The organism is Bradyrhizobium sp. 137, assembly GCF_023074095.1.
Taxonomy (GTDB): domain Bacteria; phylum Pseudomonadota; class Alphaproteobacteria; order Rhizobiales; family Xanthobacteraceae; genus Bradyrhizobium.
On the sequence record NZ_JADPKU010000021.1, the window covers coordinates 56,461 to 106,990 of the forward strand.

Consider the following 50,530-nt stretch of genomic DNA (forward strand, 5'->3'; position numbering starts at 1 on the left):
TTTGCCGCCATCCTTCGAGGCGCCCGCCTTTGGCGGCCCTCAGGATGAGGAGCAACTGTGCGGCAGCAGTTTCAACGCGTACCGACGCTGCTTAGCCGCATCCTGAGGAGACCGCGCGGCGGTCGTCTCGAAGGACGAGGCGTGCGCTCAGCCGCCTCCAAAGTGATATGCGATCGCTCTGCCGCCAACAGGGAGAGGTTGGGAAGAGCTCAATGCGCCTCGTCCCAGTTCGTCGCTGCCCGCGCATCGACATGCAGCGGCACTGATAGCAGCACCGCCGGGAAGGGCGCATCCTGCATCACGTGCTGCACCACCGGCAGCGTCGCCTCGACCTCGTCGTCCGGCACCTCGAAGATCAGTTCGTCGTGCACCTGGAGCAGCATCTGCGCCGAGAGCTTCTTCTCGGCCAACGCGTCCTCCACCCGCGTCATGGCGCGGCGAATGATGTCAGCAGCGGTGCCCTGGAGCCGCGCGTTGATCGCGGCGCGCTCGTTGAAGGCGCGCACCGAGGCATTGGAGGCCTTGATATCCGGATAGTGGCATTTGCGGCCGAACAGCGTGGTGACGTAGCCGTGGCTGCGGCAGAAGTCGCGCGTCTCGTCCATATAGGCGCGGATGCCGGGGAAGCGCTCGAAGTATTTCTTAATGTAGGCGGCCGCTTCCTCGCGCGCGATGCCGAGCTGGTTGGCGAGGCCGAACGCGGAGATGCCGTAGATGATGCCGAAATTGATCGCTTTGGCTCGGCGGCGGATTTCGCTTGGCATGCCCTTGATCGGCACGCCGAACATTTCCGACGCCGTCATGGCGTGAATGTCGAGCTCGTCGCGGAACGCCTGCTTCAGCACGGGAATGTCGGCGATCTCGGCCAGCAGCCGCAGCTCGATCTGCGAATAGTCGGCGGAGACCAGCTTGTGTCCGGGCGTCGCGACGAAGGCCCGGCGGATCTTGCGGCCGTCCTCGGTGCGCACCGGGATGTTCTGCAAGTTCGGCTCGTTCGAAGACAACCGGCCGGTCGTAGTCGCGGCCAGCGCGTAGGTGGTGTGGACGCGGTGGGTCTGCGGATTGACGTAGGTCGGCAGCGCATCGGTGTAGGTCGATTTCAGTTTCGAGACCTGGCGCCACTCCAGGATCTTCTTCGGGAAGTCGTGGCCCTGCTCGGCGAGCTCGTCGAGCACCTGGGCGGTTGTCGACCACGCGCCGGTCTTTGTCTTGGAGCCCCCGGGCAGTCCCATCTTGCCGAACAGGATGTCCCCGATCTGCTTGGGGCTGCCGACATTGACCGGCTCGCCCGCAATCTCCTGGATCTCGGCCTCGACCCGCGCTGCGGTCTGGGCGAATTCGCCCGACAACCGCGACAGCACCTGGCGGTCGATCGAGATGCCGCGCCGCTCCATGCGCGCGAGCACGGACACCAGCGGCCGTTCCAGCGTCTCATAGACAGTGCTCATGTGCTCGGCGACGAGACGCGGCTTCAGCACGCGCCAGACTCGCAGGGCGATATCGGCGGCTTCCGCCGAGAGCGGCGCGGCTTTGTCGATCGTCACCTGGTCGAAAGTGATCTTGCACTTGCCGCTGCCGAGCAGCTCGCTCTCCTTCAGCATGGCATGGCCGAACCAGCGCTCGGCGAGCTGCTCGATCGCATGCGAGCCACGGCCGGCGTCGAGCACGTAGGAGATGAGCTGCGCATCGTCGATGTTGCGCAGCGTGATTCCGTGCTGCGCCAGCATCACGGCGGTGAATTTGACGTCGAAGCCGACCTTGAGGATGCCTGATGATTCCAGCACTGGCCGCAGCGCTTCGATGGCATCAGTGTGCTTGATCTGGTCGGGTGCCAGACCCGCGTCGAACAGGCCGGCACCACCGCCGGATTGCTTGTGCGCCAGCGGCACATAACAGGCTTCGTTCGGCGCCACCGCCAGCGCGATGCCGCAGAGATCGGCCTGCATCGGATCGATGGAGTTGGCTCTCGTCTCGATCGCGACGTGGCCGGCGTCATGGATGCGGGCGATAAAGGCGTTGAGCTCCTGGAGCGTCTTGATCGCCTGATACTTGCTGCGGTCGACCGGAAGCTTGCGCAGCGCCTCTTCGCGCGCGGCGGCCAGCGAGATCGGCGCACCCTTCCGGCTTGCGGCCTTGTCCTCCTTGCTCGCCGATTTATTGCGTGGACCAGGGGCTGCTTGTGCCGGCGTGCCGGTGCCCGGCGCGGGCACGACGTCCGAGGGCGGCAACGGCGAGAACACGCTGGCGCCGCTCGTATAGCCGGGATCGGCATCGACATTGGCGGGATCGATCTGGGAATATTCGGCGACGCGCCGCGTCAGCGTCGTGAATTCCATTGCCTTCAGGAAGGCGATCAGCTTGCGTGCATCCGGCTCGTGGACGGCGAGGTCGTCGAGTGGCACCTCGAGGTCCACCTTGTCGTCGAGCAGCACGAGCTGCCGCGAGATGCGCGCCTTCTCCGCATTCTCGAGCAGCGCCTCGCGCCGTTTGGGCTGCTTGATCTCGCCGGCGCGGAACAACAATTGGTCGAGGTCGCCATATTCGGTGATCAGTTGCGCCGCGGTCTTGATGCCGATGCCGGGCACGCCGGGCACGTTGTCGGTCGAATCGCCCGCGAGCGCCTGCACCTCGACCACCTTGTTCGGCGGCACACCAAACTTCTCGATCACCTCTGGTATGCCGATGCGGCGATCCTTCATGGTGTCGTACATCGTGACGCAATCGGTGACGAGCTGCATCAGGTCCTTGTCGGAGGACACGATGGTCGCGCTCGCGCCGCGCTCGCAGGCCTGCCGCACATAGGTCGCGATCAGATCGTCGGCTTCGAACCCCACCTGTTCCAGGCAGGGCAGGTCGAAGGCGCGCACGGCCTCGCGGATCAGTGAGAATTGCGGGATCAGATCATCAGGTGCCGGCGGCCGGTGCGCCTTGTAGTCGGGATAGATCTTGTTGCGGAAAGTGATTTCAGACTTGTCGAAGATGATCGCCAGATGCGTCGGCCGGTTGTCCTCGGGCATCTCGCGCAACAGCTTCCACAGCATGTTGCAGAAGCCGAGCACGGCATTGACCTGGAGGCCGTCGGACTTGCGGTTCAGCGGCGGCAGCGCGTGATAGGCGCGGAAGATGTAGGAGGAACCATCGACCAGGAAGACATGGTCGCCCTTGCCGGCCGCCTTCGCCGCGACCGGCTTGGCAGCAGCTTTGGCAGCAGCGGATTTGCTCTCGGCGGCCGCCTTTGGCGCGGCCTTGGTGTCAGCTATGGCGGTGGTCTTCGGGGATGTCTTGGGCATGGCCGCAATGTATGAGCTTTTGCGGGCTTTGACAGCCTTGGGAGGCGGATTTTTGGCTCGCTATCCCCACGGTCTCACAGGACCCATCCAGTAATCGGGAGGCCGCCGGCGCCCCATCCTTGAGGAGGATGGCGACACAATCATGCAATCCAGTGCGCCGCGGCTTTTCCGTATCCGACTGATGCCTGTGGAATACTGGATGCCCGCCCCCGCGTGGCATGACCGCTATTCCGCCGCCTGCAACACCGCCCCGGCTTTTTTCTTCGGCGCGATCCAGAACGCATCGGGCCGCTCGAACAGGAAGTGCGCATGAAGCCGCAGCGCAAACTGCCAGATCGCGAGTGCCCCGAGCACGCCGAGAACCGTGACGATCAGCGACACCGTGCCGATGTCGCCAATGACGCCCGTGCGCAGCAGCAGCGTCCGCGTCGCCGCCATCGGCAGGAAGAAGGCGAGATAGATCACGATCGAATGCTCGCCGCAGAAGCGGAGAAAGTTCAGCCACTGCGCGCGCGCGAGCAGCGTGCCGATCGTGATGATGGCGCAAGCGCCGGCGAAGCCGAGCACGAGCGAGACGACCTTCCATTCGCTGGCCCCATGCGCGACGAGGCCGGCATTGACCAAGGCCCAGCCCGCGAGCGCCGCAAGCGCAAGGGCAGGACGGCTGCGTGCGCGATCAGACAGCGCGAACACGTAAGGCGCGAACAGATAGCCCGAATAGAAATAGACAAAGCGCGCGCAGAACTCGTCGATGACCGTCCAGCCGGTCGTGATGCGTGCCGTCTCCAGCGCCGCGGCGGCGAGCCAGATCGCGAGCGGCGGGATCTTGCGTGTCAGTTTCGTGACGACGAAGAAGATCGGCAGCAGATAGATGAACCAGAGCGTGCCGAACGGCTCGATGAAGGATTCGAGGTACAAGAGGCCAGCCTCGCGCCAGCTCGTTTCCGCCGCGAAGACCGGCGCCTTGAAGCCGAACTGGATTGTCACCCAGACGACATAAAAATAGGCGAAATGCACCACCTTGCGGTCGAGATAGGTTCGCCAGTCCCGATCGATCACCAGGGCCAGGAACAGGCCCGAAATCAGGAAGAAATCCGGCATCCGAAACGGCTTTGCGAAGGCGACGGCGACATGCATGAAGCCTGTCTGGCCAGCGGCGAGCTCAACCCCGAGCACCGAATGCATCATCACCACCATGACGATGCAGATGCCCTTGGCGTAGTCGACCCAGTCGACACGCGCGGCAGAAGGGGGCTTGGAACGGCCGCCTGCAGCGATTGTGCCTGATCGTGCCATGGTGTCCCTTTTTGAGGCGTGTTCCGCCGCTCTCCGTCTGTCGGCGGGGCAGTGTGGCGCCTTGCGGTTTCAGACTTCTTTACCGGTTCAATTCCCGTGCCGCTTTTTTGCATGCGGACTCTTCCCTCCCCTCGGGAAAATGCTAAACCGCCCCGCGTCGGGGTTTCATTAACCAATCTAAGACAGGGATTTTCATGCGCATCGCGATGATCGGCACGGGCTATGTGGGATTGGTGTCCGGGGCCTGCTTTGCGGATTTCGGGCACGACGTCACCTGCGTCGACAAGGACGAGAAGAAGATCGCGGCGCTTCATCGCGGCGAAATCCCGATTTACGAGCCCGGGCTGGACGAGCTGGTGGCGAACAATGTGAAAGCCAAGCGGCTGGATTTCACCACCGATCTGTCCAAACCGGTCGCGGAGGCCGATGCCGTGTTCATCGCGGTCGGCACGCCCTCGCGTCGTGGTGATGGGCACGCTGACCTCTCCTACGTCTACGCCGCCGCTCGTGAGATCGCACAGTCGCTCACGGGCTTCACCGTCGTAGTGACGAAGTCGACCGTTCCGGTCGGCACCGGCGATGAGGTCGAGCGCATCATCCGCGAGGCCAATCCGTCAGCCGACGTCGTGGTCGCCTCCAACCCCGAATTCCTGCGCGAAGGCGCGGCGATCCGCGACTTCAAATTCCCCGACCGCGTCGTGGTCGGTACCTCCGACGAGCGTGGCCGCAAGCTGATGGGCGACATCTACCGCCCGCTGTCGCTGAACCAGGCGCCGCTGATGTTCACGGCGCGCCGCACCGCCGAGATGATCAAATACGCCGCCAACGCGTTCCTGGCGACTAAGATCACGTTCATCAACGAGATCGCCGATCTCTCGGAAAGGGCCGGCGCCAACGTCCAGGAGGTCGCGCGCGGCATTGGCCTGGACAACCGCATCGGCACCAAATTCCTGCATGCCGGCCCCGGCTTCGGCGGCTCGTGCTTTCCGAAGGACACCAAGGCGCTGATCAAGATCGCGCAGGACTATGACGTGTCCCTGCGCATCGTCGAATCCGTGCTCGCGGTCAACGAGAACCGCAAGCGCGCGATGGCGCGCAAAGTGAGCCAGGCGCTCGGCGGCTCGCTGCGCGGCAAGACCATCGCGGTGCTCGGCCTCACCTTCAAGCCTGATACCGACGACATGCGCGATGCGCCCTCGATCCCGCTGGTCACCGGCCTGATCGACATGGGCGCGAGCGTCAAGGCGTTCGATCCCGTCGGCATGGAGCAGGCCAAGAGTGAGCTGCCCAACATCACCTATTGCGAGGATGCCTATTCCTGCGCGCAAGGCGCCGATGCGCTCGTCATCGTCACCGAATGGGTGCAGTTCCGCGCGCTCGATCTCGACCGGCTGAAGGCGACCATGGCAAAGCCCGTGGTCGTCGATCTCCGCAACATCTACCGCCCCGAGGACATGGAAGCCGCCGGCTTCGTCTACGAGAGCATCGGCCGCCCGTCGGTTCAAGGCTGACGATCTGCCGCCAAATAATTCCGTCATGGCTGGGCTTGCCGTCTTCGCCTAGGCTTCGCCGGCCCGATTCTGTAAGCCCGGCGAAGCATTCGCGGAGCCGGGTCCCGGCCATCCACGTCTGTTTTCTAGTCCAAGGATGTGGATGCACCGGACCAACCCCCGGGCACGACGAACGGATAGATACTTGCCCCGCAGCTTCGACACGCCCCTCCCGATCGATGCCGTGCTCGATGACCTCTCGCGCACGCTGGAGGCGCATAACGCGGCCGTGCTGGTGGCGCCGCCGGGTGCGGGCAAGACCACGCGGGTGCCGCTGGCGCTGCTGGATGCGCCCTGGGCCAAGGATAAGAAGATCATCGTGCTGGAGCCGCGCCGCATCGCCGCTCGCGCTAGTGCCGACCGCATGGCCAAATCGCTTGGCGAGCGCACGGGCGAGACCGTCGGCTATCGCGTCCGCTTTGGCTCCAAGATCTCGCGCGCCACGCGCATCGAAGTCGTGACCGAAGGCATCTTCACCCGTCAGATCCTAGATGACCCCGAGCTTTCGGGCGTTGCCGCGATCCTGTTCGACGAATTCCACGAACGCTCGCTCGATGCCGACATGGGCCTGGCGCTGGCGCGCGATGCGCAAACCGGCCTGCGCGAGGATCTCCGTATCCTCGTGATGTCGGCCACGCTCGATGGCGCGCGCGTGGCAAGATTGCTCGGCGAGGCGCCCGTCGTCGAGAGCGAGGGCCGCGCCTTTCCGGTCGAGACCCGCTATCTCGGCCGCAAAGCGGACGCGCCGCTAGAGCGGCAGATGGCCGACGCGATCGCATCGGCACTGCGCGCCGATAGCGGTTCGGTGCTGGCGTTCCTCCCCGGCGCCGCCGAAATCCGCCGCACTCAGAGCTTTCTCGCCGAACGCGTGCAGGACGCTTCGATCGAGATCGTGCCGCTGTTCGGTGCGCTCGATGCCGCCGTGCAGGACCGCGCCATCGCGCCGGCGCCCAAGGGCATACGCAAGGTGGTGCTGGCGACATCGATCGCCGAGACCTCGCTCACCATCGAGGGCGTGCGTATCGTCGTCGATTCCGGTCTCGCCCGCGTGCCGCGCTACGAGCCCGACATCGGGCTGACCCGGCTCGAGACCGTGCGCGCCTCGCGCGCGGCGGTGGACCAGCGCCGCGGCCGCGCCGGCCGCACCGAGCCCGGCGTTTGCTACCGCCTCTGGGACGAGCCGCAGACGGCTTCGCTCGCGCCTTATACCCAGCCGGAGATCCTCAGCGCCGATCTGTCGTCGCTGGTGCTCGATCTCGCGCAATGGGGCGTTGCCGATCCTGCAGCGCTGTCGTTCCTCGATCCGCCGCCGCAGCCGGCCTTGAAGGAAGCCAAGAGCCTGCTCTTGGAGCTCAACGCGCTCGATGGCGACGGCCGCATCACCGCGGAGGGCAGGAGCCTGCGCGCGCTGGCGCTGCCGCCGCGGCTGGCGCGCATGATCGTGGATTCGCATCGCGCCGGCAGCGGCGAGGCGGCTGCCGAGACCGCGGCCATCATCACCGAGCGTGGGCTCGGCGGCGACAGCGTCGATCTCGAGCACCGGCGCGACCAGTTCCGCCGCGACCGCTCGCCGCGTGCCGCGAGCGCGCGCGACCTGGCGCGGCGCTGGGCCTCGCAGGTGGCGGCATCGGAGACAGCGGGGCAGCAGGAGGAACTTTCGACCGGCCTGATGCTCGCCTATGCCTTTCCGGATCGTGTCGCGCGCAACCGCGGCAATGGCAGTTTCGTGCTGGCCAACGGCCGCGGCGCTTCCGTCGAGCAGACCTCTTCGCTGGCCCGCGCGCCTTACATCGCAATCGGCGAAATGACGGGAACGGCGGCGAGCGGACGCATTCTGCTCGCCGCGCAGATCACGCAGGACGAGATCGAGCGGCATTTCGCTTCGCATATCGAGAGCACCGACGAGATATTCTTCGATCGCGGCGCGATGGCGTTGCGGGCGCGGCGCAAGCGCGCGCTGCACGCGATCACGCTCTCCGAGGCGACGCTTGCTGTGTCGCCCTCGGAGGAAACGGCGCGCATCTTCGCGGATGGCCTGATCGCCGCCGGCCTCGACCGGCTGCCCTGGTCAAAAGCCGCCAAGCAGTGGCGCGATCGGGTGATGTTCCTGCGCAAGGCCGAGGGCGAGAGCTGGCCTGACCTGTCGGACGATGGATTGGTCGCGCGGCGCGACGAATGGCTGGTGCCGGCGCTCTATGACAAGACCGCGCTCAAGGATGTTTCCGCCGGCGATCTCTCCGATGCGCTGATGGCGCTGCTGCCGTGGGACATGCGCACGCGGCTCGACCGCGAGGCGCCGACGCATTTCGAGGCGCCGACCGGGAGCATGCTGGCGATCGACTACGAGGCCGAGCAGGGGCCGACCATCGCGGTGCGGCTGCAGGAGTTGTTCGGCCTCAAAACCCATCCCTCGATCGCCGCCGGCAAGGTGCCGTTGGTGCTGGAATTGCTGTCACCGGCGCAGCGCCCGGTGCAGGTGACGCGCGATCTTCCCGGCTTCTGGCGCGGCAGCTACAATGCAGTCCGCTCCGACCTGCGCGGCCGCTACCCGCGCCATCCCTGGCCGGATGATCCGGCCAGCGCGCTGCCGACAAGGCGGGCGAAGCCGCGGGGGACGTGAGATGTCTTCTCCCTCTTCCCGCAGGCGGCAGGGCTATCGCAGTTGAAGGCTGTTTGCCTTCGGCCATCCTTCGAGACGCTCGCCTGTGGCGGGCCCTCAGGATCACGACAGAGTGTACGGCAGCAGTTTCAACGAGCACCGATGCCGCTTAGCCTCATCCTGAGGAGACCGCGGAGCGGTCGTCTCGAAGGACAAGGCGCGCGCTCACTCGTCGCCAAAAGCCATATGCGATTGCCCTGCCGCAGGCGGGGAGAAGTCAGGCGGCCGCATTAACCGTCCGCTCATCCTTTTCGTCAAAATGGCATCGGTCCAGCCGTGGCTTCGCTCGCGGACGGGCGTGCCGCGTGGTGAAATCGAGCTTTCCGGCTCGGAAGTGATGTGATGCGTAACATAGTGATCTTCGCGGCCGTCATGATCGGCCTCGGCACCTTCATGGCGCAGATGGCGGACAAGATGAGCTCCGCCTCCGCCACCTCGGTGCCGCGCACGACGGTGGCAGTCGCTTCCTCCGCGCCGGCCGGCGGCCACAGCCTCGCCATCTCTCGCGACGGCCGCGGTCATTTCCAGGCAGAGGGCCGGATCGAAGGCCAGCGTATCGGCTTCATGGTCGACACCGGCGCGTCCGTCGTTGCGCTGAACGAGACCTCGGCCGCCCGCTTCGGTCTGCGTCCCTCGCGCAGCGAATACAACGCGACCGTCTCCACTGCCAACGGCACCATCAAGGCCGCGCGCACCCGCATCGCCATGCTGGAGGTCGGCGGCCTCGTCGTGCGTGACGTCGATGCCATGGTGCTGCCGGACGCAGCGCTGTCGGAGAACCTGCTCGGCCTTTCCTTCTTGTCCCGCCTCAAGCGCTTCGAATACGCCAACGGCCAGATGGTGCTCGAGCAGTAAGTTCGCTTTAGCGGCCCGAAGAGGCTCTCCCACCGGAGCAGGCGGGGTGCTATATTCCATCCATGAACGGCCCCGATGCGATAGCGATTCTGCGACAGTTCGAGCCTGCCCTGCGCGAGCGGGGCGTTTTGCATGTCGCGTTGTTCGGCTCGGTGGCGAGGGGTGAAAATCATCCCGGCAGCGATGTCGATATCATGGTCGAGATCGATCCGAATAAGCGGATCACGGTCTTCGATTACGTCGAGCTCAAGGAATATATTGCCAAGCTCTTTGATGAACCCGTTGACGTCGTCAACCGTGACGGCCTGAAATCATACGTCGCTCCCGCCGCAACGGCCGACGCTATCTATGCCTTCTGATCGCATCCCCGGGGCACTGCGAGACATCTTGCATCACATCGATTTGGCGGCTGAATTCGCCGGACGTCTTGATCGCGAGGAATTCGCGGCGGATATGCGGACCGTCTACGCAGTTACGCGGTGTCTGGAGATTATTTCAGAAGCATCCCGCCGTCTGCCCGAGGAGTTGAAGGCGAGGCACCCGGCGATCGCGTGGAAACAGATGGCAGCCGCAGGCAATGTCTATCGCCACAACTATGAGGACGTTGCCGCCCATTTCGTGTGGGAGACTGTTCAACGGGCTCTGCCGCCTCTCAGGGAGGTCCTTGAAGAGGAGGTTGCACGGCTACAGCGTTAGCCCATTCTTGTCAGACATCTATATCGCGCGCGCTTCGTTACCAAACTGCCGCAATTATCGGCCATAAGCCTTTATTCCCGCCTTCCGCTGCGGTCCGGCATTCGCTAAGGCTGCAGCAAATCCTGCCCCCCTTTTCACGAGACCGTCTCAATGTTCCCGAAGCCGAAATCCGTATTGTTGCCCAACACCTATGCCTTCGAATCCGAGCCGATGGTGAAGCCGACGGGCTTTCGCGAGTACGACGCGCGCTGGTTGTTCCAGAAGGAAATCAACCTGATGGGTGTGCAGGCGCTCGGCATGGGCCTGGGCGCGTTGTTCGCCGAGCTCGGCGTCAGGCAGGAGATCGTCACCGGCCATGATTTCCGCGGCTATTCGGCCTCGATCAAATACGCGCTGATCTCCGGCCTGATGGCGGCGGGCTGCAAGGTGCACGACATCGGTCTTGCGGTGACGCCGATGGCCTATTTCGCGCAATTCGATCTCGACGTGCCCTGCGTCGCCATGGTGACGGCCTCGCACAACGACAATGGCTGGACCGGCGTGAAGATGGGCGCCAACCGCCCGCTGACCTTCGGTCCCGACGAGATGACGCGGCTGAAGGAGATCGTGCTGGGCGCCGAGTTCAAGAACAAGGCCGGCGGCTCCTATCAGTTCCACGAGAACTATCCGGCGCGCTACATCGCCGATCTCACCTCTCGTCCGAAGCTGTCGCGCAAGCTCAAGGTCGTCGCGGCCTGCGGCAACGGCACCGCCGGCGCGTTCGCGCCGCAGGTGCTGGAGGCGATCGGCTGCGAGGTGATCCCGCTCGATACCGAGCTCGACCACACCTTCCCGAAATACAACCCGAATCCTGAGGACATGGAGATGCTGCACGCGATCCGCGACGCGGTGCTGCATCACAAAGCCGATGTCGGCCTCGGCTTCGACGGTGACGGCGACCGTTGCGGTGTCGTCGACAACACCGGCGGGGAGATCTTTGCCGACAAGGTCGGCGTGATGCTGGCGCGCGACATGTCGGCGATCCACAAGGACGCGCAGTTCGTCGTCGATGTGAAGTCGACCGGCCTGTTCGTCACTGATCCCGTGCTCCAGAAACAGGGCGCGAAGGTCGCCTATTGGAAGACCGGTCATTCCTACATGAAGCGCCGCACCAACGAGATGGGCGCGCTGGCGGGCTTCGAGAAGTCGGGACACTTCTTCTTCAACAAGCCGTTCGGCCGCGGTTATGACGACGGCCTGGTCTCGGCGATCGCGATCTGCGACATGCTCGACCGCGCGCCGGGCAAGTCGATGGCCGACCTGAAGAACGCGCTGCCAAAGACCTGGTCGTCGCCGACCATGTCGCCGCACTGCGCCGACGAGGTCAAATACGGCGTCATCGACGCCGTTGTGAAGCATTTCGAGGGGTTGCAGGCGAAGGGCGCCAAGATCGGCGGCCAGGCGATCCGTGATCTCGTCACCGTCAATGGCGTGCGCATCACGGTCGAAGACGGCAGCTGGGGCCTGGTGCGCGCTTCCTCCAACAAGCCCGAACTCGTCGTCGTGGTCGAGAGCCCGGTCTCGGAGCAGCGCATGCACGACATGTTCGAGATGGTGAACAGCGTGCTGCGCACGCATCCCGAGGTCGGCGAGTACAACCAGAAGATCTGAAGCGCGCCGTGCCGCGGCGGCCTGACTCGAGGCGAGTGCAGCCGACTATGCCATGCGCGGGCGGCTCACGCCGCCTGCAGCGCACCGAGAAAGCCGTTCACCTCGGATTTCAACTGATCGGATTGCGACGACAAGCCGTTGGCTGCCTCTAGCAGCCGGTCAGTTGCCTTGCTCGCGTCTTCCGATGCACGGCTGACACTGAGGATGTTCTTGTTGACGTCTCTGGTCCGGTCGGCAGCCTGTTGCAAATTGTTGGCAATCTCACGCGTCGCTCCGCCTTGCTGCTCGACCGCAGCGGCAATCTCACCGGAGATCCGGTCGATTTCGGCGATAGTGCCGCCGATCGCCTCGATCGCGCCGACCGCCTCACCGGTCGCCGCCTGGATGTCCTGGATCTGGGCGGAGATCTCTTCAGTTGCCTTGGCGGTCTGATTGGCCAGTGCCTTGACCTCGCTCGCGACGACCGCAAAGCCCCGGCCATGCTCACCGGCTCGCGCCGCTTCGATGGTCGCGTTCAGGGCCAGCAGGTTGGTTTGGCTGGCAATACTCTGGATCAGCGTCACCACCTCCCCGATCTTTTGCGTGCCGGTTGCGAGCATTTCGACAACTGTATTGGTCCGACGCGCTTCCTCAGCGGCTTTCGCGGCGATTTGGGCCGATCGCGTCACCTGCTCGGAGATGCTGTTGATCGAAGCCGTGAACTCTTCGGTTGCCGCCGCAACGGTCTCTACATTGGCCGTCGCGCAGGTCGAAGCCGTGGCAGCAGCCGTGCTCTGCCGCATCGCTTCGACGTTACTGCCCCGCATCGATGCGGATAGGTCCTGCATCTCGCCCGCAGCGCGCGCCACTGCTTCGACGACACCGCTGATCCTGTGCTCGAAACCGGCTGCAAGGTTGCGACGGGCGTCGTCCCGCTTTTGCTTGGCGCGTGCGGCCTCCTGTCGGTCTGCGTTGGCGCGGGCTTCAGCGGCGCTCGCAGCCTGCGCCTCGGCGGTTTTCTGAGCCGCCATTGCGAAGATCCCGGTGACCGTATGCGCGAGCCAGATCAGGACGCCGGCCTCGATCAGAACGATGACGGCGTGGAGCACCACGCGGCCGAGATCCGCGCCGCCGGGGTAGATGGCCGCCGGCAGAACGAAATTCAGCGTCAGGTGATGCAAAGCGACTGCAACCGTGCCGGCGACGATCGGACGATAGTCGCAATATGCGACGAGACAGGCTAGCGCCGCGAAGAAGTACATGTGCATGTCGACCTGCCACGGGTGACCGGCGAACTGGAACACCAGCATCGAAACGCCGCCCATCAGCGCAACGGCAACGATCATTTGGGTCGAAGGTCCGTTTCCTCCAGCCGACCACGCGATGCTTGCGGCCGAGGCCATCGCGGCCATGAAAATGGCCGGTAGCAACCACCCGGTGCCCAAGATCACCCCGACCACGACCGCGAGCGGGACATGCAGCCAGAGCGCCACGAGCAGGATCTTGCTCGTGCTCGCGCGCAGGACCGCCAGTTCATCACCTTCGAAGGTCATTCCCCAGTCCCCAATGGCTTGTTCGTGAAACAGGCATCGATCGCTTGCGGGTCGAGGGTCAGCCAGGCCCCCGCCTCGTGCAGCTTCTTCAATCCATCGTGGCTGTCGGGACGCAGCACCAGAACGGCCGGCGCAGCCGTCATCCGCACAAATGCGGCGTTCGCCGATGCGGCGGCCATCAACGCCTGCTGGGCGTTCCACCAGGGCGGGAATGCCACTGCCACCACCTCAGCGTCCGGTCGTGCCTGCAGCGAAAGTGCTGCAACCGCGACCCAGCTCACTAGCAGCAACGCTGCTGCGGGCAGCCAGCTTGTTCTGAGGACGTTCCCCGACTCCATCTCCGAGGATCATAGCTTCACGAAGCTAACCGAGGGTAAATCTCTGGTAGAAGAAAGCCGAGCCTTCGCGAGCCTGCCGCGCTATGCCGCGACCACCGCCGGGATCGGCAGCGCAGTGACCGACTTGATCTTCTCCATCGCGAAGCGCGAGGTGACGTTCTTCAGCGGCACGGCGCTGATCAGCTTCTTGTAGAACACGTCATAGGCCTGCATGTCTGCCACCACTACGCGCAGCATGTAGTCGACGTCGCCGGCCATGCGATAGAACTCCATCACCTCGGGCATGGCGCTGACGGCTTCGGCGAACCGCTTCAGCCAGGCGTCCGAGTGATCGGCGCTCTCCACCGAAACGAACACGGAGATGCCGAGCCCGATCTTGTTCTGGTCGACGAGGGCCACGCGCTTGATGATCACGCCGTCGGCCTCAAGCCGCTGGATGCGCTTCCAGCAGGGGGTCGAGGACAGGCCGACGCGGTCGCCGATCTCGGCGACGGAGAGGGAGGCATCTTCCTGGAGCACCATCAGGATCTTGCGGTCGATGGCATCGAGGCGGCGGCTGGTCTCGGGGATCTGGACGGCAAGGTCGGTCATTTGAAGAACTTTGTTCCATTTCAGGGGCGAATTCCCCTGATACATAGAAAATCATTCTATCGCAAGCCTATAATGCTGGCGCCTGACCGGGCATCGCCGCCTGCTGCCCTCTCAAAAACTCTTCAACTTCAACGCGTTGTGGGGCGGCTAGGCCACCGCCATGGCGGGTGCATTTCAGCGCCGCGGCGGCCGCGGCGAATCGCAGCGCCTCCCGCGTCCCCTCACCCTCGGCGAGGCGCAGCGTGAATGCGCCATGGAAGACGTCGCCGGCGCCGAGCGTATCCACCGCATGAACAGGGAAGGCTGGCGTCTCCTTCAGCTCGCCTGTCTCGTTCAGCCAGATCGTGCCGAGGGGACCGCGTGTGGCGGCGAGGAAGGCCGGCGTCAGCTTGGCGAGGCGCTTCAATGCCTCGCCGTCGTCGGCGATGCCGGCGGTCTCCTGCACCTGTTCGCTGGCGAACAGCAGATGCGAGGCGGCCGTGAGCAGGCCGTCCTGCAACGACATCGCGCGGTCCACGCCGACGATGAGGGGAATGCCGCGCTGCCGTATCTCGGTGCAGAGGGAAGTCGCGAACGAGGCGCAGCGGCTTTCGACGAGGACCGCGCGGCAATCGGCCAGCAATTCGTCCACGTCCGGCAGTTCTACGCTCCACAAAGCCGGATCACGATAGATGGTGATGGTCCGCTCGCCGGAGGGCTCGATCATGATCGCCGAGACCGGCGTGGCCAGGCCCGACATGCGAACGATATGGCTGGCGTCGATGCCCTCCAGCGCCATCCGTTCGAGGATGAAGCTGCTCGACGTCTCCCGCGCATCGCCCATCGGCCCAGCGAACGTGACGCGGCCGCCGAGGCGCGCAATGGCGATCGCGGCATTGAGCGCGTTGCCGCCGCAGATCTCCGCAAGCTGGCTCGCGTTGGCCTTGCTGCCGCGCGCTGGCACGTGTTCGACGCGGAAGGTGAGGTCGCGCACGGGAATGCCGATGCAGAGGATGCCCGGCGCAAGTCCCGTTGCGGTCATGGACGCTCTCAGTTCAGGTGCGGCTCTTGTCGTGCACCCAGCGGCCGAGCAGGTGATGGGCGATCGCGAAGGGATGTGGTCCGGCGAGCCCGTCGGGGTGCGTCCGCGTCAGCATCAGCGCAGCCTCCTCGCGCGTGAACCAGCGCGCGTCTTCCAGCTCCATGCGATCGACGACGATGTCCTCGTTCAGCGCCCGCGCGCTGCAGCCGATCATCAGCGACGACGGATAGGGCCAGGGCTGCGTCATGTAATAGTGCACGTCGGTGCAGCGGATCCCGGACTCTTCCAGGATCTCGCGGCGCACCGCGTCCTCAATGGTCTCGGCCGCCTCGACGAAGCCGGCAAGGCAGGAATACATGCCGGGTGGAAACTGCTTCTGGCGGCCGAGCAGGCATTTGTCGCCGGAGGCGACCAGCATGATCACGACGGGATCGGTGCGCGGAAAGTGCTCCGCCTTGCAGGCAGGACAGTCGCGCTTCCAGCCGCCTTCCTTCATGCTGGTGCGCGCGCCGCAATTGGCGCAATAGCCGTGACGCTGGTGCCAGCTCACCATCGACTTCGCCATCGCGATCGCCGACAGCTCCTGTGGCGGAAGCGCGCCCTGCATTGCCATGCCGCGCAGCTCAGTCACAGTGTAGTCGTCGCGGCCGACCAGCTTCTCGGCCGCCGCCTGCGACATCCCCATGCCGAACATTGCTACCCCGTCACGCAGCCCCAGGAAGACCGTGCCGGGATTGGCGCCGCATTTCACTGCCTCGTCAATTCCCAGCAGCGCCCGCACCTTCTCGCCCTCGCGCGTCACCAGGAGCGAGTCGCGATAGACCACATAGGCGCGCGATGACGGCTTCTGCTCCAGCGCGAACAGCTTTTCGTCGTCGCGGCGCAGATGCGCAGCACGGTCGAGGACGTTGGTGACGAAGGCCGGCTGTCCCAGCGGGAACGCGTCGAATGCTGACATTATTTTTCTTTCAACCCAACCAAATCTTGCGGCGGAGCGCGCTGATGAAATTCTGCACTTCAGTGGCGTCGTGCGCCAGCGGCGGCATCACGCCCCACACCGGCCGTGGCCAGGCCGCATCACTGGTGCGGCGCGCGATGATATGAACATGAAGCTGCGGCACGAGGTTGCCGAGCGCGGCGACATTGAGCTTGTCGCATTTGGTGATCTCCTTCAGCGCGCGCGAGACGCGGGAGATCTCCGTCATCAGCTGCGCCTGCTGCACCTCGTCGAGATCGATGATCTCGACCGCGTCGGGCCGCCGCGGCACCAGCAGCAGCCAGGGATAATGCGCGTCCTTGATGACCAGCACCTTCGACAGCGGCAGATCGCCGATGTCGATGGTGTCCTCATTCAGGCGGGAATGCAGCGACCAAGCGGGTTCGGGCATGGAGGTTCCGGATGGGCCCGATGGGTTCGGGCTTGTTGGAGCCGACCATACGATACGGAGTCAGCGAGGGGAAGGTTGAGGCTCCGCCGCCACTGCATACGCGATCGTCGTCCTGGACAAGCGCGCGCCGATCCAGGACCCAGTACCGAGGGACTGGTTTGACGAAGACTCGTAGTGACCAGCCTTGTGCCTCTCTGGTATCGCCGAATTCCATCCGGATCGCCTTGCGATAGGCGCGCAAACGCCTAACCCATTCGCGGTTTGTCAGTCATCTAACGGTTTCCTTATCGATGATGTGTGAGCGCAAGGCGGTGCGCGCGACAGGATGTCGGTCCCGAGGGCTCAGCCGTGCCAATGGGAGTTGCGGATGACGCTGCAGAAATTGCCGCGATGGAAATGCGGCTCCTTGTCGGCGATGACGTCGGCCTTGACGTTGCCGAACGTCGTTTGGGGCCTATGCTTGATGCCGTCATAGAACGCCTGGATGATATCTTCCTTGAAGTGCGCCGTTCGCGGAAATGCCTTCACCACGGCTTGGCGTTCCTCGTCCGGATATTCGTCGTAGGTGAGCCCGAGAACGTCCATTTCGACGCCAGCGGTTACCAGCGCGACGACGGGATGCATGTGCTGGGGAATGCCCGGCGTGGTGTGCAGCGCGATCGCGGTCCAGACCGTATAGGCATCCGCTTCCCGGATGCCGTGGCTGCGCAGGAAATCGCGCGCCGCATGGGCGCCATCGACTTCGAACCGCTCGTGCTTGCTGCCATGTCCGGGCATCAGGCCGATATCGTGAAACATGGCGCCGGCGTAAAGCAGCTCGCGGTCGAACTTCAGCCCGCGGCGGATGCCTGCCAGCGCCCCGAAATGGTAGACGCGGCTGGAATGATTGAAGAGCAGGTCCGTCTCGGTGTCGCGGATATATTCGGTAATGGCACGCGCCAGCGTGCTGTCGGGAATCTGGGCGGCTTCGTTGATTTTCGACATGGCGTTCTCCTGGAAATCTCTGGTGGCTGGCAGGCTAAGTCTGGGCTATTCTGTCTGCAATTGACGCAATACGTCTAAAACGGACAAATCTGCACCGAGGCGGACATGAATGGGAAGCCAACAGCGAGGACTGTTGTGATCGTTGCGCTGCCATGGGTGCAGCTTCTCGATGTCGCCGGGCCGCTCGACGTGTTCGCCGAGGCCAACGTGCAGGCCGGCCGTGCGGCCTATGCGCTTTTCGTGGCTGCGACCGAGCCGGGCCCGATCTTCAGCTCCTCCGGCGTCCGCTTAATGCCGGACCGAATCATCGACCGCGACTTGCAGGAGCCCATCGACACCCTGCTGGTCGCCGGATGCCCGAACGCTACCGAGATCCCTGCGAATGCCAATGTGGTCGGCTGGCTTCGCCGGCGAGCGTCCAGGACGCGGCGGTTCGGGTCGGTGTGCAGCGGCGCATTCTTCCTTGCGGCGGCCGGCCTTCTCGACGGCCGGCGGGTTACGACGCACTGGGCAGTCGCCGATACCCTCGCGAGTAAATTTCCGTCGGTCACGGTCGACAAGGATGCGATCTACGTCATCGACGGAAAACTTCGCACCGCGGCCGGCGTGACCGCCGGGCTCGATCTCGCGCTTGCACTGGTGGAGGAAGACCTTGGACGCGAGACCGCGATGAAAGTCGCTAGCCAACTCGTGATGTTCTTCAAACGGCCGGGTGGGCAGATGCAATTCACCCGCAAGGGCGCGGCCGTTCCTGCTGGGCGTGCGGCATTGCAGGAGCTCCAACGCTGGGTCGCCGCCAATCCCGGTCTGGACCATCGGGTTGCGAACCTGGCCAAACGCATGGAACTCAGCCCGCGGCATTTCGCGCGGCTGTTCCGTGCCGAGGTAGGCATCACGCCTGCGACTTGGGTCGAAGAAGCCCGCGTCAACGCCGCGAGGCGGCTGCTGGAGTTCGGTAACGAAGCGCCAAAGCAAGTGGCGATTCGTTGTGGATTTGCGGATGCCGATACGTTGCGGCGCGCTTTCGCTCGCCACGTCGGCGTGACGCCGGCCGAATATCGCAAGCAGTTTGCGCACATGGCCGAGGTTCCGGGGCAGGTGCCCTGACCACGCTCGGCATCCCGTCTGGCGGTACCCGGCAGGTATGCTGGATTGGGGATGGCCCCGATAGGAAGACTATGTCCGTGGACAGCCGACTTGCTTTCCGCTTCCTTTGGCCCCAAATAGGGACCGGGAGATTGGCGGTGGACGAGCCACTCGCCAACCGGGTCAGGTCCGGAAGGAAGCAGCCCTAACGAGGTCCGGATCGGGTCGCTCGTCAGTCTCCTACCTGTTTTTCGAGCGAATTGCGCCGGCGGCCCCCCGCTGGCGTGCTCCTTTCCGCAAAAGCCGGCCAACAGACATTTCATTGCGGATCGACCGATGACCGACGCTGGCGCCCCTCCCGATCCCGACAGCGCGAGCCAGGCCCCCACACCCTACCGCGTGCTGGCGCGCAAATACCGCCCTTCCTCTTTCGATGATCTGATCGGCCAGGAGGCTGTGGTCCGCACCGTCTCCAACGCGTTCGAGACCGGGCGCATTCCGCAGGCGTGGATCCTCACCGGGGTCCGCGGCGTCGGCAAGACGACCACCGCGCGTATTCTCGCCCGTGCGCTCAACTACGAGATGCCGGATGCTTCGGTGAAGGGCCCGACCATCCACATGCCGACACTCGGCGTGCACTGCCAGGCGATCATGGAAAGCCGGCACATGGACGTGCTGGAGATGGACGCCGCTTCGCACACCGGCGTCGACGACGTCCGCCAGATCAATGACAGCGTGCGCTATGCCCCCGCCAGCGCCCGCTACAAAGTCTACATCATCGACGAAGTCCACATGCTGTCGACGGCGGCGTTCAACGCCTTCCTGAAGACGCTGGAGGAGCCGCCGGAGCACGCCAAGTTCGTGTTCGCCACGACCGAGATTCGTAAGGTTCCGGTGACGGTGCTGTCGCGCTGCCAGCGTTTCGACCTGCGCCGCGTCGAGGCCGACGTGCTGATGAAGCACCTCGCCAACATCGCGGCCAAGGAAAGCGTCGAGATCGAGCCGGAGGCGCTCGGCATCATTGCCCGCGCCGCCGAAGGCTCGGTGCGCGATTCGCTGTCGCTGCTCGACCAGGCGATCGCGCATGCGGCTGGCACCGTGAAGGCCGATGCCGTCAGGCAGATGTTGGGCCTCGCCGATCGCACCCGCGTCATCGATCTCTTCGATTCACTGGCGCGCGGCGACATCGCGGCCGCTTTCAAGGAGTTCCGCGATCAGTACGATGTCGGTGCCGATCCCATCGTCGTGCTCTCGGACCTCGCCGAGTTCGTCAATTTCGTCACCCGTGTGAAGATCGTGCCGGCGACCGCCGACAACGTCGCCTATGGCGAGACCGAGCGGGTCCGCGCACGGGACTTCGCGTCCAAGATTTCCATGCGCGTGCTGTCGCGGATGTGGCAGATGCTGCTCAAGGGCATCACCGAGGTGCAGGCCGCGACGCGTCCCGCCGCGGCGGCGGAAATGGTGCTGGTGCGCATTGCCTATGTCGCCGACCTGCCGACGCCGGACGAGGCGATCCGGATGCTGGAGCAGAACGGTGGCGGTTCGCCCGTCGTGAGCAGCGGCAGTGCCACGCGCAGCGCGCCTTTCGCGCCGGTCGCTTCTGCTGCGCCGGTTCGCATGCCGACATCCTCGCCGTCCCCGTTCGGCGCCCGCGCCCGGCCGCAGATGGCGGCCCCCGCGCCGGATCCGCAAGCTGCAGCGCCGGTGCTGCGCGTCACCAGCTTCACCCAGCTCGTCGCGCTGGCCGGGCAGAAGCGCGACATCATGACCAAGAGCGCGCTCGAAGGCGACATGCGCCTCGTCCGCTTCGAGGAGGGCCGGCTGGAAGTCGCGCTCGAGCCCAACGCCTCCAAGACCATGATCTCCGAGCTCGCGAAAAAGTTCGAGCTGTGGACCGGGCGCCGCTGGACCGTGATCGTCTCCAACGAGCAGGGCCAGCCGACGCTGCGCTCGGTGAACCAGGCCGCGAAGCAGGAGCATGCGCGCACCGCCGAGGCCGATCCGCGCGTGCAGGAGGTGCTGTCGCGTTTCCCCGGTGCGAAGGTCGTCGAGGTCCGCAGGCTTGCCCCCGAGGTGCCGGAAACCAATATTAACGCCGACTATGGCAGTGACGATCCGCCCGACGGTTCCGACGGCGACGATGATCTCTGAGCCATTCTTTCCAAGGACGAGCACCGATGGCTGATTTTCTCGGCATGATGAAGCAGGCGGCGCAGCTGCAATCCAAGATGCAGGAGATGCAGGACCAACTCGCCAACGTGGAAGTCGAAGGCATCTCCGGTGGCGGCCTCGTCGCGGTGCGCATGACTGCGAAGATGGACGTCAAGGCCGTCAAGATCGACCCTGCGCTGATGAAGACGGACGAGCGCGAGGTGCTGGAAGACCTGCTCGTCACCGCCTTCGGCGATGCTCGCCGCAAGGCGGAGACTGCGATGCAGGAGAAGATGCAGGCCCTCACCGGCGGGCTCGGCCTGCCGCCGGGGTTGTTCGGCCAGTAATATGGGCGCCGTTGCAGGTCCCGAAATCGAGCGGCTGGTCCAGCTCCTCGCGCGGCTGCCGGGCCTCGGCCCGCGCTCGGCGCGGCGCGCGGCGCTGCATCTGATCAAGAAGCGCGAAGCGCTGATGATGCCGCTTTCGTCGGCCCTCCAGGTCGCGCTCGACAAGGTCGAGGTCTGCAAGACCTGCGGCAACATCGATACGCAAAATCCCTGCACGGTTTGCACCGATCCGAAGCGCGATCCCTCCATCATCGTCGTCGTCGCCGACGTCGCCGACCTCTGGGCGCTGGAGCGGGCCAATGCCACCCAGGGGCGTTATCATGTGCTCGGCGCGACATTGTCGCCGCTCGACGGCGTCGGCCCGCAGGACCTCACCATCGACGCGTTGGTGGCGCGCGCGCATGACTCGCAGGTGCACGAGATCATTCTGGCGCTTAATGCAACGGTGGACGGCCAGACCACGGCGCATTACATCACCGACCTGCTTCAGGACGCCAATGTGAAGGTGACGCGGCTCGCCCATGGAGTTCCTGTCGGCGGCGAGCTTGATTATCTCGATGAAGGTACGCTATCGGCTGCGATGCGGCAGCGTACCCTGTTCTAGCCATCCAGAATTTACGGAACGGACGACATGACGAAACCTTTCGCCACACGATCGGCTTTGGTTGCGACGATGATGATGCTGGTGAGCCCGGCCATCTCCGCGCAGCACGGCGACGAGGCGCTGCCGCCGTCCAAGCCCGGCAAGCCGATCAACACCGGCGACGTGCTCTCCGGCGAGTTGAATGCGATGAAGGTGCGCGACGTCAAGAACGGCAAGCGCGTTGCGACCTACCAGATCACCTCCGAGCCGCGCCGCCTGCCGCCGCCGAACGGGCTGTGCAATCTCGAGACCGGCCCCGAAACCTTCCAGCTCGTCACCTCCAGCGACGCGCAGGCCGCGCAGCTGAAATCGTTCGTCGGCAAGGAAATCTCGGTCAAGGTCGACGAGATCGCCTGCGCCAGCGATGCCGGCCAGATGAGCGAGGCCGTGATCACCAAGTGGAGTTTGATCAAGAAGCAGTAGGAATGGCTCGCGATTGGCCCCTTGCCGCGGCTTTCTCCGCCGTCGTCGCGAGCGAAGCGAAGCAATCCAGAAATTCTTCCGCGGAACGGTCTGGATTGCTTCGTCGCAAGAGCTCCTCGCAATGACGAAGGCGAGACGTCGGTCCTACACCCTGACTGGCCCCAGCGTCTTGAAATGGCCGCGCTTCTGGAGCCAGGCCAGCAGTACCAGGCTCGGGATCGCCACCAGCACGCAGATCACGAAGAACAGCGCCCAGCCGGCCGTATCAGCCACGAAGCCGGCACCTGAGGAGAGATACGTTCGTCCCACCGCCGCGAGCGCGGTGAGCAGCGCGTATTGCGTCGCCGTGTGCAACGGGTTCTTGCACAGGGCGGAGAGATAGGCGACGAAGATCACGGTGCCGATGGCGCTGGTGAAGTTCTCAGCCGTGATGGCGAAGGCGAGCGCCCATTGGCTGGTGCCGACGAACGCCAGCCAGGAGAACGAAAGGTTGGCGAGTGCCTGCACCACGCCGCCGATCCACAGGCTGGTCGCGAGCGAATAACGCCGCGCGACAAAACCGCCGGCAAAGCCGCCGAGCAACGTCGCGGCGAGCCCGACACCCTTCACGATCGCCGCATAATCGTTGCGGGAAAAGCCGAGGTCGATCACGAACGGCGCGGTCATCGTGCCGGAGAACGCGTCGGTGAACTTGAACAGAACGACGAAGGCGAGCGCGGCGAGCGCGTCTTTCCGCGACAAGAATTCCGAGAACGCCCCGATTGCGGCGCGCAGCACCCGTGCGAACGCGGTCTCGGCCTTTGTCGCAGCTTCCGCCCGCACCGATTGCTCCGGCTCGGTTGCGAGGAGCGCCGTGATGGTCCCAATCAGCACCATCGCCGCCATCACCACATAGCCCCACATCCAGGCCGATTGCCGCGTAATGCCGGTGCCCTCGAAGCCGGAGACGATGAACAGCGCGCCCGCGGTCGAGACCAGCATGCCGATGCGATAGGCCGCGACATAAGCGGCCATGCCGGCCGCCTGCTCGCTCTCGGGCAAGCTCTCGACGCGGAAGGCATCGACCACGATGTCCTGGGTCGAGGACATGGTTGCGACCAGCAGCGCGCCGAGCGCGACGTAGAACGGCGAGCGCGCGGGATCGGTGAGCGCTAGCAGCAGGATGGCGATGATCAGCAGCATCTGCGAGAACAAGAGCCAGCCACGCCGCCGCCCGAAGGCGCGGGTGAACAGCGGCACATGCATCGCATCCACCAATGGCGCCCACAAGAATTTCAGCGTGTACGGCGTGCCGACCAGCGCAAACAGCCCGATGGTCTTGAGATCGACTCCGGCCTCGCGCATCCACACCAGCAGCGTCGAGCCCGACAGCGCCAGCGGCAGGCCGGATGAGAAGCCGAGGAACAGCACGATCAGCACCCGCGGTTGCAGGTACACGGCAAAGCTGTCACGCCAGGAGGCGGCAGCGCCGGCGGAGGAGGTCGCGTCGGGTGCGGTCATGCGCAGGTGTTAGCAGATTCTGGCCGAAAAGACTCTGGCGGAGCTCGGTGGCCGGAAGCTCTCTCTACCCTCCCGGTGTCATCGTCCGCGACGGCGGACGATCCAGTATCCACCAGCGTCTCGATCCAATACGACCGCCGCGGCGTACTGGATGCCCCGCCTGCGCGGGGCATGACAGTGTGCCTTAATCTCACTCCCCTGCCTGCAGCTTCCTCGGGAACACCTCGCCCGCGTCCGTCGCGACCAGCCGTGGGGCATCGGCCGCATCGCTCTTGCTGAAATCGAGCTCCTCGATGCGTCCGGCGCGCTTCTCGATCTTGTCGGCGGAGATCAGAACCTGGCGGACGTCCTCGTTGACGTCGGAGAAATGCTTTTGCAGTTTCAGCACCCGGTCGCGCAGACGGCCTAAATCGTCGCCGAGCTTGATAACCTCGGTGCGGATCTGGTCGGCGGCGTCGCGCATGCGCGCGTCCTTCATGATCTGCTGCATCACCTGGATCGCGAGCATCAAAAGCGAAGGCGACACCAGCACCACGCGAGCGCGGTACGCTTTCTGGATCACGTCGTCAAAGCCGTCATGGATCTCGGCATAGACCGATTCCGACGGTACGAACATCAGCGCCATCTCCTGGGTCTCGCCGGTGACGAGGTATTTTTCGGCGATGTCGCTGACGTGCTTCATCACGTCGCCGCGTAACCGCTGCGTGGCAATCCGCCGCTCTTCGTCGGTACGGGCATCGTGCAGGGCCGTCACCGCCTCCAGCGGAAATTTTGCATCGATGCAGAGCGGGCGCTGGTCGGGCAGGAACACGACGCAATCGGGCCGCTTGCCGGTCGAGAGTGTGAACTGGAACTCGTAGGACCCTTTTGGAAGACCGTCCTGGACAATCGCCTCCATCCGCGCCTGGCCAAAGGCGCCGCGCGACTGCTTGTTGGCGAGCACGTCGCGCAGGGTCGTCACCTGGGTGGTGAGGTCGCTGAGGTTCTTGTGCGCGCTGTCGATGATACCGAGCCGCTCATGCAGCGCGCGCAGGCTCTCCATGGTGTTGCGGGTGGAGTGTTCCATGGACTGGCCGACGCGATGCGTCACCGAATCCAGCCGCTCATTGACCGCCCGCGCCATCTCGGCCTGGCGGCCGGCCAGCGCCTGGGTCATGGCGTCGACCCGGCCCGAAGCCTCGCTCTGGGCCCGCAGCACCTCGCTCAGGCGCTCCTCGAGCTCGTCGGCACGGATGGCATTGGCCATCGCGAGTTCCGCGCCGCGCCGCCCGGAGCGCGCGATCACCAGGGCAATCACCACCAGCAGGATGAGGACGAGGGCGCCGAAGCCGATCAGCGCGTCGATGGTGCGCACCGGCCACTCGCCGAGCACGAAGATGATCTCGTTCATGCCGACCCTTCTAGCCGATTCGCCGGGCTCCACGAACGAATAGCGAACGTTTATGGCCAAAGTCCCATTGATTCTTATGGTTAACGAAATCTGAAGTTTTATGGTTAGCGGAGGGTTAACGGAGTTCCGCGCCGGATTGACCGCACCCGACACGCGGCTTAAATCGCGGCCATGGCCCTACGAGAAATCATCATCCTGCCCGACAAGCAGCTGCGTCTGGTCTCCAAGCCGATCGAGAAGGTCACGTCGGAGATCCGCAAGCTTGCCGACGACATGTTCGAGACCATGTACGACGCGCCTGGCATTGGCCTCGCCGCGATCCAGGTCGCGCAGCCGCTGCGGCTGATCACCATGGACCTCGCCAAGCGCGACGAGGACGGCGAGACCAGGCACGAGCCGCGCGTCTTCATCAATCCGGAGATTCTCTCCTCCTCAGAGGAACTTTCAGTGTACGAGGAAGGCTGCCTCTCGATCCCCGAATATTACGAGGAGGTCGAGCGCCCGGCGAAGGTGCGCGTGCGCTTCACCGATCTCGATGGCAAGCTGCACGAGGAGGATGCCGAAGGCCTCTATGCCACCTGCATCCAGCACGAGATCGATCATCTCAACGGCGTCTTGTTCGTCGACTACCTGTCGAAGCTCAAGCGCGACCGCGTGATGAAGAAGTTCGAGAAGGCCGCCAAACGCGCGGGGTAGAGTAGGCTTTCTGTCGTTCCGGGGCGATGCGAAGCATCGAACCCGGAACCTCGAGATTCCGGGTTCGGCTCTTCGAGCCGCCCCGGAATGACTGTCACGGGATTGCGCCTTTCGCAGGTCTTCCACATGCCCCTCCGCCTGATCTTCATGGGCACGCCCGATTTCTCCGTGCCGACGCTGCTCGAGCTGGTCGCGCATGGCCACGAGATCGCCGCCGTCTACACCCGCGCGCCGAAGCCGGGCGGACGGCGCGGCCTGCAATTGCAGCCCACTCCGGTTGAAGAAGCGGCGCGAAAACTCGGCGTTCACGTGCTGACGCCGAAGACGTTGAAGACGCCGGAAGCGCTCGACGAGTTTCGCGCCTTCGATGCCGATGCCGCCGTCGTCGTCGCCTATGGCATGATCCTGCCGCAGGCGATCCTCGATGCGCCGAAGCTCGGCTGCTACAATCTGCACGCTTCGCTCTTGCCGCGCTGGCGCGGCGCCGCGCCGATCAACCGCGCCATCATGGCAGGCGATGCCGAAAGCGGCGTGATGGTGATGAAGATGGATGTCGGCCTGGATACCGGCGACGTCGCCATGGCCGAGCGCATCGCGATCACCGACAGCATGACCGCGGCCGATCTGCACGATCGCCTGTCCCGGTCAGGTGCCGATTTGATGGTGCGCGCGATGGCGGCGCTCGCACGCGGCGGGCTCCAGCTCAAAAAGCAGAGCGAGGACGGTGTCACCTATGCCGCCAAGATCGACAAGGCCGAGGCGCGGATCGACTGGACGAAACCCGCACGCGCGGTGCTGCGCCACATCCATGGCCTGTCGCCGTTTCCCGGCGCCTGGACCGAGCTTGTGGACGTCAGCGAAAATGCCCGCATCAAGATCCTGCGATGTGAATTGGCGAACGGCTCAGGTGTGCCGGGCGACGTGCTCGACGACCACCTCACCATCGCCTGCGGCGAGGGCGCCGTCCGCATCCTCGAGCTGCAGCGCGAAGGCAAGGCCAGGATGCGGGCCGCGGACTTTCTGCGCGGCGTGCCTGTGAGGGCGGGCGCGAAATTCAGCTGACACTGTCATACCCCGCGAAGGCGGGGTATCCAGTACGCCGAGGCTTCTCGGTTGATCTGATAGGCTGCGGAGTACTGGATTGCCCGCCTTCGCGGGCAATGACGGTGAAACTGGACACGATGCCCCGTTACAAGCTCACCATCGAATATGACGGCGCGCCGTTCTTCGGCTGGCAAGTGCAGGAGACGCTGCCCTCGGTGCAGGGCGCGCTAGAGGCCGCGGTGAAGGCGATGACCGGCGCGGACGCGCGGGTGCATGGCGCTGGCCGCACCGATGCCGGCGTGCACGCGCTTGGCCAGGTCGCGCATGTCGACATCGGCAAGCAATTTGCGCCGGATCGTTTTCGCGACGGGCTCAACGCGCATTTGCGCCCGCATCCGGTCGCGGTGCTCGAGGCCGAGATCGTGCCCGAGACCTTCGAGGCGCGCTTCTCGGCGATCAAGCGCCACTACCGCTACCGCATCATCAACACCCGCGCCAATCTCGCCATCGACGTCGGTCGCGCCTGGCGCGTGCCGCGCCGGCTCGACAGTGACGCGATGCATGCAGCAGCCCAGCGTCTGCTCGGCAAGCACGACTTCACGACGTTCCGCGATACCGAGTGCCAGGCCAAGTCGCCGGAGAAGACGCTCGATCAGCTCGAGGTGATACGCGACGGCCGCGAGATCACCATTGTCACCTCTGCGCGCTCGTTCCTGCACAGCCAGGTGCGCTCGATGGTGGGATCGCTGGTCTGGGTCGGCGAGGGACGCTGGACAGCCGATGATCTGTCGGCCGCACTCGCCGCCCGCAGCCGCGCCGCCTGCGGCATCGTCGCCCCGCCGGAGGGGCTGTATCTGGTGAAGGTGGATTATTGAGATGCGCGGAGGGCGCAGGGTGCCGCTCTCGCTACATCCACGGCCGTCATGCCCCAGCTTGCCGCCTTCGCAAAAGTTTCGGCGGCCGAGCACCCTTGTGGCCCCGGCGTAGCCTTGGCGGAGCCGGGACCGGGGCATCTGGTACGCCGCGGCCTCCCGGTTCAATCACGACTGTCTTTGGAATACTGGATCGCCCGATCAAGTCGGGCGATGACAGCTCTGTTTGTGGAGGCAACAGGGACTCAAGCAAAATACCTTGCCAAAATCTCCCGATACACCCGCGTCAGCTTCTCCAGATCCGTCACCGGCACCCGCTCGTCGATCTGGTGCATGGTCTGGCCGACCAGGCCGAACTCGATCACCGGGCAATAGCTGGAGATGAAGCGCGCGTCCGACGTGCCGCCCGAGGTCGACAGCTCCGGCTTGCGGCCCGTCACCTCTTCGATCGCGGACACTGCAAGATCGGTGAACGGGCCGGGCTTGGTCACGAACACGTTGGAGTTCGAGTGATCCCAGACGATGCGGGCGCGGATGCGGTTGCCGCAGGCTTTGGCGAGGCGCGCCTCGACCAATTCGCGCAGGCTGGCTTGCGTGTGGTTGTCGTTGTAGCGGATGTTGAACTTCGCGCGGGCCTCGCCGGGGATGACGTTGCTGGCCTTGTTGCCGACGTCGACCGAGGTGAATTCGAGATTGGAGGCCTGGAACTGGGCGCTGCCATGGTCGAGCGGCTCGTCGGAGACCGCCACGATCAGCCGTGCGATATCAGGCACTGGGTTGGAGGCGCGATGCGGATAGGCGACATGGCCCTGCACGCCGTCGACATAGAGCGTGCCGGATTGCGAACCGCGGCGGCCGACCTTGATGGTGTCGCCGAGCGTCTCGACGTTGGAGGGCTCGCCCAGCACGCAATGGTCGAACTTTTCGCCGCGCTCGGCGGCCCATTTCAGCAGCTTGACCGTGCCGTTGATCGAAACGTCTTCCTCGTCGCCGGTGATCAGGAAAGAGATCGAGCCCTTGCCGTCCTTGCGCGGCTTGCCCTCATTGGCGGCGAGATGCTCCAGCACCGCCGCCACCGAGCAGGCGATGCCGCCCTTCATGTCGACCGCGCCGCGGCCGTGCAGGACCCCATCCCGGACCTCGCCCGAGAACGCGCCGACGCTCCAGGCGCTCTCGTCACCGGGCGGCACCACGTCGGTGTGGCCGGCAAAGGTGATGTGCGGGCCCTCGCTGCCGATCCGCGCATAGAGATTGTCGATGTCGGCGGTGCCGGGTTCGCTGAAGGTCACGCGGTGGCAGGTGAAGCCTGCTGCGGTCAGGGCTTGTTCAAGCACCCCAAGCGCACCGGCATCGGCCGGGGTTACCGAGGGGCAGCGGATGAGATCGCGGGCGATGGAGAGAGCATCGGTCATGCGCGTCCGATCAATCCCGCAGCAGCTCGTTGATGCTCGTCTTCGACCGCGTGCGCTCGTCGACGCGCTTGACGATGACGGCGCAGGCGGTGCTCGGACCGGGCTGGCCGTTCTTCAGGGGCTTGCCGGGCAGCGCGCCCGGCACCACCACGGAATATTCGGGCACTTCGCCCATGAAGATTTCGCCGGTCTCGCGGTCGACGATCTTGGTGGAGGCGCCCAGGAACACGCCCATCGCCAGCACCGCGCCCTTGCGCACGATCACGCCTTCGGCGACCTCGCTGCGCGCGCCGATGAAACAGTCGTCCTCGATGATCACGGGCTCGGCCTGGAGCGGCTCGAGCACGCCGCCGATGCCGGCGCCGCCGGAGATGTGCACGCGCTTGCCGATCTGGGCGCAGGAGCCGACGGTGGCCCAGGTGTCGACCATGGTGCTCTCATCGACATAGGCGCCGAGGTTGACGAAGGACGGCATCAGCACAACGTTCTTGGCGATAAAGGCCGAGCGGCGCACGATGGAGCCGGGGACGGCACGGAAACCGGCATCGCGAAAGCGGTTCTCGCCCCAGCCTTCGAATTTCGAGGGCACCTTGTCCCACCAGGTCGCCTTGCCCGATCCGCCGGGAATGACGTCCATGTCGTTCAGGCGGAAGGAGAGCAGCACGGCCTTCTTCAGCCATTGGTTGACCTTCCACTTGCCGTCGCTGCCGCGCTCGGCAACGCGCGCCTCGCCCTTGTCCAGGATTTCCAGCGCCTGGTCCACGGCCTCGCGCACCTCGCCCTTACTCGTGGTCGAGATGGTCTCGCGCGCGTCGAAGGCGCTGTTGATGGTGGATTCGAGGGCTGCAAGGGACATCGGGATTTCCTCAAGGAAACGGGAATTTTGATGGATTGGGCGCTTTTTCGGGATTTGGAAAGGTCAAGTCAAGCGCACATTCGTCGCTACCGGGCTTGCCCCGGTATCTCCACCGTCATTCCGGGGCGATGCGAAGCATCGAACCCGGAATCTCGAGATTCCGGGTTCGCCCTTCGGGCGCCCCGGTATGACGATGCATGGTTGAGCGATAAGGCCTACCGTGACAGCTTGGCCAAAAACCCCGTCAGATCATCCGTGACGTGATCGACATGAGCGGCGTCGCGGCCCTCCAGCTCCCAGTCCTCGCGCACCACCTCTTTCGCGCCGTCGGGCACCACGAGCACCGTGGTCATGCCGAGTTGGTGCGGGACGGTGAGGTTGCGGGCGAGATCCTCGAACATGGCGGCGCGGGTCGGATCGACGGCGTGCTGGCTGAGGAATTTGCGGTAGGTCTGCGGCGCCGGCTTGGGCTCGAACTCGGCGGCGATGATGTCGAACACGCCGTCGAAATGCGAGGCGAAGCCGAGCCGCGCCAGCACCGCATCGACATGGTCGACCGAGCCGTTGGTCAGGATCAGCTTGCGGCCAGGCAGTCCAGCGATGGCTGCACTGAGCGCCGGGTTCGGCTCCAGCGGCGAGTGGTCGATCTTGTGGACGTAGGCGAGGTAGTCGTCGGCGGAGACGCCGTGCAGGGTCATCATGCCGCGCATGGTGGTGCCGAAGCGCAGGTAATAGTCCTTCTGAATCTTGCGCGCTTCCTCCGGGGTCACGTTCAACCAGCTCGACACGAACTCACCGATCCGCGCATCGACCTGCTGCCACAGATTGACGTGATGCGGATAGAGCGTGTTGTCGAGATCGAACACCCAGGTGTCGATGTGGGCGAAGGTGCGGGGGGATTTCATCAAGATTCTCTATCTGTTGCGCGCGCAGCCGCCCGGCCCTCAATTGTCGTGCTGGCCAAAGTCAGACCCCTACTCCGCGGCGCATCGATGGGGGCATTCTGGTTGTCGTTCTTCGCCAAACCCAATCCTGGGTTAATCGGTCCTGGCTTTTGCCAGGACGACACCGGTCTATGTAGCGTCATCACGCCATTTCCTCACGGCATCGCAAACCGCAGCGTCTTGCCGCCGCTCGACACATCCACCGCCCCAAACCCCGTTGCCGCAAATCCGCGCGCGCCGCAATCGGTCTGCTCGCTCGTCTCGAATTTGGTCTCGCGCGTGCAGAGCTGCTTGTCGCCGCCCCAGTTCAGCGGCCGGTCCTTCAGCTTGATGACGCGGTTGTCGGCATCGACCGCTTCCGCGAAGCTGAAGATCTGCCTGGGCTGGCCGGTCACATCAGGATGCAGGCATGTCTTTGGATCGATGCGATACCAGCCGCGGCTCGTCACCGATTTGCCGTCGTCGGTCGCGACCGCCGCCATCACCTTGTGCGGCGTGTCGTTGCACCAGGTGAGGCCGGTGGTCGACGGCGTCTGCACCGCATCGACCATGCTCTTGAAGACATTCGGCGACGACACGACGTCGGAGGACAGCCCGCGGCCCTTCAAAAAGGCAGCCAGCGCGGCCTGCGTCTTCGGCCCATCGACGCCGTCGATCGCGCCGACGTCATAGCCCGCGATCACCAGCAGCCGCTGAATGCCGGCGAGGCGCGCCTGCTCGTCGTCATATTCGGAATCCTCGGCGAGATAGGCAATGAGGTTGCCGTCCGCGCCTTGCGTCGGTGTCACCTGCGTGAACGCGGCCTGGGTCTGGCCGCTGCGGCACTGCCGCGCCGCCGCGATGACGAAATTGTCTTGCGCCACGCACAGCATGTCGCGGCCGTTCTGCGGAATCGGCGAGGCGCCATAGACACCGAGCGCGCGCGCATTGAGCAGGATGCGGTCGGCGGTCAGCATGCCCTGCACCACCACGCGGCAGGTGGCGGGATCGATCCTGAACCAGCCCCGCGTCGCGGTCGCCGCCTTGTCGTCGATGCCGATCGCGGCCTCGACGACATAGGACATGCGGTTGCAGATCTTGAGGTCCGCAAAGGCCGGCGCGGAGGAGAAGAACGAGGCGGCTGCAGCAGGCAGCGTCATCAGGAAGCGGGCGAGGGGCGAGCGGCGGTGCTGCGATCCAGTCATTCCGGGGCGATGCGAAGCATCGAACCCGGAATCTCGAGATTCCGGATTCGCCCTTCGGGCGCTCCGGAATGACCGAGCAATGCGAGAGCCGTGGATGGCCGGGCCTTCGCCTCGCCGAAGCGGCTTCGGCCGCGCAGGCGGGACAAGCCCGGGCATGACGCCCTCTTTCCTTGCCCGTTCCCGCATCACTTGTGGATCAGCGTTCCCGTGCCTTGGTTGGTGAAGAGCTCGAGCAGCACCGCATGCTGCATCTTGCCGTCGATGATGACGACGCCCTGCACGCCCTGTTCGAGCGCGTAGATGCAGGTCTCGACCTTCGGGATCATGCCGCCGGAAATGGTGCCGTCGGCGATCAGCTTTCGTGCGTCCTTGACGGACAATTGCGGTATCAGCTTCTTGGACTTGTCGAGCACGCCAGGCACGTCGGTGAGTAGCAAGAGGCGCTTGGCCTTGAGCGCGCCGGCCACCGCACCCGCAAACGTGTCGGCGTTGATATTCAGCGTCTGGCCGTCCTGAGAGGTCGCGAGCGGCGCCAGCACCGGGATCAGCTCGTAGCCGATCAGCTGGTTGAGCAGGGTGAGATCGACCTTCTCGGGATCGCCGACGAATCCGAGATCGATCGCCTTCTCGATGTTCGAGTCCGGATCGATGATGGTCCGCGTCGTCTTTGACGCTTTCACCATGTTGCCGTCTTTGCCCGACAGACCCACGGCCTTGCCGCCAGCTTCGTTGATGTATCCGACGATCTGCTTGTTGACGGAGCCGGCAAGCACCATCTCGACGATCTCGATGGTCGCGGCATCGGTGATGCGCAGGCCGGCGGCGAATTCCGAGACAATGCCGAGGCGCTTGAGCATGGTCGCGATCTGCGGCCCGCCGCCATGTACCACCACCGGGTTGATCGCGGTCTGCTCCAGCAGCACGATGTCGCGCGCAAAGTTCTTGGCGGTCTCCTCGTCGCCCATGGCATGGCCGCCATATTTGATGACGATGGTTTCCTCGTCATACTGCTGCATGTGCGGCAACGCTTCGGACAGGATGCGGGCCTGGTCGAGCGGGGAGATGTCGGTCATGAGGCGGATCTCGCTGGCGGGACTAACGCGGGCTGCGTTCTATCCGATTGGCGGGCGTGGCGCAAAGTGCTCTTACCCTCCCCTGGAGGGGGAGGGTCGATCGCGCGCAGCGCGAGCGGGGTGGGCGATCTCTCCACACGGGCGCCGCTTCTGTGGAGAGACTGTCACCCGACCCTGCGACGCATTTCGCTTCGCTGCATGCGTAGCGACCCTCCCCTCCCAGGGGGAGCGTAAGAAAGAGAGCTACGTCTTCACCGCCACCGCCGCCACGCTCACCGCCAGCCAGCCCAAGATCATCACCGTTCCACCCGTCGGCGCTGCATACGGAAATAGCCCAGATCCCGCATATTTGCCGCAAGGTGAGATCGCCCGCGAACAGCGCGGCGCCCGCTGCAAGGCCGAACGCGGCAACGAGGCCAATTCCGCCATGCAGAAGGCCGCGCGCGAGCAAGGCGACGGTTGTGAGTATGGCAGTCGCATGAAACAGCAGCATGGCGCTGGCAGATGCCAGCCGGCTCGCATCGCCGCCATGCGCGGAGGCGGCCGCCAGCGCAACGCCGGCGGCGCCCATCAAGCCGGCAAGCCCAATCAGCAGGCGTTGTGCCGTCATCAGGCGGCCCGCTCTTCCAAGAGCTTCGCCATGGCGGCGCGCAGCTCGGCGATGCCGGTCGAACTCCGCGACGAGGTCGCGAGCACGTTCGGGAATGCAGCCGGATGCTTGGCCAGCGCGGCCTCGGTCTCGGCGATGCGCGATTGCAGCTCGGACGCCTTCACCTGGTCGGCCTTGGTCAGCACGATCTGGTAGCTGACGGCGGAGCGGTCGAGTGTCTTCAGAACCTCGAGATCGACGTCCTTGAGACCATGTCGCGCGTCGATGAGCACGTAGACGCGCGCGAGTGAGGCACGTCCCAGCAGAAATTTGTGGATCAACTCGGTCCAGGACGCGACCTGGCTCTTGGGCGCCTTGGCGTAGCCGTAGCCGGGCATGTCGACGAGGCGCAGGTCACTCTTTCCCGGAACCTCGAAGAAGATCAGCTCCTGGGTGCGGCCCGGCGTATGCGAGGTGCGCGCCAGCGCATTGCGCCCCGTGAGCGCGTTGATCAGGCTGGACTTGCCGACATTGGAGCGGCCGGCAAAGGCGATCTCCAGCCCCGCCATCGGCGGCAACGTGGCAATCGAGGGCGAGGCCCAGATGAACTGCCAGTCGCGCGCGAACAGCTTGCGCCCGGCCTCGATCAGCTTCGCATCTTTGTCGTCGGTCATGCTCAAGGCCCAGTGCTAGTTCCTCATGGCGAGGAGGCGCGCAAGCGCCGTCTCGAACCATGCAGGCCCGGGAGCCCGTCGCCATCCTTCGAGATGCGGCCTTGCGGCCGCTCCTCAGGATGAGGTTCGAAGTCCTCGGCTTACGTCGCTTTCCTCGCGAACGTCGCCTTGAGATTATCGAACAGCTCCACCTTCACGCCGTTGCGGCGCATGATGTAGCTCTGCTGGACCACCGAGAGCAGGTTGTTCCAGGCCCAGTAGATCACGAGGCCCGCCGGGAAGCCGGCCAGCATGAAGGTGAAGATCAGCGGCATCCAGTTGAAGATGATCTGCTGCGTCGGATCCGGCGGCGTCGGATTCAGCTTCATCTGGAACCACATCGTGATGCCCATGATGATCGGCCAGATGCCGAGCGCGAGATAGTGGCCGAACACGGGAATCGTGGTCGGGTCGAACGGGATCAGTCCGAACAGGTTGAACAGGTTGGTCGGATCGGGCGCCGAGAGGTCCTTGATCCAGCCATAGAACGGTGCGTGCCGCATCTCGATGGTGACGAACAGCACCTTGTAGAGCGAGAAGAACACCGGGATCTGGATCACCACGGGAAGACAACCGGCGACCGGGTTGATCTTCTCCTTGCGGTAGATCTCCATCATCTCCTGCTGCTGCTTCACCTTGTCGTCGGGGTAGCGCTCCTTCAGCGCCTGAAGCTGCGGCTGGATCGACTTCATCTTCGCCATGGAGGCGTAGGACTTGTTCGCCAGCGGGAAGAACAACAGCTTCACGATCACGGTGACGAGCAGGATCGAGATGCCGAAATTGCCGAAGAAGCGATAGAAGAAGTCGAGGCCGAGAAACATCGGCTTGGTGATGAAGTAGAACCAGCCCCAGTCGATCAAGAGATCGAAATGGTTGAGGCCGAGCTCCTTGTTGTAGCCGCCGAGGCCTGCGAGCGGGAAGTTGATGCCGACCACGCCGGCTTCCTTGGCGCCCGCGAACAGCCGCGTGTTGGCTGTCGTCGTGCCGCCGATTGCGACGGTCTGCGCATCTTGCAGATAGTCGGTCTGGTATCGGATCTGGGTACCTGGTTCGGCGACGAAACGTGCCTTGAGCGTTGCCGACGTGTCGGGAAGGAGCGCGGATGCCCAGTATTTGTCCGTAATGCCGAGCCAGGCATTGGTGACCTTGTTGAATTCGAATCCGTGTCCGCCGTTGCCAATCGCAGGGGCCTCGCTGACGGCCTTATAAGCCTTCTCTTGCAAGCCCTGGTCGCCGAGGTAGCCGATGAGGCCTTCATGCAGGATGTAGTAGCCTGAGACTTGCGGCGTGCCGTGGCGCGAGATCAATGCGAACGGAAAGAGCTTGACCGGCGCGTTCCCGACATTGGTCACCTCGTCCTTGATGCTGAACAGGTAGCGGTCGTCGATCGTGATGGTGCGGCGGAAGGTGAGGCCCTGACCGTTATCAAATTTCAGCACCAGCGGCGTGGATGGCGTCAGGCTGTTGGAGCCCTCCTGCTGCCAGTCGGTGGTCCGGTCAGGCACCTTCGTGTCGCTTGTCGCGGCCACCCAACCAAATTCGGCGTAATACGGCTCCGCCGTGCCCGAGGGCGAATAGAGGATGATCGGCGGCGACTTCGGGTCGACCGTTTCTCGATACTGCACGAGCGCAAGGTCGTCGATGCGCGCGCCTTTCAAGGAAATGCTGCCGGTCAAACGAGGCGTTTCGATCTTGACGCGAGGGGAGGCTGCAATCGCGGCCTCGCGGCTGACGATCGGCTGGGCCGGCTGGTTCGCGACAGGGGGAGCCGAGGGAGTGCCGCCCGCCTGCGGCGCGGCACCCGGCGTCGCCGACGCCGTCGGCTGCGGTGTGCCTTTCTGGAGCTCGGCCTGCGTCTGCTGCTGGGCGCGCTGCTTCTCCATCTGCGGCACGTTGTAGAAATACTGCCAGGCGATCAGCACCAGGCCGGACAGAATGACGGCGAGGATGGTGTTGCGATTGTCGGTCATCATTCTCTCGTCATCAATCCGGTTTGCGGCTTATCGCGGGGCGCGGCCTTCGCCGGTCCCTTGGGCGTATGCCGCGCGGGCTTCGCGAATGCTATGCGCAGATCGTCGAGCATGGTCGCGAAGTCGCGCGAGAGCGCGTCCCTTCGTCCGACCAGCACATAATCATGATGGGGTTGCATCGACACCGGATCTAGCCGCTTCACCAGTTCGCGAAGCCGGCGCCGGATACGATTGCGCTCGGGGGCGTTGCCGTTCTTTTTGGTAGCGGTAAAGCCGATCCGGATCGGACCGCCGTCGTCCCGGCGGCGGCTTTGCAGGACGAACGCGGGACTATTCACCCGCGCGCCATTGGCAACGGCGAGGAAATCCGCCCGCTGCCTCAGCCGATCCATGATGAATCCCGGAAAAAGGGGGTCCGGCTCAGGCGCTCAGACGCTTGCGGCCGCGGGAGCGGCGGGCGGCGAGAACCTTGCGGCCGCCGGCCGTGGCGAGACGGGCACGGAAGCCGTGACGGCGCTTGCGCACCAGTTTGCTGGGTTGATAAGTCCGCTTCACGGGTTTTTCTCCGCTGACCGGGCAATTTGCCTGTAGAATTGATGGTAAAGTCCGGAAGATGCGGCCCAAAACGGGCCCTTTTCCGGCCCTAAGAGAGCCGCTCCCGGTGTCGCACCGGGTCATCGCGGACAATTCGCGCGGCTTATAAGCGAGCGCCTTGTTTTCGTCAACGCCGCACAAGCGCGCGTTTCCAGTGAATATCGCTGTTTGTGCGGGGTTTTTAACCCTTGAGGTAGCGACTCGCTTTATCAGCGCTTACATCTCACCTCGGCAGATTAGCGATCCGTAATTTGACCGGGCCCGGGGCCGGTCGCATCTTGCATTAGCCAAGGCCAACAGGGGCGAATTTCGTGGCAGCCACAGATCGCCAGCCGATCCAGGATCTGGATCAGCCGGACCAGCCGGCGATGCGGCCGCGCGGGTCGCGCGGGCTCGGGCTGTCAGGCAAGCTGCTGCTGCTTACCGTCCCGCTGGTGATGATCGCGGCCAGCCTGCTTTACGTGCCCGCCATCGCCAACTTCTGGGTCAACCGGCTCAACGACCGGGTGGCGGCGGCCAACACGGCGGCGCTGGTGCTGGATGCCGCGCCGCTCGGCATGGTTCCCGATTCGCTGTCGCGGCAGATATTGAAGAGCATCAATGCCCGCGCCGTCGCCATCAAGATGGGCCAGCAGCGCCGGCTGCTCGCCAGCGACAACCTTCCCACGGCCATCGAGCATGACATCGACCTGCGCGACATGACAGCGTGGGAGGCGATCACCGGCTCGTTCCGGATGATGCTGGAGACCGGCAACCAGGCCATCCGCATCGTTGGGCCGGGCGTCGGCAACGCCCAGTTCATTGAGATCGTCACCGACGAGCTGCCGCTGCGGCAGCAGATGTACCGGTTCTCCCGTAATGTCGTGGTGGTTGCGCTGATCATCGCGGCCCTGACCGCCGGCCTCGTCTATCTCGCTCTGCATTATCTCTTCGTGCGCCCGATGCGGCGGCTCACCGCGAGCCTGGTCGGCTTCCACGAGAATCCCGAGAGCTCGGCGCGGATCATCGTGCCGAGCCAGCGCAGCGACGAGATCGGGGTGGCCGAGCGCGAATTGTCCGACATGCAGCGCGACCTGATGTCGATGCTGAATCAGAAGAGCCGGCTCGCCGCCCTCGGCCTCGCCGTCTCCAAGATCAACCACGATCTGCGCAACCTGCTGGCCTCGGCGCAGCTTTTGTCGGACCAACTCGCCAGCGTGCCGGATCCGCGGGTGCAACGCTTCGCGCCGAAACTGGTGCGCTCGCTCGAGCGCGCCATCGCCTTCTGCCAATCCACGTTGTCCTATGGCCGCGCTCAGGAGGCCGCACCAGACCGCCGCATGATCCTGATCGAGCCGGTGGTGCTGGAGGTGCGCGAGACCGCTGGCCTCGCCAACGACGCCTCGATCGCCTGGGTTTCGGCGATCGAGCGCGGGCTTGCCGTCGATGCCGATCCCGACCAACTGTTCCGCGTGCTGCTCAACCTCGTCCGTAACGCCGCTCAGGCACTGGAAAGCCATGCCTCGTCCGGCGACGGCGGCGTGCAGCAGATCCGGATCACCGGAAAACGCGAGGGCGCGGTCGCCATCCTGGAGGTTTCCGACACCGGCCCGGGCGTGCCCCAGAAAACCCGGGAGCACCTGTTCGAGGCGTTTCAGACCTCCGGCCGCCCCGGCGGCAGCGGCCTTGGCCTTGCCATCGCCGCCGAGCTCGTCCGCGCCCATGGCGGCGACATCCACCTCGTCGAAGGCACCATCGGCGCCACCTTCCGTATCGTCATCCCCGATCGCCCCGTGGAACTGCTCTCCATCCGCAACGAGCGGGCGCGGGCGTAGCCGGCCAGCCGGCAGTCTCCCGTCATTCCGGGACGGCCCAAAGGAAGGGTCACGGAATCCAGAGGTTTCGGCGCGAGATTCCGCACTTCTCGCTTCGCGAGCCCAGGAATGACCATGCTGGCGGTCATCTCCTTGCAAAATCTCCCCATCCCGGATCTTGCCAACAGGGACAAGAGCGGCTAGTCAGAGCGCTCTTTCGCACCCCTCCCGGCCCTCCGGGAGATGCGTCGCGGGCCATGCCCGCCATCGCTGCTTGCGAAAAACGCGCCCGTAGCTCAGCTGGATAGAGCATCAGACTACGAATCTGAGGGTCGGACGTTCGAATCGTTCCGGGCGCGCCATTCCTTGACGCCGGTCAGGCAACCGGCATCCGAGATCGCGGATCGGCCGCGCCTGTCGGGAACCAAATGAAGATATCGCAGGCATTCAAATTCGAGGCGGCGCATCGGCTGCCGAAGGTGCCCGAGACGCACCGATGCAGCCGGCTGCATGGTCATTCCTACCGAGTAGAGGTTCAGCTCGACGGACCGGTCGACCCGCGCACGGGCTTCGTCGTGGACTTTTTTGATCTCGAGAAGTGCTTCGCCGACATCGTGGGCGCGTTGGACCACAGGTGCCTCAACGACGTCGAGGGGCTCGAGAATCCGACGGCCGAGAACATTGCGATCTGGATATGGGACCGGCTGGAGCGGAGCGTGCGGCAAATCTCGGCTGTCCGCGTTTACGAAACGGCGGACTGCTGGGCCGAATATCAGGGACGGTGACGCGCGACGGCGCCGTGGTCAAAATCGACATCGCATCCCGAACCGGAGGCTCGCTTGGGCGGGATACGCGTGGCGGCATTCACCGCAGCCCCTGTTCGTCGATCAGGATGCGGTGGATCTCGATGCGTTCCGGCAATTCGATCAGGAATTCCGGATCGCGCGCGAGATGATGCACCTTGGTCGGCTCGCCCTTGGTGAAAGCTGTCATGGCCTCGACGTCCCCCCAGTAGGACATGGTCGTGAACCACGTCTCCTCATCGCGGTCCTCGCGCAGCTGCTGCACGCCGAGCGCCGTCTTCAACAGCGGCGGAATGCCCTCCGCTTGCAGATAGGCCTGGTAGGCGTCAGCGATCTCGCGGCGGGTACGTCCGCGCCAGATGCGAGCGATGGTCGGTTTGGTCGGCATGGTGGACTCCTTCGGGCGAACGCCGTGCTTCGCATTCTCGTTCCAGCGTCTCCATGTCACGGTCCGACAGCCGTCCCTGGAACTTGGTGCCACATCATTGAGCTGAAGCAATGATGGTCTTCGGCATAAGTGCTCTTCTGAACTCAGCTGACCGCCGCGTGTAATCTGTTTCACACGCAAACGCCCCCGATGACGCTAGACGAATCAGACCGCGCTCCGCGCGGCCTGGTCCGGAGCTGGCGATGATGGCTGCACTGGCAAAAGCACTATCCCGTGCAATGAGAACCAGCATCGACGTCGAGACCTTGAAGATCCTCATGATCTTCGCCGGAGCGTGGGCGCTACTCTTCCTCGTTGCCGCCATGATCTACGGACAGGCGCTGAAGGCCGCATTATTCTGAGGTCGCGCGAGTAAAATCGCCCTTCGCCGCGAGACGAGCCCTCGTCCTGAGAGCCCGCTACAGGCGGGCGTCTCGAATGATGGCCACAAAGAACGCTCTGTAACGGCGGGCCGGGCATCATCGAATTGTCATTGTCCAGTCATCCGCGTCGCGCTCTCGGATTGATGCCGGGCTTCGCCGCCCCGCAGGAACTTCCACTTTTTCCCGACGTTGAGCAGGCGGCTCGCACGGTCCACCCGATGAAGAACTTTGCCAATGCCGCGTTTTCTCCTGAGGTGATCGAGTTGATGACCACCGCGCTGCAAGCTGCGATTGCGACCCTGCCGGAGCCCGTGCATTCCTCGCACGTCAATGCACTCGCCGAATCCATCCTGCGCACGGCCGGTGCGGGTGAGCGCAACCCCGCCGCCTTGCAGAGGATCGCTTTGATGGAATTGCAACTGGCGCCGCGTCATTGATGAGGCCGACATGAGGACAGCAACTGCTGTGGTCATCGCGCTCTGTGCGACATCGTCGGTTGCCGGGGCAGACAGCTGGACGACCTACCGGATTCCGGAATCCGGAACGTCGGCCGACATTCCCGCCTCGCTTTTCACCGAGCCCGCCGGAAAGCCCGACGGGTACGGCCAGCAATTTCGCACCTCCGATGGCCGCGCCGATCTCACCGTGCAAGCTGTTCCCAATCAAGGTCTCTCGCCCGCCGAATTTCTCGCCAGGAAAAATCCGCCGTCCGGGATCATCTATAAACGGATCACACCGAGATTTTTCGTAGTCTCCAGCATCAAGCGCGGCAAGATCTGGTACGACCGTTGCAATTTCTCGCGGCGCTACGTGCATTGCGTGCTGATCAATTATCCGGCGGCCGAGAAGCGGCAATGGGACGGCATCGTGACGCGCATCAGCCACAGCCTGAGTGCCGGTTGACCGGGCCAACACAAAAAGGCTGCCCGAGCGACTCGGGCAGCAGGTCGTGAGGATGAGCGCGTTTTCTAGCGAGATACGCTTCGCGACTAAAACGCGTCAAGCCAAGCAGCCTCGGTTCAACCAGAACCGATACGCCCTAGCGCGCCGTCGTCGATGTCGTCGACATGGTCGGCTTCGAGCCCGGTACATGCGACATCGACTTGGCGGTCGAGCCGACCTCTTCGCCGGCCTTGACCTTGGTGCGCGTATGCGAGCGGCTGAACGTGCCGCCTTCATGGGCCTGCGCCCGCGCGTTGGAATTCAGCACGGGCCCGTTGCCCTTGTTCATGCTGACGCCGGTCTGGGACTTGCCGTTGACGGAAGCGGCGCTTCCACCGGCCGCGATCGAGGAGCCGGTGCTGCCGGTCGGCGACGTGGACGTGCCGCCGGTGCCGACGGTCGAGGCGGAGGTGCCGCCCGCGGCAGCCGAGCCGCCGCTTCCGCCCGTGATGCTTTTCTGCGCAAGAACCGGCGAAGCGGCAGCGAGCAGGGCCGCGACCGCCGCGGTCGTGAGTAAGTTTCTCATGTTTCAATCCTCTATAAATTTAGGGTGACGAGGTCGAGATTGTGCAGCCATTGACGGTGATGGTGCTGGCACTGGTTGAGCCAGGACCGCCCGCCGTCGACGACGAGCTCGAGACGTTGCCGCCGCCGGCCTGCACATGCACCGACGAACCGCCGGCCGAGCTTGAGCTTGAGAGCGAACCGCTCGATGAGGTCGATCCGGTCGTGCCTGAGCCAGATGAGCCGACCGCGGTAATGCTGCCGTCAGCGTGCTTTTCGACCGTCACCTTGCAGGTCTCGCCCGAAGCTGTCTTTCCTGTCTTTTCCATGGTTGTTGCCTGAGCCGCGCCGCTCATCAAAGCCAACGCTGCGATCGCTATGATTGATCTGTTCATGCGCGTCCTCCTCCAACAAAGACGAAGGAGCGGCATTGCTGCCGCTCCGGGTAAAGGCTCAATCCTTGTCCTTCTTCATCTCGTCCTTGTGGTGGCCTTTGCCCTTCTCCATGCCCATGTCGCTGGCATGGCCCGCAGACGAGCCCGCCGCGCCGACCGTCGAGCCGCTCTTGCCGCCGCCGGCCGAAGAGCCACCGGTGCCGACCGTCGATGCGGAGTTGGAGCCCGAGCCAGCCGCCGAGCCGCCGGTGCCGACGCTTGACGAACTCTTGCCGCCACCAGCCGACGAACCGCCGGTGCCGAGCGTCGAGGCCGAGCCGCTTCCCGAGCCGCTGCCGGCCGCCGAGCCACCGGTACCGACAGTCGAACTGCTGGTGCCGCCGCCCGCAGACGAGCCGCCAGTGCCCAGCGTTGACGCAGAGCCTGATCCGCTGCCCGAGCCGGCCGATGAACCGCCGGTTCCGACCGTCGAGTTGCTGGTGCCGCCGCCGGCCGAAGAGCCGCCGGTACCGACCGTCGAACTCGATTGCGCAACAGCGAGTGCCGTGCCGGCCAACAGTGCGGCCGCAGCCGCGGAAAGCTTCAGGATCCTCATTTCCATTTCCTCCAGGGTTTCCAAAAACAAATCGCCAAATCAGGCACGGGATAAATTGGCAAACACGCAAACGTTCCTTGCGTCGGACACGTTGACGCTTTTGCGCAACCTGAAGTGAAGTTCCGCGATGCGCGAACAAGGCCACGCATCCTCTTATTCATCTGGCGTTCATCTGGAGCGAGCGCGAACGGCTGCGCGCCGCTTGCGCCGCGATCACGCTGCATCAGCACATCTCAAAATGCCCCGACCATCACCTGGCGATCGTAGAGTCGACGCGAGGCCGCCGAGCGAGCCGCGCGATTTGAACGGAGACCGGCAGCTCGCGTCGCGCCGCGCTGAGGTGCGGGCGTGTTGGTCTCTGGCTTCCGCGGTTCGGCCATCGCCAATGCGTTGCTCGCAATGTGGGCGGGCGGCTCGGCGGCGAGCAGAGGCGAAGAGACAGTGGCGCCGATCTGAGTGGACGTGTCGAAGATGATTTTTTCAGGCAAGGCTCGTGCGGAGTGGATGCGAATGATGCTTCGGTCGACCTCCGGGCCGATGGAGCGCTCGCCAAGTGGCGGCAGATTGCGATCGAGTGCGAAGAGCAGCGCCACGACCAATGCGCCTGCAAACAGGAAATATCGAATGATGGGCATCGGGCCCCCTACCGCGAAATGAAAGCAGGATGCACGGCGAGCCGCTCCTCCACGGCCCGCCGCGCGGCGGAGTTAATCCACCTCCTGGACCACCATGCGGGTCTCGGGGTCCACCAGCATGACCCGGTTACCCGAATAGACGTAGCGATACTTCGTCAGCGACGGGCCCCAATCGCTCGGCACGCTCGCGAGCTCGACATCGCGCGGGACCGGCGAGCCGACCACGATCTTTTCGCGCGTCTCGACCGGACGGATCTTGTGCTCGGTGACGTAAGATCGAATCTTGGTGCGGTATTCCGGCTCGATTTGCACGGTCGCGCGGTGTCCGGCGCCGGTCGTCGTGGTGACGGTGGTTTGCGCTATCGCGCTCGTCGACACGAGCAGAGCGGCGGCCGAAATCAGCATGAACTTCTTCATCGCATTCTCCCTCGCCGCTTCATGCGGCGCTGCGATGAACTCGCCATCAGCTCGGCCGTTCCGCAGGAACGCGGAACGTTTGCCGTTTTTTCCTGTTTCTTCCCCGGGAGCAGTTATTCGGAGGAGAGGATAATGCCTGTATTGATTCTTTGGGCCGTGCCGGCGATCCTGGTTGTCGGCGGTGGCATCTATCTCATTGGCCACATGCACTAAATGCAAAGGCCCCGGTTTCTGAATGCAAAGATGCCGGGGCTGCATATCTGCAGGAAATCCTCGCCGACTCGTCAGCCCTACGTTTTCAAAAACTGAACGGCATCGTACGAGCGACAGCTGGCGATCGTTTGCCTCACCGCCACCCCAGCGCCGGTGCCACCTGAGTCAGGATCGCCTCGAGCGCATGCACGCAATAGGCGACGCCGAGCTGGTTCGGAATCGTCAGCAGCAACGTGTCCGCTTCCGCGATCGCCTCGTCCTGGCGCAGTTGTTCGACCAGCACGTCAGGCTCCGCCGAATAGGAGCGGCCGAAGATCGCGCGGGTGCGCGGGTCGATGAAGCCGATCTGATCCTCCCCTCCGCGTTCCCCGCCGAAATAAGCGCGGTCGCGATCGTCGATCAGCGCGAAGATGCTGCGGCTCACCGATACGCGCGGCTCGCGGCTGTGCCCCGCCTCTTTCCACGCCGCGCGATAGGCGCGGATCTGCGCCGCCTGCTGCACATGAAAAGCCTCGCCGGTCTCGTCGTTCTTCAGCGTCGAGCTCTGCAAGTTCATGCCGAGCTTTGCTGCCCACACCGCGGTGGCGTTCGAGCCGGCACCCCACCAGATGCGTTCGCGCAAGCCTTGCGCATGCGGCTCGAGGCGCAACAGCCCGGGCGGATTGGGAAACATTGGCTGCGGATTGGGCTCGGCAAAACCCTCGCCGCGGAGCAGGTCGAGGAAGACTTCTGCGTGGCGCCGGCCCATGTCGGCATCGGTCTGGCCCTCGGCCGGGCGATAGCCAAAATAGCGCCAGCCGTCGATCACCTGCTCGGGCGAGCCGCGGCTGATGCCGAGCTGGAGCCGCCCACCGGCGATGAGGTCGGCGCTTCCTGCGTCCTCCACCATGTAGAGCGGGTTCTCGTAACGCATGTCGATCACGGCCGTGCCGATCTCGATCCTGCTGGTCTTGGCGCCGACGGCGGCGAGCAGCGGAAAGGGTGATGCGAGCTGCCGGACGAAGTGATGTACGCGGAAATAGGCGCCGTCCAAGCCGAGCTGTTCCGCCGCAACCGCAAGCTCGATCGATTGTAGCAGCGTGTCCGCGGCCGAGCGGGTCTGCGACTGCGGCGAGGGCGTCCAGTGTCCGAAGGACAGGAATCCGATCTTTTTCATGGAGGCAAAGTAAGTATGATCGCAGGAGTTTGCGATACGCCGGCTGGAGGAAAGTTGGACAAGAGGGGAAGGCGTGTACTCGCAAGTGCCGCCCTTTGGGAGGAAGCAGACCTAAGCAGACAACGCCGTCATGTCGCTTTTTGACCCATCGCAGGCGTTCGGGCCTCTGGGCCGGCGTCGCGTTTTGACGCTGAACAGACGACTAAATGTTGCCGACGGCGACGCATTTGGAAAACGACTGTCGCCCGACAGCGCAGAGCCGAGGCCTCGTCATCGCTCTGCATGGTCTCGCCATGCGTGCGCAGCGTCTAGCGCCGCTTCCCAATAAGACGATGCGGGCATCCGGTGCTCACGTAAAATTACCGCCAAATGCCGGATAGAAGCTAGCGCACCGGCACGGTGCGGGTCATCTTGCTGTGCTGGCCTAAGGTCTTGCAGTAGATTGTTGAGCAGTATTGCTGCTCGATCTTCGCAGGTCTCCCGCGCTTCTTGCAATATCAGGAGCGCGTAACGCGCCTCTACATACTGGCTCATTATGGTCGCCTGAATTCAACTGACGGAGCCGAAAATCTTGCCTCTGTGCTGGTAATGTCCCTTACCTGCCGCAGAAGAGGCGCAGACCGGAGCACCGGTTGTTGCCTTCCGGCAGCGGCCCTATTTCGCAGGCAATTGGCGCTTTCCATGAGCCTCCCCGCGTTCGCACTTTCCTCCAGTTCTCTCCGCCTTCTGCTCGGCTAAAAGCACTTGCGCTCGCAACTGTTCCAGCTCGGCAAGTTGAAAGACGAGCGCTTCAAGGCGGTCGTGAAGAACTACAACTTCGTGCGCGCGGCCGTAGTGCATTGCCAGCCCCTCTTCATTTAAGACTTGGCCCGTTGGCTGGACCTGCGGGAAAATCTGGCAACTTCGGCCATGGCGCGCATTTACATACAGCAAGGTGTATCGCACCAAAGGCCAGTTAGCCCGGGGCACCCGCCGCATCGCATGCTTCGTGTCTGATGCTGGAGGACCTGGACCAATCCTTCGCGACCACAATAGAAGATGGCTTGCCGAATTAATCACCTCAAAATTGTTCTCTCATGTCATGGGAGGCGTCTATGAGTATTTCCCAAGAATTTTTCCGAGTTGAACTCCGAGTTCGTCGAGAGGGTCAACAGCCACGACGCGGACCGGTGGGCAGCGTTATTTTCTGAAGATGCTGTTGAAGATGCTGTTCTCATCCCGGCCGGACAGCCGGCCGTAACCGGGCGCGCCGGCATCGAGGCAAGGGGAAGGTGGCCGCAACGGGATTCCCGGGCGCCACCGCAGTTCGCCCACTTAGAAGCGCATTGAAAATAGATGATTTAATTTGTTTAAAAACGTGATTTAATTATAACAACGATACGTTGTATGCCATTTCGATGCATCTGCGCATCAACGCAAACCACGAGGGAGGGGCCCATGGCTATTCTCTTTGGCGACACGAGTGGATCACTCAAGGGACGACAGCATGGCGGAGCCCAAACACTGGTTGGTTCCGATCCGGCGAACACGCTGTTCGGGGATGCTGGCCTGGACTTGCTTGGCCACGCAGTCGGAGGCAATGACACGTTGCTGACCTCCGGTTCCGGAAGCCTGTTTGGAGATGCGGGGCAAGACATTTCTGGTGATGCCCGCGGCGGCGACGACACGTTGTCTGCCCAGGTGCCGGCATCTGCTCTGACCTCCGGCGAGACATTCACTCTGAACATGTACGGTGATGCTGGAGGCAATATCTCGAACCGAGCCATTGCCGGCAATGATACCCTCAATGTCGAGTTACCTCTGGGCTTTGCGCCCGAAGTGCGAGTGAATGCCTATGGTGACGCCGGCGATACAATGTCCGGTCAAGCCCGCGGAGGTGATGACAATTTCGGCGTTTCCGGTGGCGGGCTTCAAACAGTCACCGTGTATGGAGACGCGGGCGGAAGCATGTTCAATTACGCGGCCGGCGGCAACGACACATTCGTTGGTTCCATCGGACCGGACAGTAATTTCGTGTTCTATGGCGACGCCGGCGGAAGCCTGTTTGGTCATACCCGCGGCGGCGATGACAGCTTCACTGCGAGCGGATTTGAGTACAACAACTATCTCTATGGTGACGCCGGCGGCGACATGGCCGGTCATGCGGCTGGCGGCAACGACAGCTTCGCGGTGAGCGGGCTTAATCCGTTCAATTTCGTCTATGGCGATGCTGGTGGAAGCATGTCCGCCTCCGCCGCCGGCGGGAATGACACGTTCAATGACTCGAGCGACGCAACACCAACTGATCGAAATGTCTTCTCGGGCGACGCGGGCGGGAACATGTCAGGTTCTGCCCGGGGCGGGGATGACACGTTCAACAAGACGGGCCTGGGGGGAAGTACATTCTATGGCGACGCCGCAGGCGATATGTCTGAGAGCGCCGCGGGCGGCGATGACACGTTCCAGGCCTCAGGCACACAAGACCAGAACGTCTTCTATGGCGATGCCGGCGGCGACATCGGAGATCGAGCCGTTGGCGGCGACGACATCTATATCGGTGGCAACGTATTCCCTTCGCTCGTCAACCAGGCGTATGGGGATGCGTCGACCATGTCAGGCCACGCCGACGGCGGTAACGACACGCTGGTCGGCGGCGATGATCCGAGTCCGCATCCGGCAGGCAGCTACGAGACCATTCTCGTCGGCGATGCCCGGTCCATGTCCGACTACGCACGCGGCGGCGATGACAAGCTGGTAAGCGGCACCGGAAATGATGACATCTGGGGCGATGCCCAGACGATGCTTGGCTTCGCAGAAGGTGGGAACGACACGTTCGTGTTCAAATTCGATAACGGCCACGACAAGGTCGAGGATTTCGGGCAGGGGCTCTCGAATTTGGGAGCCGATCACATCGATGTCTCTGCACTCGCTATCGAGAACTTCAGTGATCTGAGTATCTCAACGTTTGATCCTGTAAGCCACGAGAGCACGATCACGTTCAGTCCGGGCAACGACGTGGTGGTGCATAGCGAGCAAGCACTCAGACCTCAGGATTTTATCTTCGCGCCACAGCAGGACGTTTTGTTGACCTGAGCCGACGCTCAAGACTGCCCGGACGTTCGACATACATTTCAGCCTCGTGCCTGCTTCAGGGGCACGAGGTCGTCGAGCAATGGTCGGGTCCCAGCCAGCGTTCAGTCCCATCCCGTCGTGATGCATTGTCTTGCCATGTGGCCAACGCGAAGCCTGAAAGTTGCTGCGCTGCATGAGTCCCGGTCGGGACCCGCAAGCGGACATTAGCGCTGCGCTGCCCTGGGCGGCCGCGTAGCGTTACCAAGGATTAATGTCTTCGACAGGAGACGGAAAGAATCGATCTTCTAAGATGGACTTAGCGGAGGAGATCGAGTTATCGCCATGCGCCACAGCTCAATCCTGCACGCTGTTACCGCAGCCGGCCTGTTCCTGGGATCCAGCCTCATCTCAGATGCATCCGCCGAGACCGCCGGCCACGCCTTGGCTGTCTCCGTCGACGATTTCAAATATAGAGACACGTCGAACGAGCCCACCGATCAGACGGCCGTGCATGAAAAGCGATTGCGGGCTTTCATGACCGCGCTGCGGGACGATGTCACAGCGGACCACCGTTTTGAGCTTGTGCCGTCCTCCTGCGCTTCAAATTGTCCGACCGATGGACCGACGTTGCGCGATCGGCTGCGCGCGGCGTCACAAGCCGGCGCGCAGATCCTGATCATCGGCGGCTTTCATAAGATGAGCACGCTGGTGCAGTTTGCGCAGACTGTTGCTATCGATACAAAATCCCAGCGCATCGTGTTTAGGAAATACTTCCAGTTCCGCGGCGACAACGACGAGGCATGGCAGCGGGCGGAGCGCTTTGTATCGGAGGAGGTCCGCGACCGGCTGCTTGAAAGCAGATCGCAGCAATAGACTACGCGACGCATGTACATGGCACCGTGAGTCCGGTTTTGGCCCGATGCTGACCCGGCTGATCGCGGAGCAAGTGTCCGCTTTGAAGGAGAGAACGGACGGCTGATCTGCCTGCGGTCGTCCGCTTGTGACCTAGACCAGACCTCTATCGGGGCTCCGTAGACCGGATTGTCGAGGCGACAACTTACCAAACAGCGCCAACGAGACAGAAGCCTTGACCAACCTAAAGCTGTGCAATTCTGCTAGTGTTGGAAGTCCGGCCGGCTGGCCCGAGTGGGGAGGCAATGGTGACAAACTGGGAAGTCTCCAACGGCCCACTTGGCAAACCGCCATCCGATAACGAGCAGCCGGACAATCCGACATCCGATGAGAAGGAACGGGAAAAGCCCGCATCCGATCGCAGCTTAAAGGTCCGCTTGCGGGCACGATTGCAATTGATCGGCGGCGCGCTCGCCTCGATTGCTGCCGTGGGCGCGATCGCGGGTGGCCTAGTTGGCTACTGGACCGTTTGGAAGACACTCCGCACAGACGTGTTTCCGGAGAGCCAAAAAACGCAGAAACAGGCTACGATCCGGCCCGACGTTGCTCCTCGTTTATCCCTTGTTGTCCTGCCATTTGCAAATCTCAGCAACGATGCGGAGCAGGACTATTTCGCCGACGGCATTACGACCGATCTGACGACAGTTCTCGCGCAAATGCCCGAGGCGTTCGTGATCGGGCGCGGGACGGCTTTCGCCTATAAGAATAAGCAGGTCGATTTGAAGACGCTCGGCAAGGACCTTGGTATCCGATGGGCGGTACAGGGCGCGGTGCAGCGGGCCGGAGATCGGGTCCGTATGAACGTATCACTTTCCGATCTGTCGACTGGTCGCGACGTCTGGTCGGACCGCTTTGACGGCGATCAGTCAAATCTTACGGCCCTACAGGAGCAGGTCACGGCTCGGCTCGCCCGCTCTCTCAACGTCGAACTCATCCAAGCCGAAAGCCGGCGCAGCCAAATGGA

Annotated in this window: 49 protein-coding genes, 1 tRNA gene, 1 other RNA gene and 2 pseudogenes; 26 read left to right on the top strand and 27 right to left on the bottom strand. The window is 63.9% G+C overall.

The features are described 5' to 3' along the window. Window positions 1-209: 209 nt before the first annotated feature. Together polA and IVA78_RS04085 are read right to left on the bottom strand one after the other, a co-directional pair. Window positions 210-3,290 (bottom strand): DNA polymerase I, encoded by a 3,081-nt coding sequence (polA, locus tag IVA78_RS04080; RefSeq protein ID WP_247464441.1) that lies wholly within the window; start codon window positions 3,288-3,290, stop codon window positions 210-212. 225 nt (window positions 3,291-3,515) lie between these two features. Continuing rightward, the gene (locus IVA78_RS04085) at window positions 3,516-4,586 is read right to left on the bottom strand and encodes an acyltransferase family protein (protein ID WP_247464444.1); all 1,071 of its coding nucleotides are present in this window, start codon (window positions 4,584-4,586) and stop codon (window positions 3,516-3,518) included. A gap of 194 nt (window positions 4,587-4,780) precedes the next feature. Here IVA78_RS04085 and IVA78_RS04090 point away from each other — a divergent pair, with 194 nt between their 5' ends. The 6 genes from IVA78_RS04090 (at window position 4,781) to IVA78_RS04115 (ending at window position 11,996) form a co-directional block, all read left to right on the top strand. Then, a complete protein-coding gene (locus IVA78_RS04090; protein WP_247276410.1) occupies window positions 4,781-6,097 on the top strand; it encodes a UDP-glucose/GDP-mannose dehydrogenase family protein in 1,317 nt (438 codons plus the stop codon). A 184-nt stretch (window positions 6,098-6,281) separates the two neighbouring features. Continuing rightward, complete coding sequence (gene hrpB, locus IVA78_RS04095) at window positions 6,282-8,756, top strand: ATP-dependent helicase HrpB (protein ID WP_247464447.1); 2,475 nt, start codon at window positions 6,282-6,284, stop codon at window positions 8,754-8,756. A gap of 381 nt (window positions 8,757-9,137) precedes the next feature. After that, on the top strand, window positions 9,138-9,650 hold the full coding sequence (locus IVA78_RS04100; RefSeq protein WP_247464451.1) for a TIGR02281 family clan AA aspartic protease: 513 nt from the start codon (window positions 9,138-9,140) through the stop codon (window positions 9,648-9,650). Window positions 9,651-9,712: 62 nt separating this feature from the next. Continuing rightward, entirely contained in the window at window positions 9,713-10,009 is a 297-nt protein-coding gene (locus IVA78_RS04105; protein WP_247276413.1) for a nucleotidyltransferase family protein, read from the top strand. Window positions 10,010-10,037: 28 nt separating this feature from the next. Further along, the gene (locus tag IVA78_RS04110) at window positions 10,038-10,346 is read left to right on the top strand and encodes a HepT-like ribonuclease domain-containing protein (protein WP_346275283.1); all 309 of its coding nucleotides are present in this window, start codon (window positions 10,038-10,040) and stop codon (window positions 10,344-10,346) included. A 150-nt stretch (window positions 10,347-10,496) separates the two neighbouring features. Further along, complete coding sequence (locus tag IVA78_RS04115; RefSeq protein WP_247464459.1) at window positions 10,497-11,996, top strand: phosphomannomutase/phosphoglucomutase; 1,500 nt, start codon at window positions 10,497-10,499, stop codon at window positions 11,994-11,996. A gap of 65 nt (window positions 11,997-12,061) precedes the next feature. On the opposite strand, the gene IVA78_RS04120 is transcribed toward IVA78_RS04115, so the two are convergent. From IVA78_RS04120 to IVA78_RS04150, 7 genes are all read right to left on the bottom strand, one after another. Continuing rightward, entirely contained in the window at window positions 12,062-13,528 is a 1,467-nt protein-coding gene (locus tag IVA78_RS04120) for a methyl-accepting chemotaxis protein (protein WP_247464462.1), read from the bottom strand. Further along, window positions 13,525-13,866 carry a hypothetical protein gene (locus IVA78_RS04125; RefSeq protein WP_247464465.1) on the bottom strand — a complete coding sequence of 114 codons (342 nt, stop codon included), beginning with the start codon at window positions 13,864-13,866 and terminating at the stop codon, window positions 13,525-13,527. Before IVA78_RS04125 ends, IVA78_RS04120 begins: the two co-directional genes overlap by 4 nt. Window positions 13,867-13,947: 81 nt before the next feature. Next, entirely contained in the window at window positions 13,948-14,457 is a 510-nt protein-coding gene (locus IVA78_RS04130; protein WP_247276417.1) for an Lrp/AsnC family transcriptional regulator, read from the bottom strand. A 67-nt stretch (window positions 14,458-14,524) separates the two neighbouring features. Further along, complete coding sequence (locus IVA78_RS04135) at window positions 14,525-15,478, bottom strand: sugar kinase (RefSeq protein WP_247464468.1); 954 nt, start codon at window positions 15,476-15,478, stop codon at window positions 14,525-14,527. Between the two features lie 13 nt (window positions 15,479-15,491). After that, window positions 15,492-16,436 carry an NAD(+) diphosphatase gene (nudC, locus tag IVA78_RS04140; RefSeq protein WP_247464470.1) on the bottom strand — a complete coding sequence of 315 codons (945 nt, stop codon included), beginning with the start codon at window positions 16,434-16,436 and terminating at the stop codon, window positions 15,492-15,494. A gap of 10 nt (window positions 16,437-16,446) precedes the next feature. Further along, window positions 16,447-16,866: an HIT family protein gene (locus IVA78_RS04145; RefSeq protein ID WP_247464474.1), complete on the bottom strand. Its 420-nt coding sequence runs from the start codon at window positions 16,864-16,866 to the stop codon at window positions 16,447-16,449. 342 nt (window positions 16,867-17,208) lie between these two features. Further along, a complete protein-coding gene (locus IVA78_RS04150; RefSeq protein WP_247464477.1) occupies window positions 17,209-17,850 on the bottom strand; it encodes an HD domain-containing protein in 642 nt (213 codons plus the stop codon). Window positions 17,851-17,955: 105 nt separating this feature from the next. On the opposite strand from IVA78_RS04150, the gene IVA78_RS04155 reads away from it, so the two are divergent. The 6 genes from IVA78_RS04155 to IVA78_RS04180 all read left to right on the top strand — a co-directional run bounded on the left by IVA78_RS04155 (window position 17,956) and on the right by IVA78_RS04180 (window position 22,503). Beyond that, complete coding sequence (locus IVA78_RS04155; RefSeq protein ID WP_247464479.1) at window positions 17,956-18,957, top strand: GlxA family transcriptional regulator; 1,002 nt, start codon at window positions 17,956-17,958, stop codon at window positions 18,955-18,957. A gap of 126 nt (window positions 18,958-19,083) precedes the next feature. Continuing rightward, an RNA gene (ffs, locus tag IVA78_RS04160) (signal recognition particle sRNA small type) lies at window positions 19,084-19,180 on the top strand. Window positions 19,181-19,272: 92 nt separating this feature from the next. Further along, window positions 19,273-21,090 carry a DNA polymerase III subunit gamma/tau gene (locus IVA78_RS04165; protein WP_247464481.1) on the top strand — a complete coding sequence of 606 codons (1,818 nt, stop codon included), beginning with the start codon at window positions 19,273-19,275 and terminating at the stop codon, window positions 21,088-21,090. Between the two features lie 26 nt (window positions 21,091-21,116). Continuing rightward, window positions 21,117-21,437, top strand: coding sequence for a YbaB/EbfC family nucleoid-associated protein (locus IVA78_RS04170; RefSeq protein ID WP_247464498.1), 321 nt, complete (start codon window positions 21,117-21,119; stop codon window positions 21,435-21,437). A gap of 1 nt (window position 21,438) precedes the next feature. Then, a complete protein-coding gene (gene recR / locus IVA78_RS04175) occupies window positions 21,439-22,041 on the top strand; it encodes a recombination mediator RecR (RefSeq protein ID WP_247464501.1) in 603 nt (200 codons plus the stop codon). Between the two features lie 27 nt (window positions 22,042-22,068). Further along, the gene (locus tag IVA78_RS04180) at window positions 22,069-22,503 is read left to right on the top strand and encodes a hypothetical protein (RefSeq protein ID WP_247464504.1); all 435 of its coding nucleotides are present in this window, start codon (window positions 22,069-22,071) and stop codon (window positions 22,501-22,503) included. 144 nt (window positions 22,504-22,647) lie between these two features. Here the strand turns inward: IVA78_RS04180 and IVA78_RS04185 are convergent, their stop codons facing one another. Both IVA78_RS04185 and rmuC read right to left on the bottom strand, forming a co-directional pair. Further along, a complete protein-coding gene (locus IVA78_RS04185; RefSeq protein ID WP_247464507.1) occupies window positions 22,648-24,003 on the bottom strand; it encodes an MFS transporter in 1,356 nt (451 codons plus the stop codon). Window positions 24,004-24,193: 190 nt separating this feature from the next. After that, complete coding sequence (gene rmuC, locus IVA78_RS04190; RefSeq protein ID WP_247464510.1) at window positions 24,194-25,393, bottom strand: DNA recombination protein RmuC; 1,200 nt, start codon at window positions 25,391-25,393, stop codon at window positions 24,194-24,196. A gap of 171 nt (window positions 25,394-25,564) precedes the next feature. On the opposite strand from rmuC, the gene def reads away from it, so the two are divergent. The 3 genes from def (at window position 25,565) to truA (ending at window position 28,008) form a co-directional block, all read left to right on the top strand. Continuing rightward, entirely contained in the window at window positions 25,565-26,089 is a 525-nt protein-coding gene (gene def, locus IVA78_RS04195; protein WP_247302766.1) for a peptide deformylase, read from the top strand. 126 nt (window positions 26,090-26,215) lie between these two features. Then, the gene (gene fmt / locus IVA78_RS04200; RefSeq protein WP_247464513.1) at window positions 26,216-27,151 is read left to right on the top strand and encodes a methionyl-tRNA formyltransferase; all 936 of its coding nucleotides are present in this window, start codon (window positions 26,216-26,218) and stop codon (window positions 27,149-27,151) included. Between the two features lie 119 nt (window positions 27,152-27,270). Further along, window positions 27,271-28,008, top strand: a complete 738-nt coding sequence (gene truA, locus IVA78_RS04205) for a tRNA pseudouridine(38-40) synthase TruA (RefSeq protein WP_247464593.1) — start codon at window positions 27,271-27,273, stop codon at window positions 28,006-28,008. Window positions 28,009-28,250: 242 nt separating this feature from the next. Here truA and dapE read toward each other — a convergent pair whose 3' ends face one another. The 10 genes and pseudogenes from dapE to rpmH form a co-directional block, all read right to left on the bottom strand. Continuing rightward, complete coding sequence (dapE, locus tag IVA78_RS04210) at window positions 28,251-29,417, bottom strand: succinyl-diaminopimelate desuccinylase (protein ID WP_247464516.1); 1,167 nt, start codon at window positions 29,415-29,417, stop codon at window positions 28,251-28,253. A gap of 10 nt (window positions 29,418-29,427) precedes the next feature. Beyond that, on the bottom strand, window positions 29,428-30,273 hold the full coding sequence (gene dapD, locus IVA78_RS04215; RefSeq protein WP_247276431.1) for a 2,3,4,5-tetrahydropyridine-2,6-dicarboxylate N-succinyltransferase: 846 nt from the start codon (window positions 30,271-30,273) through the stop codon (window positions 29,428-29,430). 215 nt (window positions 30,274-30,488) lie between these two features. Then, the gene (locus IVA78_RS04220) at window positions 30,489-31,178 is read right to left on the bottom strand and encodes a pyrimidine 5'-nucleotidase (RefSeq protein ID WP_247464535.1); all 690 of its coding nucleotides are present in this window, start codon (window positions 31,176-31,178) and stop codon (window positions 30,489-30,491) included. 194 nt (window positions 31,179-31,372) lie between these two features. Then, the gene (locus IVA78_RS04225; protein ID WP_247464595.1) at window positions 31,373-32,356 is read right to left on the bottom strand and encodes a DUF1036 domain-containing protein; all 984 of its coding nucleotides are present in this window, start codon (window positions 32,354-32,356) and stop codon (window positions 31,373-31,375) included. A gap of 230 nt (window positions 32,357-32,586) precedes the next feature. Next, the gene (gene argB, locus IVA78_RS04230) at window positions 32,587-33,474 is read right to left on the bottom strand and encodes an acetylglutamate kinase (protein ID WP_247276433.1); all 888 of its coding nucleotides are present in this window, start codon (window positions 33,472-33,474) and stop codon (window positions 32,587-32,589) included. Window positions 33,475-33,717: 243 nt separating this feature from the next. Then, window positions 33,718-34,084, bottom strand: a pseudogene (locus IVA78_RS04235) (DUF423 domain-containing protein). Next, window positions 34,084-34,737, bottom strand: coding sequence for a ribosome biogenesis GTP-binding protein YihA/YsxC (gene yihA / locus IVA78_RS04240; RefSeq protein ID WP_247464552.1), 654 nt, complete (start codon window positions 34,735-34,737; stop codon window positions 34,084-34,086). Before yihA ends, IVA78_RS04235 begins: the two are co-directional and overlap by 1 nt. A gap of 140 nt (window positions 34,738-34,877) precedes the next feature. After that, the gene (gene yidC / locus IVA78_RS04245; RefSeq protein WP_247281532.1) at window positions 34,878-36,746 is read right to left on the bottom strand and encodes a membrane protein insertase YidC; all 1,869 of its coding nucleotides are present in this window, start codon (window positions 36,744-36,746) and stop codon (window positions 34,878-34,880) included. Beyond that, a complete protein-coding gene (gene rnpA, locus IVA78_RS04250) occupies window positions 36,746-37,138 on the bottom strand; it encodes a ribonuclease P protein component (protein ID WP_247464555.1) in 393 nt (130 codons plus the stop codon). Before rnpA ends, yidC begins: the two co-directional genes overlap by 1 nt. Window positions 37,139-37,166: 28 nt before the next feature. After that, window positions 37,167-37,301, bottom strand: a complete 135-nt coding sequence (rpmH, locus tag IVA78_RS04255) for a 50S ribosomal protein L34 (protein WP_212501943.1) — start codon at window positions 37,299-37,301, stop codon at window positions 37,167-37,169. Between the two features lie 407 nt (window positions 37,302-37,708). Between rpmH and IVA78_RS04260 the strand changes: the two genes are divergently transcribed. The 3 genes from IVA78_RS04260 (at window position 37,709) to queD (ending at window position 39,918) form a co-directional block, all read left to right on the top strand. Next, complete coding sequence (locus IVA78_RS04260; protein ID WP_247464599.1) at window positions 37,709-39,154, top strand: HAMP domain-containing sensor histidine kinase; 1,446 nt, start codon at window positions 37,709-37,711, stop codon at window positions 39,152-39,154. A gap of 264 nt (window positions 39,155-39,418) precedes the next feature. Continuing rightward, window positions 39,419-39,495: transfer RNA gene (locus tag IVA78_RS04265), tRNA-Arg, on the top strand. Window positions 39,496-39,561: 66 nt separating this feature from the next. Beyond that, the gene (gene queD, locus IVA78_RS04270; RefSeq protein WP_247464557.1) at window positions 39,562-39,918 is read left to right on the top strand and encodes a 6-carboxytetrahydropterin synthase QueD; all 357 of its coding nucleotides are present in this window, start codon (window positions 39,562-39,564) and stop codon (window positions 39,916-39,918) included. Between the two features lie 79 nt (window positions 39,919-39,997). On the opposite strand, the gene IVA78_RS04275 is transcribed toward queD, so the two are convergent. Continuing rightward, window positions 39,998-40,324, bottom strand: coding sequence for a hypothetical protein (locus IVA78_RS04275; protein ID WP_247464560.1), 327 nt, complete (start codon window positions 40,322-40,324; stop codon window positions 39,998-40,000). Window positions 40,325-40,566: 242 nt separating this feature from the next. On the opposite strand from IVA78_RS04275, the gene IVA78_RS04280 reads away from it, so the two are divergent. From IVA78_RS04280 to IVA78_RS04290, 3 genes are all read left to right on the top strand, one after another. Next, complete coding sequence (locus IVA78_RS04280; RefSeq protein ID WP_247464562.1) at window positions 40,567-40,725, top strand: hypothetical protein; 159 nt, start codon at window positions 40,567-40,569, stop codon at window positions 40,723-40,725. Window positions 40,726-40,964: 239 nt separating this feature from the next. Further along, complete coding sequence (locus IVA78_RS04285; protein WP_247464601.1) at window positions 40,965-41,183, top strand: hypothetical protein; 219 nt, start codon at window positions 40,965-40,967, stop codon at window positions 41,181-41,183. 10 nt (window positions 41,184-41,193) lie between these two features. Then, window positions 41,194-41,649, top strand: coding sequence for a hypothetical protein (locus tag IVA78_RS04290; protein WP_247464565.1), 456 nt, complete (start codon window positions 41,194-41,196; stop codon window positions 41,647-41,649). 136 nt (window positions 41,650-41,785) lie between these two features. Here the strand turns inward: IVA78_RS04290 and IVA78_RS04295 are convergent, their stop codons facing one another. Further along, window positions 41,786-42,214 carry a hypothetical protein gene (locus tag IVA78_RS04295; RefSeq protein ID WP_247464568.1) on the bottom strand — a complete coding sequence of 143 codons (429 nt, stop codon included), beginning with the start codon at window positions 42,212-42,214 and terminating at the stop codon, window positions 41,786-41,788. 50 nt (window positions 42,215-42,264) lie between these two features. On the opposite strand from IVA78_RS04295, the gene IVA78_RS04300 reads away from it, so the two are divergent. After that, window positions 42,265-42,534 carry a hypothetical protein gene (locus IVA78_RS04300; RefSeq protein ID WP_247464569.1) on the top strand — a complete coding sequence of 90 codons (270 nt, stop codon included), beginning with the start codon at window positions 42,265-42,267 and terminating at the stop codon, window positions 42,532-42,534. 111 nt (window positions 42,535-42,645) lie between these two features. Here the strand turns inward: IVA78_RS04300 and IVA78_RS04305 are convergent, their stop codons facing one another. The 4 genes from IVA78_RS04305 to IVA78_RS04320 all read right to left on the bottom strand — a co-directional run bounded on the left by IVA78_RS04305 (window position 42,646) and on the right by IVA78_RS04320 (window position 45,603). Further along, complete coding sequence (locus IVA78_RS04305) at window positions 42,646-43,182, bottom strand: hypothetical protein (RefSeq protein WP_247302797.1); 537 nt, start codon at window positions 43,180-43,182, stop codon at window positions 42,646-42,648. 233 nt (window positions 43,183-43,415) lie between these two features. Then, complete coding sequence (locus IVA78_RS04310; protein WP_247464572.1) at window positions 43,416-43,775, bottom strand: hypothetical protein; 360 nt, start codon at window positions 43,773-43,775, stop codon at window positions 43,416-43,418. Between the two features lie 114 nt (window positions 43,776-43,889). Beyond that, on the bottom strand, window positions 43,890-44,234 hold the full coding sequence (locus tag IVA78_RS04315; protein ID WP_247464575.1) for a DUF1236 domain-containing protein: 345 nt from the start codon (window positions 44,232-44,234) through the stop codon (window positions 43,890-43,892). Between the two features lie 346 nt (window positions 44,235-44,580). After that, window positions 44,581-45,603 carry an LLM class flavin-dependent oxidoreductase gene (locus tag IVA78_RS04320; protein WP_247464579.1) on the bottom strand — a complete coding sequence of 341 codons (1,023 nt, stop codon included), beginning with the start codon at window positions 45,601-45,603 and terminating at the stop codon, window positions 44,581-44,583. A gap of 1,122 nt (window positions 45,604-46,725) precedes the next feature. Here IVA78_RS04320 and IVA78_RS34525 point away from each other — a divergent pair. From IVA78_RS34525 to IVA78_RS04335, 4 genes and pseudogenes are all read left to right on the top strand, one after another. After that, entirely contained in the window at window positions 46,726-46,932 is a 207-nt protein-coding gene (locus tag IVA78_RS34525) for a nuclear transport factor 2 family protein (RefSeq protein ID WP_346275284.1), read from the top strand. 108 nt (window positions 46,933-47,040) lie between these two features. Next, a complete protein-coding gene (locus IVA78_RS04325) occupies window positions 47,041-48,675 on the top strand; it encodes a hypothetical protein (protein ID WP_247464582.1) in 1,635 nt (544 codons plus the stop codon). Between the two features lie 321 nt (window positions 48,676-48,996). Further along, on the top strand, window positions 48,997-49,527 hold the full coding sequence (locus IVA78_RS04330; protein ID WP_247464585.1) for a DUF2380 domain-containing protein: 531 nt from the start codon (window positions 48,997-48,999) through the stop codon (window positions 49,525-49,527). A gap of 284 nt (window positions 49,528-49,811) precedes the next feature. Next, window positions 49,812-50,530: pseudogene (locus tag IVA78_RS04335) on the top strand (adenylate cyclase); the annotation flags it as partial.

Excerpts from the sequence above, each read along its gene's own strand:
- polA (WP_247464441.1), bottom strand. The coding sequence starts at position 3,290 with ATGCCCAAGACATCCCCGAAGACCACCGCCATAGCTGACACCAAGGCC.
- IVA78_RS04085 (WP_247464444.1), bottom strand. The coding sequence starts at position 4,586 with ATGGCACGATCAGGCACAATCGCTGCAGGCGGCCGTTCCAAGCCCCCT.
- IVA78_RS04090 (WP_247276410.1), top strand. The coding sequence starts at position 4,781 with ATGCGCATCGCGATGATCGGCACGGGCTATGTGGGATTGGTGTCCGGG.
- IVA78_RS04100 (WP_247464451.1), top strand. The coding sequence starts at position 9,138 with ATGCGTAACATAGTGATCTTCGCGGCCGTCATGATCGGCCTCGGCACC.
- IVA78_RS04105 (WP_247276413.1), top strand. The coding sequence starts at position 9,713 with ATGAACGGCCCCGATGCGATAGCGATTCTGCGACAGTTCGAGCCTGCC.
- IVA78_RS04115 (WP_247464459.1), top strand. The coding sequence starts at position 10,497 with ATGTTCCCGAAGCCGAAATCCGTATTGTTGCCCAACACCTATGCCTTC.
- IVA78_RS04120 (WP_247464462.1), bottom strand. The coding sequence starts at position 13,528 with ATGACCTTCGAAGGTGATGAACTGGCGGTCCTGCGCGCGAGCACGAGC.
- IVA78_RS04125 (WP_247464465.1), bottom strand. The coding sequence starts at position 13,866 with ATGGAGTCGGGGAACGTCCTCAGAACAAGCTGGCTGCCCGCAGCAGCG.
- IVA78_RS04130 (WP_247276417.1), bottom strand. The coding sequence starts at position 14,457 with ATGACCGACCTTGCCGTCCAGATCCCCGAGACCAGCCGCCGCCTCGAT.
- IVA78_RS04135 (WP_247464468.1), bottom strand. The coding sequence starts at position 15,478 with ATGACCGCAACGGGACTTGCGCCGGGCATCCTCTGCATCGGCATTCCC.
- nudC (WP_247464470.1), bottom strand. The coding sequence starts at position 16,436 with ATGTCAGCATTCGACGCGTTCCCGCTGGGACAGCCGGCCTTCGTCACC.
- IVA78_RS04145 (WP_247464474.1), bottom strand. The coding sequence starts at position 16,866 with ATGCCCGAACCCGCTTGGTCGCTGCATTCCCGCCTGAATGAGGACACC.
- IVA78_RS04150 (WP_247464477.1), bottom strand. The coding sequence starts at position 17,850 with ATGTCGAAAATCAACGAAGCCGCCCAGATTCCCGACAGCACGCTGGCG.
- IVA78_RS04155 (WP_247464479.1), top strand. The coding sequence starts at position 17,956 with ATGAATGGGAAGCCAACAGCGAGGACTGTTGTGATCGTTGCGCTGCCA.
- IVA78_RS04165 (WP_247464481.1), top strand. The coding sequence starts at position 19,273 with ATGACCGACGCTGGCGCCCCTCCCGATCCCGACAGCGCGAGCCAGGCC.
- IVA78_RS04170 (WP_247464498.1), top strand. The coding sequence starts at position 21,117 with ATGGCTGATTTTCTCGGCATGATGAAGCAGGCGGCGCAGCTGCAATCC.
- recR (WP_247464501.1), top strand. The coding sequence starts at position 21,439 with ATGGGCGCCGTTGCAGGTCCCGAAATCGAGCGGCTGGTCCAGCTCCTC.
- IVA78_RS04180 (WP_247464504.1), top strand. The coding sequence starts at position 22,069 with ATGACGAAACCTTTCGCCACACGATCGGCTTTGGTTGCGACGATGATG.
- IVA78_RS04185 (WP_247464507.1), bottom strand. The coding sequence starts at position 24,003 with ATGACCGCACCCGACGCGACCTCCTCCGCCGGCGCTGCCGCCTCCTGG.
- rmuC (WP_247464510.1), bottom strand. The coding sequence starts at position 25,393 with ATGAACGAGATCATCTTCGTGCTCGGCGAGTGGCCGGTGCGCACCATC.
- def (WP_247302766.1), top strand. The coding sequence starts at position 25,565 with ATGGCCCTACGAGAAATCATCATCCTGCCCGACAAGCAGCTGCGTCTG.
- fmt (WP_247464513.1), top strand. The coding sequence starts at position 26,216 with ATGCCCCTCCGCCTGATCTTCATGGGCACGCCCGATTTCTCCGTGCCG.
- truA (WP_247464593.1), top strand. The coding sequence starts at position 27,271 with ATGCCCCGTTACAAGCTCACCATCGAATATGACGGCGCGCCGTTCTTC.
- dapE (WP_247464516.1), bottom strand. The coding sequence starts at position 29,417 with ATGACCGATGCTCTCTCCATCGCCCGCGATCTCATCCGCTGCCCCTCG.
- dapD (WP_247276431.1), bottom strand. The coding sequence starts at position 30,273 with ATGTCCCTTGCAGCCCTCGAATCCACCATCAACAGCGCCTTCGACGCG.
- IVA78_RS04220 (WP_247464535.1), bottom strand. The coding sequence starts at position 31,178 with ATGAAATCCCCCCGCACCTTCGCCCACATCGACACCTGGGTGTTCGAT.
- IVA78_RS04225 (WP_247464595.1), bottom strand. The coding sequence starts at position 32,356 with ATGACGCTGCCTGCTGCAGCCGCCTCGTTCTTCTCCTCCGCGCCGGCC.
- argB (WP_247276433.1), bottom strand. The coding sequence starts at position 33,474 with ATGACCGACATCTCCCCGCTCGACCAGGCCCGCATCCTGTCCGAAGCG.
- yihA (WP_247464552.1), bottom strand. The coding sequence starts at position 34,737 with ATGACCGACGACAAAGATGCGAAGCTGATCGAGGCCGGGCGCAAGCTG.
- yidC (WP_247281532.1), bottom strand. The coding sequence starts at position 36,746 with ATGACCGACAATCGCAACACCATCCTCGCCGTCATTCTGTCCGGCCTG.
- rnpA (WP_247464555.1), bottom strand. The coding sequence starts at position 37,138 with ATGGATCGGCTGAGGCAGCGGGCGGATTTCCTCGCCGTTGCCAATGGC.
- IVA78_RS04260 (WP_247464599.1), top strand. The coding sequence starts at position 37,709 with ATGCGGCCGCGCGGGTCGCGCGGGCTCGGGCTGTCAGGCAAGCTGCTG.
- queD (WP_247464557.1), top strand. The coding sequence starts at position 39,562 with ATGAAGATATCGCAGGCATTCAAATTCGAGGCGGCGCATCGGCTGCCG.
- IVA78_RS04275 (WP_247464560.1), bottom strand. The coding sequence starts at position 40,324 with ATGCCGACCAAACCGACCATCGCTCGCATCTGGCGCGGACGTACCCGC.
- IVA78_RS04280 (WP_247464562.1), top strand. The coding sequence starts at position 40,567 with ATGATGGCTGCACTGGCAAAAGCACTATCCCGTGCAATGAGAACCAGC.
- IVA78_RS04285 (WP_247464601.1), top strand. The coding sequence starts at position 40,965 with ATGAAGAACTTTGCCAATGCCGCGTTTTCTCCTGAGGTGATCGAGTTG.
- IVA78_RS04290 (WP_247464565.1), top strand. The coding sequence starts at position 41,194 with ATGAGGACAGCAACTGCTGTGGTCATCGCGCTCTGTGCGACATCGTCG.
- IVA78_RS04295 (WP_247464568.1), bottom strand. The coding sequence starts at position 42,214 with ATGAGAAACTTACTCACGACCGCGGCGGTCGCGGCCCTGCTCGCTGCC.
- IVA78_RS04305 (WP_247302797.1), bottom strand. The coding sequence starts at position 43,182 with ATGAGGATCCTGAAGCTTTCCGCGGCTGCGGCCGCACTGTTGGCCGGC.
- IVA78_RS04315 (WP_247464575.1), bottom strand. The coding sequence starts at position 44,234 with ATGAAGAAGTTCATGCTGATTTCGGCCGCCGCTCTGCTCGTGTCGACG.
- IVA78_RS04320 (WP_247464579.1), bottom strand. The coding sequence starts at position 45,603 with ATGAAAAAGATCGGATTCCTGTCCTTCGGACACTGGACGCCCTCGCCG.
- IVA78_RS04325 (WP_247464582.1), top strand. The coding sequence starts at position 47,041 with ATGGCTATTCTCTTTGGCGACACGAGTGGATCACTCAAGGGACGACAG.
- IVA78_RS04330 (WP_247464585.1), top strand. The coding sequence starts at position 48,997 with ATGCGCCACAGCTCAATCCTGCACGCTGTTACCGCAGCCGGCCTGTTC.